A 55,383-nucleotide genomic window follows, 5' to 3' on the forward strand; every position below is an offset into this window, starting at 1 on the left:
ATGGGGCGGCGCCTCCGGCGCCGCCCCCGCCCATCGACACGAAAAGGGCCGCACCCCGAAGGGTACGGCCCAAACCATCGTGCAAGATAAACTACGAACGCGGAGGAGGCGGGTCAGTTGTTGGCAAGGCCTCGCTTCTCTCGCCGGTCGGACCGATCGACGAGGCAGCGACTTCACGCTCGCGGCCATCCTCGAAAATCACCGTGACCAAAGGCGCCAGCGGGAGCCACGCAGGGAAGCCGTCGACCAAGACCGGTAGTCTAGGAGATCGGATCGGCGCGGAGGGTTTGTCCGTGAGGCCCGATCGAACCGGATCGCGGTCGGTGGGGGCCAATGGCTGTGCCACAGGCGCCCGCGGAGGGACCGGCGCCGGGTGCGTCTGCTTGAGTTCGGCGATGAAGCGCGATCCTGCGGCGAGCGTTGCGCCGGCGTCGCCCCAGCTGGCGACATATGCCTCGACCTCGGCAGGGTAGTCCCTCGCCGTCCGGTGCAGATCATAGAGAAGGCGAATAGGCGCAAACGGCAGGGCCGCCTTGAGATAGGCCGGCATGTCGCCATAGGCGGCATAGAGCGAGACGAACTGCTTGGATCGGCCGAGTGCCGCCGCGATCTCGACCTGGTTCATCCCGCCCTTCAGCATCCGGGCGATCGCATGGGCGAGCTCGACCGACGACAGATTGGCGCGCTGGTCGTTCTCGACGATCTGGTCGGCCAGCAGTTGCACCCCCTCGCCGACCGGCACGACGATCGCGGGGATCGTGGCAAGGCCCGCCAGCTGCGATGCGCGGAAGCGGCGCTCGCCCAGACTTATCCGGTGCATGCCCTTCGCGTCGGGCGGCGTGACCGTGATCGGCTGCAGCACGCCGCGCGACGCGATCGAGGCGGCCAGCTCGGCGAGCGCGTCATCGTCGAAGCTGCGCCGGGGATTGCCGGGGTCGGGCAGGATGCGCGCAAGTTCGATATCCTCGACCCGGCGCGCCCGTTCATGGTCGCCGACAAGAAGTCCGAACTCCTCGATGCGCTCGTCGAACTTGCCCATCAGGCGGCCACGACCTCCTGGCTTGTCATGCGCCGCTCGATCTCGGCGAGCACCGCGCGGATCTCCTCGGCCGCCGCCTTGGCGCCGCTGCCGTTCTCCTGCCATACCGGACGATGATTTTCCGCGGCATGCTTGTAGGTCGGCCGCGCCTTGATGAAGGCCGGGAACATGAGCTTCTCGCCGACCGCATGCGCGAGCTTCACCGCATTCTCCATCTCGCGCCGGTCGAACGGATTGACCATCGAGGGGAGGAGCCCGAGGAAAGCGATCTTGCGGCCGGCGCGCGCGGCCTCGGCCTTGCGCAACGCGGTCAGCAGCATCTTGGCGCATTCGACCGAATCCTCGGCAACCTGCACCGGGGCGATCACGGCATCGGCGACCGCCATCGCGCTCAACGTGAGCTCGTCCCACTTGGGACCGGTGTCGATGACGCAATAGTCGAAATGCGGGCGGAGCGCCGGGAAGCGCCCGATGAAGTCGCGCACATCCTGCGCCGCCTTGACCATCTGCAGGCGGGGATCGGCGCCGAGCACGGTCAGCCCGGCCTGCCCGTCGGCGCTGAGCGCAGCGGCAGGATCGAACAGGTCGGCGGAAAACCCGCCCTGCCGCTCGCCGCCCAGGCGCCGCGTCGAGCTGCCCTGGGGATCGAGATCGACGAAGGCGACGCGGCGCTCAGGCGGTTCGGCGAGATACCAGGCGAGATGGGTGGCGAGGAAGGTCTTGCCGACCCCGCCCTTGAGCAGGCTGACCACGATCGTCTTCATGACCGCGGCACCTCAGCAATAGTCGTCCGGACCATCGCGCAGGTTGCGCTCATAATGATCGCGCGAGGACCAGTCGCCGCCACCGCCAATGCCGGGACCGACATAGCGGAACAGATAGACGGTGAGGGCGAAGCAGCCGAACGCGAAGAGAAACGCGTGATCGGGATGCGCGGCGAAATATGCGGCCATGATAGGTCTCCTTGGAGCCGGTGAAGGGCAAAGCGAACGGCGCCACTGGCGCCGGCCACGCGCAATCGCGCGGCATCTCGGACCCGCGCCCTCCCCTCCCACATTTGCGGACGCGGCGTCCGTTGCCCGCATAGTCTGCTCAAGCAGACTTGGGCGGGCCATCCCCCCGGTCGGGGGGATGGCTGCGCCGGATCAATATTCGTCGGCCAGCAGGATGGTGAGCACGCGCGTCGTGACCTCGGGGTTCGCGGCATCCGCCGAGCCATAGGCGAGCTCGAGGTCATAATAGTCGATCTTCCAGTAGAGGATCGCATCCTCGAACTCGAAGCGGCCGAAATCATGCTCGCCGATCGGATCGTTGTCGGGCGTGAAGCTGTCATAGTCGCGCACGATCCGGATGATCTCCGCGCGTCGGCGAAAGCCGCGGAACAGGGCGACCTCGCCGATCAGCGCCGCAACGCCGGCGGTCATCACGATCTGGTTGCGGCCCGGGCTATGGATGGACCGGCGAAGCGCGTCATTGAGTTCGGCGACGCGGGCGATCCGCTCGGCCTGGCTCATCGCATTCGGGGAGGATTGGGACATGAGAACGCTCCTGATCTGTCCAGCCCCGCCCGCCGGGGCCTTCCGACAGGCGTGCCAAGGGCCGGCGGCAGAGCGCGGCCGAGCACCCGCAGGGTCGCAACGGCAGTGGAGAAGCGCGCGGAGCGGGCTTGCACGGGCGCGCGCGCCGGCCAGGCGAGCCGACAGGAGGAAGGTCTTGGCGGGCGGGATCGCGAAGAGATGATCGCGGTGTCCCGATCCTCTGGCTCCGCGGAGAGCCCGGCGCTATCCTCCGCTCATTATGACGAGCAGCGCCACTCTCTTCCGCCTTGCCCCGGCCTGGACCGCGTCACTCCAGGCGATGCGGCTGCGCCAGATCCTCGTCCGATCGCAATGCCGCCGCTGCGGCGGGTTGATGCGCGAGGATGTCGATGCCCTGATCGGGCTCCATGGAGCAGGCGCCAGCCTCATCGACCGGCAGGCCCGATGCCGCATGGTCGGCTGCGACGGCGCGGCCTATTATCTCGCGGCGCGCGGCCATGACCGTCCCTGGCACATATTGCTGCACGATGAGCACCTGCGCGCAGGCCTGGCCAACTGCCCTCCAGCGCGCGGCGCGACCGGCCGGGCCATCGTTTGCGCGCAGGGTTGAAGAGTGCGAGCAGCCACGGCAGGGATCGTTACCCGAATGGGCTGAGACTTGGCACAAGGCTCAGGGCGAAGCCTAGAGCCCGGTCCGGCCGCGCCGGAGCCGCCATTCTCAGGGCATAGATGCAGAGAAATCCGACTTTCAGACGGCAACCGCCCGTCGCAGATTGCCAAGTGCAGAACACAATTTCTGCGATACCTTACGGAGCTGCTGAAGCCTCTCCGCCGCCTCGTTCTCTTCGATCACGAGCGTCGAACGATCAGCCTGCCGTGCCCGGATCGCGATCACACGAAAGATGGCGGCCCATCGACTGGTCCGTTCGACTGTCAGCTTCGCCTGGCCATGGGCGAGCATCGTGCGCAGCCCTTCCTGGTGCCGAAATTCCGCCAGCAGGCTCGCGACACCCTTTCCCTCCACGGAAAAGGGGCCGCCCTCATTGACGAGTGCAGCAAGGTCATCGAGCCGTTGCCCGACCAAATGCCGCAGCTTCACCGACTGTCCTCGTCCCGGCTGAGCGCTCAGATGCAGCAAAGTCTCGGTAACGGCCACCTCCACCGAGGCGAAGCATTGCAGACAGGCACCGCGCCAGGCGTTCACCTCCTGGGTGATACGCGCCCACAGGGCATCATCGCGGGCATTCGCTATCTCAGCCTCAATCGTCATTATCACAGCATAGTCGCGGCATCTGAACAATCGGTTCTCGTCGTCGGCGCAAGCCGCGAGCGAAGCGAGGGGAATAACCGGGAGCCGAGCGGCTCCCGGACGAGCCGTCAGGCAAAGGGATCGAATTCGGTGACGATGGCGACGCTGCCGTCGGCGTCTTCGGCGGTGATGACACCATAATGCTGCCCGATCGCGATGACGAAGGTGACCACCATGAGGCTGCGCGAGAGGCTGAAGGCATGGCGGCGTGCGATTGCGATGTCGGTGAACATGTCGAGGCTCCTTTGCGCGCCGGCGGGTTCGTCCCGCTCGACAGGCGCCCGATGTGTCCGGCCGGTGGCCGCGATCACTTTTTCGGCTGTAGGCCCAAAAAGCCGTAGCGAAGCGACCGGACCCCTTGCGGGTTGATCGCAAAAGGTCACCGGGTGGACCAAGGATCGCGCCGATTGAGAGCGGGCGAACCCGCCGGCCAGGAGGCCAGGTCCCCGCCGATGTCGCGCCCCACCCCTTGCCCTGCCTGCCGCTCCATCCAACGGGGTCCGGATGACAGGCCGCCGCTTGTCGGTTAGCCCCGCCGGATGCTGTTCCCGCTCCTGCTTGCCGCCGCCGTGGTCCCCAATGGTCAGACCTTCGCCTGCACACCGACGCGCGTCTGGGATGGCGATGGCCCGATCTGGTGCCGCGAGGGCGCCCATGTGCGGCTCGCCGGCATTGCCGCGCGCGAGATCGACAACAGCTGCCGCCCCGGCCAGCCCTGTCCGAGAGCAAGTGGCCCGGCCGCCCGCGATGCGCTGGTACGCCTGCTTGGCGGACCGCGCGGCCGAACATCCACCGGGCATATTCGCGTGGCTAGCTCCACCATGCGCTGCGTCTCGATCGGCGAAGCCAAGGGCAACCGGACCGGCGCCTGGTGCAACGCGCCCGGCATCGGCGATCTCAGCTGCGCGATGATCGCTACCGGCACCGTGCTGCGCTGGGAACGCTATGCCAAGGGGCGATGCCGATCTCGCTGATCCGCTTGGGACCATGCCGCGCCTGAACAGGATAAGAGGCCCGGCGGCGATGCCGCCGGGCCGCCCTGTCCGACCTCAGAACGGGATTTCATCGTCCTCGGGCTCGTTGCCGCCGCCGCTATTCTCGTTCGACTTGGCGCGGGTGAGGAAGGTCACCTCGTCGGCGATGATCTCGACGCCGTAGCGTTCGATATTCTCGCTGTCGGTCCAGCGGGTGTAGTGGATACGGCCCCGGACCATGACCTTCATGCCCTTGTCGACATATTGCTCGACCGTCTTGCCGACGCCGTTGAAGCAGGTGATCCGGTGCCATTCAGTGTCCTCGAGGCGGCGATTGTTGTCGTCGCGCAGGATCTTGCCGTTGCTGTCGCGCTTCGGGCGCGAGGTGGCGAGGCTGAAATGGGTGATGCGGGTGCCGCCCTGGGTGGTGCGGGTTTCCGGCGTGCCACCGACATTGCCGGCGAGGATGACGAGGTTCTGCATGGCTTGGGTTCCTTCGATGTGGGTCCAAGGGACCGTCCCTTCGACTGATCCCCGGCCAAGGCGGACAGGACGGCCCATCCACCGGCCGCGCAGCGCCGGGGAACCCCGGGACAAGGGGTGGTGCGGGCAGCCGTGGCACACGGCAACTCGGCCCGATGGCTCGCGGGTTGGATGGGTCGGACGGCCGGCTTAGGGGTCAGATGAGGAGAAGGACGGTGCGTCGCTTGGGCCATGACCGGAGCCCACCCATCGAAGCCGCCGATATTGCCGGCCTTGCCGAGCTCGCCGGTCCGGCATCTCGCGGACCTTACGCGCGTGCCTTATCTGCCCGTCCCTTGAGCCGCAGGACGGGATTGTAGATCCTTCGCATGGCCACTCGCGGGCTCGACACGACGTCCGTTGCACGATCACGCGGAGGGGGAAGAGGAGGTGGGCAAGGTGGCGGCGCCTGGCATGGCTGGGCTCAGGCAGGCCGCCACGGCATCGAGGAGCTGCGTGGTCTCGCAAAGCACGGCACCGATGTCGCAGGCATAGCCACCTGCCACCAGCGCGTCGATCCGATGCACGGCATAGGCCGGGCCGAGGTTCTTGATGAAATCGGCCAGGGGACGACCGGGCGCCGGCAGGCCTAGCTGCCGCGCCTCGTCGAGGGCGCGGACAAGGTCATGACGGAGATCGCGGGCCAGCGCATCGTCCGTCCAGCCATGACCCAAAAGATGCGCCTTCAAACCCAGTTCGCAGGAGATCGCGAGCAAGTGCAGTGCCGGCGCGGGCGCAATAGGCGCGCCAATCTGCGCGCCGCGATGAAATTCGCGCGCACGATCGAGAAACACCGCTGCAAGCACCGGGTCGCCGGGCGCCGCCAATCTTTCGATCGCGCGCCAGCGGCGCGGCGTCAGCTGGCCGAGCCAGGAAGGACCGGCCTGGTTGCGCAGATGTCGTAAGTGAGCGCCATCGGCTTCGTCCACATCGCGGCCCGTCGACCATAACGACAGCAGCTTCGCCTTCCAGTGGCGGCCATGCACAGCGCGGAATGCAAGGAGCACGCGCGCACTGGCGCGATCGGGCATGAACATGATGCGGAACCTCCGAAGGGAACAAGGGACGCATCCGCCCCGCCCCCTCCCCTCCGGCACCGGAATCCGCGAGATTGAGAAAAGCCGGCCGCCGAAGCGGCCGGCACGGCGGTCAGCCGCGAGATAAAGCCGCCGGCGGCGTTCCGAGCGGTCCGCGGCGATCGACGACATGGATGCCGCGCGCCTTGGCCTCGACCACCAGCCTTTCGGTGACGCCGTTGCCCTGGAAGGCAATGACGTAGCGCGGCTTGACCGAGAGCATCTGCTCGTTGCGCCGGAAGCCGGCACGATCGCCAAGCTTGCGATCAAGGCCGAACCGCAGCTGCTGGATGCCGTTCTGCTCGGCCCAGGATGCTGCAAGACGCTCGATGCCCTTCATGTCGCCGCCATGGACGAGATACATGTCGCCCACACGTTCGCGCACGGCCTTGAGGGTCCGCAGCAGATTGTCGGCAAACTGCTTGGCCTCGTCGTCGCTGGCGAAGCGAAGGCGCCCGCCGGCGAAGACCACGGGCGTGCCATGGACCATATTGGCATCGCGCACCCGCTCGCGCCGCGCCTGCAAATAGGCCCGGCCATCGACGATCGCAGCGGTCGTGCCGAGCGAGATGCGGTTGCCGGTCGCGGGCACCCAGGAGCGGCCGGTCTCATGCAGATAGTGGCGCGCCGCGGTGTCGCGCATCCCCTCATAGGCCTGGGCGGACTGCTCGACCTTGCGGGCGAGATCGATCTTGTCCTCGAGATCAGCGGTCGCGATCTCCGATCCGTCCTGCTCGGCGAGCAGGAGCCGGATCTCGTCGGTCAGGCGGTCGATCAGCTGATGCTTCTTGGCGGCCGCGCGGTGGAAGAGATTGACGAAGCCCCAGCCCAGATCCTCGATGTCGCGTTCGAGCGCGGTGAAGGGGAAGAGCGCGAAGAGATCGCTCCAGATGGCGCTGACGGTCTGTTCGAGCGCTTCGGCCGGCGGCGGCGCTTCCATCGAGCGTTGGTCGCCCATCAGGTCGAGATGGCCGAGTTCGAGTGCTTGGAGCACTGCTGAAAGGGAGCTGGTCATGAGGGATTGCCTTTCCGTGTCGCAGGGCCGGCGGCCTTCCCGCCGGATGCGCACCCTCCGGGCCATCGAAAAAGCGGCGGCGGCACCGCCGGGCAACGCCCAAGGGGAACCCGATAAGGTCCGGGTGGTGCGGGCAGGCGCGCCTCGGCGCGCCAACACGGCCGGAGCGTTCGGGTTGCCGCCGCCAGCGCGATGGCCCATGTGCCGCATCCTCTGGCGAAAGGCGCGAAGGCCCTGTCGCGTCAGGCATTCATGACGCAGAGGACCTTAAGAAGGGCACCCGCAACCCGATCTCCCGATACGCACAGGACGGCATGAAAGCGCGTCGCATCGGAAGAGCCCGGCCGTCAGGCCTTCGACCGTGAGGCCAGATCTTGGGCCGCGTCGCGCTTGGCGGCTGCCGCCTTGCGTTCCGAATAGCGGTCCACGAGTTGATCGGCATGGCGACGTGTCAGCACCGTGAAGCGCACCAGCTCCTCCATGACGTCGACGATCCGGTCATAATAGCTTGAGGCACTGAGACGGCCGTCCTCGTCGAACTCCTTGAACGCCATAGCAATGCTCGACTGGTTGGGGATGGTGAACATGCGCATCCACCGCCCGAGCAGCCGCAACGTGTTGACCGCGTTGAACGACTGCGATCCGCCCGAAACCTGCATGACGGCCAGGGTCCGGCCCTGGGTCGGACGCATGCCGCCGAATTCGAGCGGCAAATGGTCGATCTGCGCTTTCATGATGCCGGTGATCTGGCCGTGCCGTTCGGGACTGCACCAGACCATGCCCTCGGACCAAAGCGCATGCTCGCGAAGCTCATGCACCGCCGGGTGATCATCGTCCTTGATCTGGTCGGGGAGCGGGAGATCGGCCGGATCGAAGATCCGCACTTCGGCGCCGAAGAGGATGAGCAGCCGGGCCGCTTCCTCGACCGCGAAGCGACTGAACGACCGCTCGCGTAGCGAGCCGTAGAGGAGGAGGATGCGAGGTTTCGGCTCAAGCGCGCCGAGCCCGGCGGCGAGATCGGGCCGGATCATTGCGCGGTCCAGCGCGGGCATGTGATCGGGTTCGGGAAGGATACGAAGACGCGACATCAGGCAATCCATTTGTACAAAAGGGCGGCGCTCGCCGGGCATAGCGATCGGAACTCGGCCGATTGCGCGATGACGGCAGGAACGTCGGTCCGTTCGGCTGTTTCATAGCCGTGACGGCGAAAGAAAGGCTCGGCGGTCGTGGTGAGCAGGTACAGGCTAGTCGCGCCCTCATCAGCTGCAGCGCGTTCGACTGCCGTGAGAATGGCACCGCCCAATCCGCATCCGCGCCGATCGGCCTTCACGACCAGCGAGCGCAGCAGGCGGTCGGAGCCGTCGCCTTCGATCCCGCCATAGCCGACAAGGCCAACATCATCCTCGAACCGAAAGAAGCGGCGTCCCGCCTCGGCGAGATCACTGGCAGGCAGACCCGCCGCGCTCAGCTCCGCCATCAGGTCGGAAAGCGACCTGGAATCCAGCAGTGTAGCGATCATGCAGGAACGCGTTGCTCGTACCAGGGCCGCGTCTTCTTGACGATGCTGACGACAGACAGCATTACCGGCACCTCGACCAGCACGCCCACCACGGTCGCGAGCGCGGCCCCGGAATTGAGGCCGAACAGGCTGATCGCGGCTGCAACCGCGAGCTCGAAGAAATTGGACGCGCCGATCAGCGCGGCCGGAGCGGCGACGCACCAGGCCACGCCGAAGCGCCGGCTGAGCCAATAGGCCAGGCCCGCATTGAAGTAGACCTGGATGAGGATGGGAATGGCAATCAGTGCGATGACCAGCGGATGAGCCAGGATCGCCGGGCCCTGGAAGCCGAACAGGAGGACGAGCGTCGTCAGCAGCGCAACCAGCGACACCGGCCCAAGCGTTGCCAGCAGCCGATCGAGCGCCGGCTGCCCGCCTGACGATAGCAACGCCCGACGAATGATCTGCGCGACGATGACGGGCACGACGATATAGAGCAGGACCGAGATGAGCAGCGTGTCCCAGGGCACTGTGATCGAGGCGACCCCGAGCAGCAGTCCGACCAGCGGTGCGAAGGCGAAGACCATGATCACGTCGTTGAGCGCCACCTGGCTCAGCGTATAGGTCGGCTCGCCGTCGCACAGGTTCGACCAGACGAACACCATCGCCGTGCAGGGGGCGGCGGCGAGCAGGATGAGCCCGGCGATATAGGCGTTGATCTCGCCCTGCGGCAGCAGCGGCCGGAAGAGCCATCCCAGGAACAGCGTGCCGAGCAGCGCCATTGAAAAGGGCTTCACCGCCCAGTTGATGAAGAGGGTGACGCCGACGCCCTTCCAGTGTTGGCGAACCGACCCCAACGCGCCGAGGTCGATCTTGAGCAGCATGGGGACGATCATCAGCCAGATCAGCACAGCCACGACCAGGTTCACGCGCGCGATCTCAGCCGATGCGATGGCTGCGAACAGATTCGGCAGCGAATAGCCGAGCGCGATGCCGACAGCGATGCAGAGCGCCACCCAGACGCTCAAATAGCGTTCGAAGCTGTTGATCGCCGGCTTGGGTCGTGCCGCAACGGTCGCGTTCACGCCCCGATCCTCTTGCCGGCGGCGTCGATGACCTGCTCGCCATCTTCCTTGGTGAAAGCCCCGCGCTGGGCGGACGGGAGAAGATCGAGCACCTCTTCCGATGGACGGCAGAGTTTCACGCCGAGCGGCGACACAACGATTGGCCGGTTGATGAGGATCGGATGTTCGATCATCGCATCAATGAGCTGGTCATCGCTGAGCGTCGGATCGGCAAGACCCAGCTCGGCGAAGGGCGTGCCCTTCTCGCGGAGCAACTGGCGTGCGCTGATGCCCATGCGGGCGATGAGCGAAACCAGGCGCGGGCGGTTGGGCGGCGTCTTGAGATATTCGATCACATGCGGCTCGATCCCGGCGTTGCGGATCATCGCCAGCGTGTTGCGCGACGTCCCACACTCGGGATTGTGATAGATGACGATATCGATTGCGGCATTGCTCATGCGCTGGGTGCCTTTTCGCTTGGGAGGTCGGCGCGGCCCTGTTCCTTGCCGATCCGGTTCAGCCGGTTCTGTAGACTCATCTTGTCGAGGCCTTCGAACGGCAGGTTGGTGAACAGCGAGATGCGATTGAACAGCATCCTGTAAGTATCGAAGAAGGCCGCGTGCTGCACCGTTTCGCTGTCCTCGATAGCGGCCGGATCGGGCACCCCCCAATTGGCGGTCAGCGGCTGCCCCGGCCAAACCGGGCAAAGCTCATTGGCGGCATTGTCGCAAACGGTGAACACGAAATCCAAGGACGGCGCATCGGGGCCGGAAAACTCTTCCCAGCTCTTCGAGCGGAACCGGCTTGCGTCGTAGTTCAGCTTCTCCAAGAGATGAATGGTGAACGGATGGACCTCGCCCTTGGGCTGGCTGCCGGCGCTGAACGATTTGAAACGGCCTAGCCCTTCACGGCTGAGGATCGCCTCGGCCATGATGGAACGGGCGGAATTGCCCGTGCAAAGAAACAGTACGTTCAACAGGCGATCCGTCATGTTGATGTCCTTTCAGGCAGCACGACAGGCAAGCAGTTCATCCGCAAGTGGATGGCAGAGCTCGGCCCGGCCACCACAGCAGTCCTTGACGAGGAACAGCATCACGGAGCGTAGCGCATCGAGATCGGCGCGGTAGTTGATGATCCGGCTGCGCCGCTCGGATGTGACCAGGCCGGCACGCGCCAGGGTCGCCAAATGCACCGACATCGTGTTCTGCGGGACATCCAGCGCCTTGGCGACCTCGCCGGCGGGAAGGCCTTCGGGTTCGTGACGCACCAGAAGGCGGAAGGCGTCGAGGCGCGTGGCTTGGGCAAGCGCGCCCAACGCGACGATGACAGATTCGTTATCCATATATCCACGATAGCGGATATATGGATATAGTGCAATCGGCGACATGGCGAGATCAAGCAGCCGCCTGCTCGTCCAGATCATCCTCGCAAGCGAGATCGGTTGCCCGCAGCAGAAACCCGGCGGCTTCCTCGGCTCGCGCAGCCGCCGTCAGCAATGCGCGATTATCCTTGCGCAAAATGGCGAGCCAGGATCCGATATAAGCCGCGTGGTCGTCGAGATGGGTGGTTGGGAGACCCACATCGGCGCCAACCAGCGCTGCTGTCAGTTCGGCGACCAACTCCTCGAACGCATATGCCTGATCGCCGAAGCGCTTCCCGAACGATCGGGCAAGCCGGGCTGGATGGCCTGTCCAGTGGCCGGCCTCATGCGCAATGGTGGCTGCCCAGGCGGCGCGCGTGTCGAATTGCTCGACCGGCGGCATGGTGATGACGTCCGCGCGCAGATCATAATAAGCACGATCGCCGCCGCATCGCAGCCGCGCGGGCAGCCGATCGACGAAGCGCTCCGCCCGCGGACCGAGCCGGTCGCCCGGCGGGACGAGGGAGAGGGCTTCGGGATAGAAATCGCCCGGCAGTGTATCGATCTGATCGGCATTGAAGACCGCATAGGACCGCATGACCCGGCGCTGCTCATCGACGAGCTCACCCGGACGTTCGTAGGAATCGACCTTCTTCGAATAGGCTTTGTAGAAGATCGCAAATTGCGACTGCTCACCGGCACGGACCTGCCCGCCGAGGCTTTGTGCTTGCCGATAGGTCATCCAGTAGCGGGACCGATAGCCGCACTGCTCGGCGGCCAGCCATAGCCAAAAGGTGTTCATGCCGCGATAGGGCTCGCCATTGGCGCGCAGCGGGCGCCCTTGCGCGGCGCATGATCGCCAGGGCCGTACCCAGGGACGCACACCGGCCTCGAGCCGGTCGATGATGGCGCGCGTGATGGTCTCGGCCGGCGAGGGCCGGCCCGATGATTGGGTCATGGTGGATACTCCGCGAAAGAGCGGCTGTCTCAGCGCCGCCGATGAAGGGCGGCGGGCGACACGAAAGCGCCGCCCGCCGTTAGGCGTTCGCCTCAGGCGGCCTGTTCGAAGTCGCCAGCATCGCCATCGGGGGCGATCTCCCCTGCCCCGCCGTCGCTGTCGTCTTCATCGCTGAGGAAAGCGGAATAGCTCCGGAAGCTTTCGGGCTTTTCGATCGCGCCGAACCGCATCTCGTCGGGCAGCCAGGAGAGCGCCTTTTCCCGGACTTCGGCCTCGACGATGCCCTGCCCCGAACAGAGCGCAGCGCAGGCATTGGCAAGGTCACCCTTCTTGGCGTCCTTGTATCGGCCGCGCAGCACCGGCCCGCCGATCTCGTCGAGCGCTTCGAGCATGACGTCCTTCTTCACCCGCCCGAAAAAGTTCTGGGCATCGGGCCGCCACCATTGCGCGACATCAATGTCGAGCAGCCGTCCGAGATGATCGTGGAAGCCGTTGCGGCGCCCGCCATCGTCGACGTTGAGTGTCGGCTCCAGCGTCTGCGCCATGACATGGGCGAGCCAATCGGCGCGCGCCTGTTCATCCAGTTGCCGGAAGGCATCGAAGCGGGACGACAGCGTGTTCCCGCCTGCCCAGCTCACATCGAGCGCCTGGCGCTGTTCGGTCAGGACATTGCTCGCCGCGCTACCTTCATCGCGGAAGCTGACGATCGGGAAGCTCGCGGCGGCGGCCTGCAACGTCGCGTGGTCCCGGACATAGCTGCTGGCGAACACCGTCCGGTGCGCCATCAGGAATATCGTGAGATCGAGCGCGAACCCGGCATCCGAGGCGACATGGGCTGCCAGGATCTGCCGGCGCTGGGTCGCGAGTTCGTCAACCAGCGTCGCGCTGAGCCGGGAGGCCGCGACCTTGCCGGACGGTGCTTCGGGTTCTGCATCCTCGCCCGCCTGCCGGATGGCGCGCTCGCTGAACATGCGGCTGTGCACCCGCGGACTGCCATCGGGCGCCAGATAGATGAAGGTGCCCAGCTGGTCCTTGATCGCATCATCGACCATCGTGCGCGACGCCTCGATCGTATCGAGTTCCCGCTCGATGTCGGCGAGACGCGCCGAAGCCGCCTCGGCCTCGGGCGTGCCGTCCTCGAGTTCGGTCTCAAGTTCGCGGATGAGCGCGTCGCCCTCATCCGAGAGACTATCGACGCGCTCCTGCTCGTCCCCGCTCAATTCGCGCAGCGGCGGATGATATTCGTGGAGCTGGCACTCCGTATCATAGGGCACATGCGTCGCGAGAACCGGCGTCACGAACGCCAGCTTCTGTTCGGCAGCGAGCGCTTCCGCGGCCGCTTCAAGCTTCTGGGCGGCCAGCTGCTCGATGAGCTCCACGTCGATCCAGCTCTCGTCCACATCTTCACCGAACAGGTCGCGCTCGATCCGGCCGCCCGCGCCGACATAGGCCTCGCGGCCGACGAACCGTGCCTTGGCGTCGGTCGCCTTGACCGTTCCGTTGAGGAGCGCACGGCGGATATTGTCGGGATTGTCGCCATAATAGGACCGGCTCATGCTCTCGAACACGCGCGCCTGGCGATCGACGTCGGGCGTGACGGCATAAGCCTGGGCGACCCCCAGCGTGATCTCGCCCGCCGCCAGCGCCGCGAAGACGAGAGGAGCCAGTTCGGCAAGCCGTACCCGCTGCTCAACGAAGCGGGTCGTGACGCCGAAACGTTTCGCCACATCCTCGGCGCTCGCGCCCTTGTCGAGGAAGTGCTTGAAGGCCGAGCACTCATCCGCCGGGTTCATCGCGACGCGGTGGAAATTCTCGGCAAGGCTCGCTTCGGCCGATCCGGCATCATCCTCGAGCACCAGCACCTGAACCTCATGGTCCCCGGCAAGCCGGCCTGAATCGATCAGGCGCTGGAGCGCCCGCAAGCGGCGGCCACCCGCCTTGACGGTGAAATGTCCTGCCTTTTTGAGCGGCGTGACCACGAGATTCTGCAACAGGCCATGCGCGGCGATATTATCGGCGAGGCTGTCGAGGTCGGCATCGCGATTGGATTTGCGGACATTGTCCTTCGAGAGCGAGAGGTTCTTGACCTTCACGGACTGGATCATCGGTTGTCTCCTTCGAGGGTTGCGCCGACCTCGTCGGCCGGCTTGAGCCACTCAGGCCCACCCGGCCGAAGGCCCCCTCCCCTCTCTTCGGTCGCTTGGCGCGGTCGCGGGTCAGTCCGTGATCCTGGCGAGGATCTCGAGGGCGCGGCTCGGGGGAACGAACAGCCGAGTGCGGTGCTGGATGATCTCGGTGAAGCAGCCCGCCGCCTTGAGATGCGGCAGCGCCTCGGGCTTCCAGTCCAGCAATTCGAGGCGTTGATCGCCGGCAACCAAGGCGCGCTTCAGTCGCAGCGCTCCGATTGGCATGATCTCGCCCGAGGTGCGGACGTGCTGGACCCGCGCGCCGAGGTCGATCTCGACATGGGCCGCGATGCCGAACGCGCTGGCAATCCGCTCCACCAGCGGCGCCGGAATAAGACGCCCGAGAAGCGACTGGCCGTCATCGCTCATCAGCCGCCAGACCTGGACATGATCGTCGGGCAGCTTGCCCCACACCGGAAGCAGCAGGCCGGTGACCAGATAGATGATCTGCGTGCGCGTCTGCGCCGCCATTGCGTCGCATTCGGCCTGCCAGGCTTCGTCGAAGCTCGCGCGGTCCACGTCGGTCCAATGGGTTTCGGCGAAGAGGTCCTGCCGGTGCCGTTCGGTGCGCGTTGGACGCACCAGCTCATAGCGGCGCACGGTCCGTCCCTCTTCGTCCGTTAGCGAGAAGGTCGGCCGGCAAATGGCGGCCTTGCCGGAACGCGGGTTGAACAACCGGCGCGCTTCCGGGTCGGCCAGAAGCCAATGCGCTCGCTCCAGGGTCAGCGGCCGATATCGCTCCTCGGTTTCTATACGCAGAATTTCGGTTTCGGCGCCGCTTACGGGATCGCGCCGGATCACCGTCCGGTCGAGGATCGAAATACGGTCGGCCGCGATCGTTTCGACACCAAGATCGAGGGTGCCGGCCTCGCGTGCCTTTTCCACCCGTGCTTCGATCAAGCCGAGATATTCGTCGAAGATCGCGTTCTGCAGGTCGATGCGCAGCGCCAGGATGCGGTTCAACCACCGCTGGATCGTGGGCAAGGTCTCGGTGAGCCCCCCGCCCTCCCCGGCCAGGTTCAAACCGGTGAGCGCCTGGAACTGATCGAAGTGGACCGATTGGAGTTTTGCCTGGAACAGCAGGCGAAACCACTGGTCGAGCGATTCCCGCGCGAAGTCGGACTCCAGATTGTCGCGGGGGTCGAAAAGTCCCTGCCCGCCGGTCTGGCGTTGGCCGCGGGTCAGCGCGCCCAGGCTGTCGAGGCGCCGGGCGATGGTCGAGATGAACCGCCGTTCGCCGCGGCAATCGGTGGAAACGGGCCGAAACAAGGGCGGGCAGGCTTGGTGGGTGCGGTGCGTGCGGCCCAGCCCCTGGATCGCCGCGTCCGCGCGCCAACCGGGCTCGAGCAGATAGTGGATGCGGCGGCTCTGATTGGGCGCGTCGAGGCTGGCGTGGTAGCTCCGCCCCGTGCCGCCGGCGTCGGAGAAGATCAGGATGCGCTTTTCGCCGCGCATGAAGATGTCGGTCTCCGCGAGGTTCGTGCGCGCGCTGCGCCGTTCGATCCGCTGACGGCCGTCGGCATCGACGATGATCCGCCGGCTGCGACCCGTCACCTCGGCCACGGCCTCCGTCCCGAAATGCCCTATGATGTGATCGAGCGCCGAGCCGACGACCGGCAGCGCACAGAGTTGCTCGAGGAGCTGATCGCGCATGGCGATCGCTTCCCGGCACAGCACCGGCTGCCCAGCTTCGTCGATCATCGGTTCCGAGCGCACCGTGCCGCTATCGTCGGTATAGGTGCGCATCTGGCGCACCGGAAAGGCTGCCGTCAGATAGTCGACCAGGAATTCGCGCGGGGACAGCTCGATGTCGAGCCAGGCGCGCTCCTCGGGGGACAGGTCGGCAAGGGCACGGTCGAGCATGGCTTCCGACGTCGACACGAGCTGGACGACGGCGCAGTCGCCGCGCGCGAGATCGGCGGCGATCGCCGGGATCAGCGACGGCAGCTTCATCGACAGCAGGATCTGGCCGAAGAAGCGTTGCTTGGTCGATTCGAAGATCGACAATGCCGCGGCCTTCGCGCCGCTATTATAGGTGGCACCGCTGAAGCCGTCGGTGACGCGCGTGGCGGCGAGCGCGGCCTGCAGATTGTTGTGAATGATCGCCCAGGCATCGGCATAGGCATTGTAGACGGCGATCTGTTCTTCGCTGAGCCGATGCTCGAGGATGTCATATTCGACGCCGGCGAAGCTGAGCGCCCGCGCGGCATAGAGGCCCTGCGCCTTGAGGTCGCGGGCGATCAACTCCATCGCTGCGATGCCGCCGCGGCGTAGGGATTCCACGAAGGCCCGCCGGTCGGCGAAGGCCGTCTGCGGTCCCCACAATCCGAGGCGTGTCGCATAAGCGAGGTTGTTGACGTCCGAGGCGCCCGTCGCCGAGGCGTAGAGAATCCGGGCGCGCGGAGCGAGATTTTGCAGGCGGACGCCGGCGATGCCCTGCTCGGACCCTTTCGTGGCGCCGAACCGGCCCTCGCCGCCGGCCACCCCGGCCATTTCATGCGCCTCGTCGAAAACGATGACGCCGCTGAAATCCTCACCCATCCATTCGATCAGCTGGCGCAGCCGCGTGCCCCTGTCGCCGCGGTTGGAGCGCAGGGTGGCATAGGTCAGGAAGAGGATCCCATCGCCCAGCGCGATCGGGGTGCCGAGCTTCCACTGGTTGAGATGCTGGATGTCGAGCGGCAAGCCGCCAAGCGCCGACCAGTCGCGGCGAGCGTCTTCGATCAGCGTCTCGCTCTTGGATATCCAGAGGTGGCGGCGGTTGCCGCGCAACCACTGGTCGAGGAGGACGCCCGCCACCTGCCGCCCCTTGCCGGCGCCCGTGCCATCGCCAAGGAAAAAGCCGGTCCGATAGGCGTTACCGGCCTCTGCCGGCGACAGCGAAAGACCCTCCTCGCTGGATATGAACCGGCCGGGAAGATCGCGCTCGAACGCCGCGCCAGCGTAGATCAGCGTTTCGAGCTGTGCGTCCGAGAGCAGGCCGTCGTCCAGGATCCTGGCCGGCAGCACGGGTTCATAAGCGACCGGAGGTGCGGCAATCGAACCCATTGCCTGCGATTCGACCAGCGCGCTTGGGTGCTCACGGGCATCGGCAATCAGCAGACGGCTTGGCCGATAGGGCAGGTAAATCCCTTGCGGTTCGCCCGCGGGCGCCGGCGCGTCGAGACGGTGATAAGCGACCGCGCGGGTCGTGGGCAGGGTCACAGCCGCACGCGAGCAGACGGGGCGGGTCGGCCGCGTGAGGCCCCGGAACAATCCGCTGGCGCGGGAGATCGACTGCGGCTGCGGCGCGCATGGGGTCGCCATCGCATCGATGGCCGCAAGCGCAGCGCCGAGCGTCGTGCAGGTCTGGCGCGGGACCGAGCCCCCTGCCCCGCCCTTTTCGAGGAGTATGAGCTGGACTGCCTGGCCGGTGCCGTGCTTGGCGTAGGCATTGGGCGGCAGGTCGAGATGCAGACGGGTATGCGCGCCCGCGGTGGCGTGCAACCAATCCGCGTCCCCAGTCTCGATGCGGTCGGGTAGAATAACGGCGCAGCGCCCGCCTGGAGCAAGCCGCAACAGCGCGGAGCGCAAATGGCGAAGCGCGGCATGGCGATCGCGCCCTCGCCCCTGGCTTCGCGAGAAGGGCGGATTGATAAGCACGACGCTCGGCACCAGTTGCGGATCGAGCATATCGTCGATCAGTTCGCCATCATGCGTGCTCAGCCTACCTTCGGGAAAGGCGTGACGCAGCAAACGAGCGCGCCAGGCATCGATCTCATTGAGAAGGAGGCGCGCGCCGGCGAGATGGGCGTCTACGGCCAGGAGGCCGGTCCCGGCCGAGGGCTCGAGCACGATATCGCACGCCGTGATCGCGGCGGCCTTGGCGGCAAGGAAGCCGATCGGCGCCGGGGTCGAGAATTGCTGGAACGCGATCTGCGTTTCGCTACGCACGCTTTGCGTGGGAAGCGCCGCCGTCATAGCGATCAGCTGGGCGAGCCGCGCATTCGCATCTGCCGGGAGCGTCGCGTTCTTCAGATGGAGGACCTGCGCGAGTTCGAGCACATCGTAGGCGTCGCGCAATGACCACAGGCCATCGGCGCTCGAGCCACCGAAGGCGGAGGCCATTTCGGCAAGGAGGTCGTTACGTGCAACCGGACGTCCTTCGGACAGCCGGTCGGCTATGCCTTGAGCAGCGATACGGGCGGGATCATCGAGCGGCAGCGTGAGCGCTAGGGGTTGTGTGGCCATGGGGCATCTCCAGGTCTGACACCTGGCATCAGCGCCAGGTCATCAGTCTAAAGGCCCCCTCCCCTCTCAGGCCGCCTCGGCGGCCTGGCGGACACGCCAAGCATCATTCCAGTCCGCGTGCCGTTCCGGCAGCCGAAGCACCAGCTCGCGTCCATTGGCGGTGAGATGCGGGCGGGCTTTTTTGAGCATGGCCGCAGCGGCGGCACCGCGATCGCCATATACGATGATACGCTTGACCCGTTCGGGGATGGCGACAAGCCCAAGGCGTTCGACCCCGCCCAGCGCCCAGGTCGGCGTTCCGAACCAGGCCATTGCTGAAAGGGCGTCCTCGATGCCTTCGGCAAGGCCAAGCTCCTCGCCGGCCGGCGCCAGACGAATGGCCGCGTCGCCGAGAAGGCCAAGTGCAATCTTCGGTTTTGGCAAGGGTTTGCGCAGGATGTCGGCAAGATCGAGGCAGGTCCGCTGGACGGCGACAACCCCCAGATCATTCTCGACCGCGGCGATCATCGCCGGAAAGAACCGGCGGCGCTCACCGGCCCCGACGATGGTGCGCGGATTGTAGCGCAGGCAACGCGGATAGGGAGGCGGCAGACCGCGCGCCGCCAGATAGTCGGCCGCTGGCGAGCCAGCGATGGGCTGGCTCGCCTTCCATAGGCGAAGTGCAAGAGGGCGATGGTCCGCGGCCGCCTTCTGGCGCGGCATGCTGAGCGGCTCCGCATCGTGAAGTTTGCGCCGGCGCAAAGCAGCCAGAACATCGCGAGTGTCGCAGCCGGCAAAGCAGTGGAACAGGATCGCCCGCTCGCCCAGGCGTACCGACAGGCTGGGACCATGATCGTCATGTGCCGGGCACCGGCATTCGCCGCGCGTACCGCGCCAGATCCCACCCAGGGCTTCGACAATGGCTTTGGCGCGATGGGGAGCAGCTATGGGCATCGACTAATCCTTGGAAGTGGTGGAGCGCCGCTGCTGATTGCGCCCTCCCCTCCCCGGTATTTCACCCCGGCATGCCTTTGGGTGCCAGGATCCCGAATTCCTCGACGATGCGATCGGTTGTGTAGTGCGTCGCGCCGTCGCGTTCATAGGAGCTGTCCTTGAGCCGCCCGGCTATGCGCACGAGATCCCCGACTTGAGCCCGGTCGGCGATATGTTTTCGCTGGCCTTCGCTGAAGACGCTCACGCGGTTCCAGTGGCTGTCTTCCTGCCATTCGTTATCGTCACCCTTGCGGCGATAATTCGCGCAGACCGACAGCAGGGTGACTTTCGGCCGCGCGTCGATTTCCCCGATCCGGCCGATGATCTCGAACTTGGCGAAGTTGATCATGCACCCTCCATGCGCAAGGTCATTTGGCCGGCAGCCTATCGTAGGCGGCTAACTTCGCGTATCCCTCCAGGCGGGGGGATTGAACGATTGCATCAGGCGCGACGCCGATCTCTTTCTCAAAATAAAAAGAATCAAAACGCCGCTGCTCGCAGCGGAAGCTTTTCCGATTCAAAAGGATTCAGATTCAGGAGGCCGAAAGCACAGCATTTCTGCGGGTTTGAGCAAGCTTATCCTGACCGGACGGGGGATTTTGCCTGCCCTTCCGGGGGCGCTTCCCTGACCGATCGGGGGATGCAACCTGACCTGCTGGGGCCTTCCTGACCGTATGGGGGACAGCTTCCTGCTGGAGTGATTCGCTCGCCATAGCGTTCGTCAGGGACTTTCTTCGGCGTCCGCGCTGCCGTTTGCGCGGGTCCGGGCGCTTGGAAACGCGACTCGCCGCACTTCCTCATGGTTTGCTGCTTCGGAGCGAAGTTCCATCCTGACCTCTTGGGGGCCGAATCCGGTGTCTATCCTGCCCTGACTTGACGCGTAAGGACAGGTCAGGCAGATTTTCTCCCACGCTGGACGAATCGGCGCAGACTTCATGGCATGGATGACGAGCAAGCCCTAGATCACGCTGTAACGCCCTCCCCCACCGGCGATGACGCTTCTCCGGGACGGGCGATGCGGGTGGCTGCCGCCCTGCAGGCAAAGGGCGGTGACGAGTTCGCCAAGCCCGGCAGCATCGTCGAGGTCAAGTTCGTCAAAGGCCAGTCGCTTAGCCTGACTGCTTCGCGTTTGCTTGCGCTGATGATTTTGACCGCGGGCGGTGATGCCTGGGAGGACCGCCCGCACAAGATGCGAAAGGCGGACATTCGCCGCGGCCACAAGGGCAATGAGCGCATCTCGGATATGCTTGAGGAATTGCACCGCACGCTTTTCGCGGTCGACGACAAGTCCTGGCGCGGCAAGAAGGCGACGCTGCGCTTTTCGCTTATCTCGTCGTCGCGCGAAGAAGCGGAAGACGAAGAGGGCGCGGACGCTGGGTGGATCGAGTGGGAGTTCACGCCCGAAGCCCGAAAGCTGATCCAGGAATCGGAGACCTATGCGGTCCTGAACCGCCAGGCGGTGCTCGGCTTCCGATCAACCTATGCGCTCAAGCTGTACGAGATCGGGGCGCTGAGGCTGCATAGGCGCCAGTCGCTCTGGAAGGGCGACATGACGGCGCTGCGTGCGCTGCTCGGCATCGCGCCGGACGTCTACAAGGATTTCGCGCAGCTGCGCCGCAAAGTTCTCGAAAAGGCGAAGGCCGAAATCGACCAGCTCGCCCATTTTCGCGTGGAGTGGCGGGAGATCCGCCAGGGCAGAACTGTCACCGAAATCGAATTCCGCTTTGAGCCCAAGGATGCTCCGGCCCAAATCGCGACCGTGGATGAGATCGGTCGGCACTCTGCGGGCAGAAAGGCGCGGCGCGAGGACGAGGTGGAGACCGTTGCCGTCGAGGCTGTCACACAGGCGGCGGTGGCGGCCTTGGTGTCAAAGGATAAGGCTGGGGCAGGGGAGGTCACCTTCCCGAACGGCACGATCCGCTTTGGCTCGGACACGCTCGCGGCCATCGGCCGTTCGGCTGGCGGCGGTTGGGACATCGATCTCATTGCCGATGCCTATCGCGCGCAGATGGGCGAAAGGCTGGCGAAGCTCAAGGGCGCCAAGCTGATCGCATCCTGGACCGGCTTCTGCGAGAGTTTCCTGGCACGACGCGGGCGCCCCTGAGCCGAAATTGCACCGGTGCAATTTCGGGATGAACTGCCCCCAAGGGGTCAGGTTGCGAGGGGGCGCAAAAGGTCTGCGGCGCAGATTGGGCAAGTTTCGCCCTTCGGGCTGGGCCGACTTGCGAAAATCAGCCTTCGATTGACCTAAAAGTGCAAATTGAGCTATGCCCCCTCTAGTTTCGCAAGGGGGCCTCTCTTGGCTGCATCACTCGACATTGAGGGCACGCAGGACCTGCTGTCCGTCTCGACGCTCGCACAACGGACCAGCTCTGTCCTCGAGCGGCTCCGCGACTCCGCGCGGAGTGCCCGGGCGGACGAGCGGCGCGAGCCGACGTTCCCGATTGGCAAGGCCGCGGAACTGGTCGGCCGAACCGCGGCGGCCATTCGCGAGGCCGAGAAGGACGGCCGCTTGCCGCCGCCTCCGCGAACCGAGAATAATCGGCGTGTCGGCTATACCCTGGCGCAGCTCAACGACATGCGCGGACTGTTCGGCACCCGGCCCTGGCGGGCCGCAACCGATCCCTGCTGCGTTATCGCGGTGCAGAACTTCAAGGGCGGGGTGGGGAAATCGACTCTGTCGGTGCACCTGGCCCAATATCTCGCGATCAAGGGCTACCGGGTGGCTCTCATCGATTGCGACAGCCAAGCGTCGGCAACCACGCTATTCGGCTATGTGCCCGACCTCGACCTGACCGAGGAGGACACGCTCTATCCATTCCTGCGGCACGACGACATGGAGTCGCTCGACTATGCCCTGCGCAAGACCCACTTCGACGGCCTCGAGCTTGTTCCGGCCAATCTGCGGCTGTTCCAGTCGGAATATGAAATCGCAGCGCGCATGGCGCGGGGGCAGGGGAACCTGATCGACCGCATGGCGCAAGGCATCGCGAGCATTGCCGATCGGTTCGATGTGGTAGTTCTCGATCCGCCTCCGGCGCTTGGCGCGATCTCGCTTTCGGTGCTGCGCGCAGCCAATGCGCTTGTGGTGCCGGTTCCGCCGACGGTGATGGACTTCTCGTCGACTGCGGCCTTCCTCGCCATGCTCGATGAGACCATAGAGACGCTGGCCGATCGCGGCTTGGCGCCGTCGCTGCAGTTCCTGCGCTTTGTGGCGTCCAAGGTCGATGAGAATAAGTCGATGCAGAAGGAACTGCTGAACCTGATGCGGACCCTTTTCGGTCACGCGATCGTCCGTACGCCGCTCAAGGATTCGGCCGAAATCGACAATGCAACGGCGCGGCTGATGACCGTCTACGAGCTGGACGGCCCGGTCACCAGTTCGGCGGTGCGCAACCGCTGCCTTGCCTATCTTGATGGCGTGAACAGTGAAATTGAGGTCGACATTCGGTCGATGTGGCCGAGCCATTTGACGCGGCTTCGCAAGGAAGGACTCGCCTGATGCGAGCAAAATTGCACCGGTGCAATTCCGGGTAGAAGGGGTGGATGATGAGCAAGAAGAACGCCAACTTCGCGGCTGATCTGGTCGCCGGAATCGACCCGGGGGCGCAAGCCCCAGCGGCGCGGCGCCCTGGCATCGGTGCGAGCGTGCTGGCGGGCCGGGAAAGCCGGCTTGCCGAATTGGCGACGGGCAGCGTCGTCTCGCGCACCCATGAGCTTGTCGATCCCGCGCGCTGCCGAATGTGGGCGGGGCATAACCGCGAATATGCGCTCCTCAATGAGGAGCGGTGCGCCGACCTCATCGAGAGCATCAAGGCGCAGGGCAAGCAAGAAATGCCCGCCATCGTTCGCCGCGTGAAGGACGATCCTGCCTTCGATTTCGAGGTGATTTGCGGCGCGCGCCGGCATTGGACGATCAGTTGGCTGCGCGCCCACAACTATCCGGATTTCCGCTTTCTCGTCGATATCCGTAGCCTTACCGACGAGGAGGCCTTCCGTCTCGCTGACCTCGAGAATCGGGCGCGCGACGATCTCACCGATCTGGAGCGCGCGCGCGACTATCTGCGCGCGCTCGACGCCTATTATGAGGGGCGCCAGAAGGTGATGGCCGAGCGGATCAATGTCACGGAAAGCTGGCTCAGCCGCTATCTCGACCTTGCCCGGCTGCCGGCGGAACTGATGGCGGCCTTCGCCCTTCCGCAGGATCTCAGGATCAAGCATGTCACCGCGATCAAGCCTCTCTTGAAACCGGAGGATCGGCGGCAGCGTGTGTTCGCCGAGGCGGGACGTCTCGCTCAGGTGCAGTCCGATCGCGCAGCACCGATGCCGGTCCCCGATATCATACGCGCGCTCGCTCTGGCCGCCGATCCCCCCAAGAGGTCAGGATCCCCCAAGAAGTCAGGAAAGCCGGAAACGATCGTGTCCGAAGGGGGGAAACCATTGCTGAAAGTGGAGGCGGTGGATCGTAAGGGTCTCAAACTTACCTTGCTCCCGCATGCCGGTGGTACGCGGGCTGAAGCGGAGGCCGCGTTGAAAGCGCTGCTCGATCAGCATTGGAGCTAGGACAATCTTCAGCGGTTCTGAGACGTGAGAGTTTTGTCTTCACATGTTGAATATGGACTGCCCTATGACTGCAGCCTTCCAGGATGACATTCGCGAGAATGAGATCATCTCGCCCCGTCGTCTGGCGGAGCGCCTGCGCTTCTCCATGGCGCATTTGGCTCGCGTTGCTCGCCTGGATCCTAAGGCCATGACTCTGTATCCCTCCGCCCCGACCGTGCAGATTAAACTGGAGGAAATAGCCCGAGTTATAACGCGAGCGGCAGAACTTGCAGGCGAAGAAGGCAAGGCGGTTATCTGGTTCAAGCATCAACCCATTTCTGGAGTTGGGAAAACGGCCGCGGAATTGGTTGCGAATGGCGATATCGATATCGTCATGGAAGATCTCGATCGTATGGCTGCCGGGGTCTATTCCTGACAGGCGTCACTCAAGGCCGAAAGGTTAGCTTGTCCGCAGGACCTTTAGGCGAATGTCTTCTTCTCGTAGACGGTGACAATCGCCCGGCCATCCCAAACGTAGCACAGGTGCCGCTCCTGTCGGCTGTTGGCGAGTAGGCGAGGGCGGAACACCGCGGCGCACTCGCCGTCGGCGTCGCGCACGCTTTGGTACACGATGCCATCCGAACCTTGCTCACGCAGGTGCCGGCCAAGCGCCTGGCCGGCGGCATAGCTGTCCGGGGCGTAGAGGGCAGGGCGTTCATCGCGCAGGCCGCGAATATCGTGGAGCATGGCGTCCAGGTCGACCGCGTAGACGCGCATGTCGAGTTCCTGCGCCGGTTCGTGGGTGTACGCCATGAAGCGGGTTCGGTGATGGCGCGTCTCGGCAACCGCAGTCTCGATGGTGCTGGCAGCGTAGAACAGCCCGAAACTGCCGTCACAGAACCGGCTGCCATCGGGATTTAGGTGGGTGAACGCTGCCATGATCGCCGATGTTCCGGGTCCCGATACGCGGTCCTCCGGTGGGACGAGGGCGAGGTCCCCGACCTCGTCGCGAAGCCGGTCGTTGGTCATCGCCTCGATCGCATAGACCGCTTCCAGGTCGGCCGGATCCGCGACATCCTCAAACAGCGATATGGGCGGGAACCGGCTTGCGACGATCCGGTAGCACGGTTGCCACCGCACTTGCGTCGTCGCAATGGCATCCATCAGCCGCGCTGCGCGTCGATATATTGACGCACCACGTAGAGATCGGCGACATTGCCCGAGGCCATCCGCTCGATCGCCGGGCGTCCGGCGAACAGCGGCGCCTCATTGGGTTTGCGTACCCATTCGTTGGCGGTACGGGGCAGGAGCATCTTCAGCCCCTTGTAGATCCCCATGACATAGGAGATGCGCTCCAGCGCATCCTTGGGAATCGCCGCGACCGCGCCGCGCTTCCAGGTCTGGAAGGTCGAGCGGCTGTCGAGCCCGAGAAGCTTCATCTGCTCGGCTTCCTTGAGGTCCCAGGCGTCGGCAATGCGGAAAAAGGTGCGCAGCGCCGGACCGCTCAGATCCTTGCGGCTGGGCGCTTTGGCGGGGACGCCGGAATGGGCAGTTGTGGCCATTGGCCATCTCCTTCTTTCTCTGTCTATGTATGATATCTGTACATAACGTCAAGAAGAGATCAGTTTTCATACACGCCTAACGCGCGCGAGGCCGCGTCAGGGATGGCCAGAACTGCCGGCGAGCAGCCGGTCGATCTCGCCCATCGCCGCGTCGAACTCGGCAAGAGCCGCATGGGGGAGGGCGGTAGCCTGGTCCAAAGACGCCGGCTGCCAATCCCTTCCCGGTTCTTCGGCGACCAGCAGGACCTTCCCCTTGACCGTCTCCCGCCGTGCCATGCGCGCCGCCACAAGGGCGTCGCCGATCGCATAGGTGCCGCGCCGACTGATCCCGAACGCCCAGGTGATCTGATCGAGCCCGAGTGGCGCAAAACCAGCGAGCAGGATCCACACCTGCGGTGCCCGCGCGCTCGAGCGCAGGTGCCCCAACTGCTCGCGCATCAGCGCTGCGCGCCGCGGCGCTTGCGCGACCAGCTCGGCAAGCCGGGTCACGCTGCGCTGGAGGCTGCGGGCCGCCAGCATGGCGCGTTCGCCCGGCCAGAGCTGCGGCTGCAGCGTTTGCGCCGTCACCGCGCCGGGGCAGGGGAGGGCGCGGGCCCACGCGCCGGACGCGGTCAGCAGCCGCCCCAGCGCGGCATCGACCGCCCAGAGCGGGGTGCGCGGGGCGGCCTGCTCGATCGCCACCGCGCGGTTCCCAAACGAACGGATTTGCACCGCGCGCTCCAGCGGCGCGAACCGCGGATCGGCGCGCAGCAGCGCGTGCAGGCGGGCCAGACCCGCGAAGGGCAGGGGGGTCTCGTCATCCGCGCCGGCCTGTTTCATTAGCGTGATCGCCCTGCCGATCGCTTCCTCCGCCAGCGCGTCTTCGGCTTGCATCGGGCGGTCGGCCCCGAAGCGAGCGGCCAGAGCGATGGTCTGCGCGGCATCGGCGAGCGGTTCCCACGGATGACGGCTGAGTTCGCCGAGCAGGGCGCGGACCACGGCATAGGCGGAGCAGCCGGTGAGGGGTGTCTCTTGGGGGCCGCGGTCGAGCCCGGCGAACCAGGCGTTGAACCGGTGTTCGGCGTCCGCAAATCCCGCTTGCGCCAGGGATGAAAGCAACACCTCCCGCAGCAGCCCTACGCAGAACAGCCGTTTTTCGATATCCGTGAGGCTGGCGAGGAGCCCGTCGAGCCGGCCGAGCGCCAGCGCGCATTCGCCTTGCGCGAGGGCGAGCTCCTCGGGTGGGACGTCGGTGTCGGCGGCGAGGGGATGGAAGCGCTCCATGCCGGATGTGTAGTGAATGCCAAAACACTGCACAACTACTCAGGTGGTTGGTGAACGAACATGTGATAATTGCAGTTATCACATAAGCAGATTTGACCGTTCTTTATAAGGTGGGCTACAAGCGCGGCTGAGGAGCGAGGCGCGTCGTGAGCACCGAAACCGCCCGGGAAGGGCCAGAAATCCCCGTAGCGCCGCCTGAGGCTGTCCTGCCGGCCGTCAGGGCGCCGGCCGACCTTGCGTGGACGATCGTGCAGATGCGCGCCGGCGAGCGCATCACCGTCAACGAGGGCCTGATCGCCGCCTATCAGGCCGCTTCATCGCCCCATAGCATCCGTGCGCTCAAGTCCGACGTCGAGGCGTTCGATGCGTGGTGTAGGCGCAACAACCGGATCGCGCTGCCGGCCACGCCCGAGACCGTGGCCGATTATCTCGACGCGCGGGCCGGGAAGGGGAGCCGGCCGGCCTCGCTATCCCGCTACAAGGCGTCGATCGCCAAGATCCACCAGCTGCTCGAGCTCAAGGATCCGACGCCGGCGCCGCTGGTGAAGCTGCGGCTCCAGACGGTGCGCCGCGAGAAGGGGGCTGCGCAGAAGCAGGCGCGGCCGCTGCGGTTCAAGGGCCCGGTGCGCGACGTCGAGCGCGACAAGGCGCGGGGGCTCAACATCCGCGCGCTGCTCGAGAGTTGTGGCGAGGATCTGCCGGGGCTGCGTGATCGGGCGCTGCTATCGGCCGCTTATGACACCGGGCTGCGCGCCTCCGAACTGGTGGCGGTCGCCATTGAGCATATTGAGGAGGCGATCGATCCCGAAGCGCGGCTGCTGCAGATTCTGCGTCATAAGGGCGATCAAGACGGGGAGGGGGCGACCGCCTACCTCAGCCCGCGCACCGTCGCGGCGATCGCGGCGTGGACCGAAGCGGCGGGGATCACGACAGGGCCGCTGTTCCGGCGGGTGCAGGTGCGGCGCTACAAGGCGCGGGCAGCCGTGCGCGGTCGGCCGATCGACAGCATCTCGGGCCGGGAGACGTGGGATCTGCGCAAGACGCTGTCCAAGCCGGCGGTGAAGGCGCGCGTCGAATATGACATCGGCACCGTGGCGCTGCACCCGGGCTCGATCGGACCAATCTTTCGGTCGATCATCGGCCGCGCGTTCGACCGTGGCGCGCTGCCCGATTTGACGGCGGACGATCTGGCGCGGTTGCTGAAGGGGATCAGTGCGCACTCGACGCGGATCGGGCTCAATCAGGACCTGTTCGCCAGCGGGGAGGATTTGGCCGGCATCATGGACGCGCTGCGGTGGAAGTCGCCGCGGATGCCGCTCGCTTATAATCGCAATCTCGCGGCAGAGCAGGGGGCGGCGGGGCGCCTTATGGCGAAGATTGGCTAGTCATGACGGCCTAAATAGGTCTTTGGATGATGCCGTGCGACCACACGACGGCGGCAGGTAGATCGAGGGATTTGCGCAGCGGCAAGAACCGGAGAAGGGAGGCTGAGCCCCCGGGGTCTTGAGCTACAACGTTAAGCCTAAGAAACGGGCAGGGGCCTGGTAGCGCGTAGTGTATGAGCGAAGCCACCATCGCTCAAACTCATCAGCACAGTCCAATTTCGAAGAGGAAACAAGAAAGTGGTTCCGGAAACGGTATGGATCTTATCCTGTGTAAACGCTCGCGCTAAATGGCGGCGTTCTGATCGCGCTATTTGTCAGTTGCCGGGTCCGATGACGAGGCAATCGCGCGCGGCCTGAACGATGTCAGCGGTGACCTCCTCGACGCGGTTGAGGGTCATGATCCGCCGCATCTGCGCGAACAGGCGCTCCATGAGCCGGAAGTTGCCGCGCGTGATGCGGATCACGGCTGCCTGCGCTTCGATCGCGTCGAGTTGGGCCGGGTCGAAGCTGATCCCGAAATCGCCGGCGTGGGTCGCGAGCAGCAGCCGCATTTCGGTCTCGGTAAGCGGTTTGAACTCGTGGACGAAGCCGATCCGCGAGTAGAGCTGGGCATAGCGGGCGAGGCGCTTCTCCAAGCCCGGCATACCCATCAGGATCAGCCCGAAGCCGTGGCGATCGGCCATGTCGCGGAGATGTTCGAGCGACTTTATGGTCAGGCGGTCGGCCTCGTCGACGATGACGAGGGGGCAGGCGATGCGGGCGGCGTCATGGGTGATTTCGTCCTGCGAGCCGCCCGCGACCGTCAGCCGGGCATAGCCCAGCTTAATGAGGTTGAGGCCCAACACCGCGTCGATCGTCTTGGGCGTGTTGCTGACCGACACGGTGTAGAAGACGGCGCGGCAGCGAGCGACCTTTTCGCCAAGGAGCGCGGCAATGGGACGGAGCGCGGCATATTCCCCCAGGTCGGGGAAGCTGGAAAACTCGCGCGCCGATCGCGTCTTTCCGACGCCCGGCCGGCCATGACACACGCCGATATAGCGGTAGTGCGCGCAGGCTTCGGCAAACTCGACGAACCGGGCATGGTCGCGGGTCGCCAGGAACGGCTGCTCGACCAGGAACTCAATCGTCAGCGGCGTAGAGCCGGAGCCCTCGGTAGGTGGTGGGCCGGGAAGCCGTATCCTCTTGGTCGCCATCGAAGGTCTCCGTGGGGGCAGGCACCTGCTTGTCGCGCTCCTTCGCGCCGCGCCGGGCGCGCTGGATCGCGCGCAACGACGGGTGCCCAGCGTGCTCGGAGCTGAGCGCACGGCAGACGAACCGGCCCTGGTGGTAGACGTGGATCTCGGTCAGGTCGCGGGGGTCATAGACCGCCTCGACCTGCTCGCCGACGAAGGCCGCGAGCGTGGGTTCGACATAGCGCCTGCCCATCAGACGGATGCCGTCGCGCAGCACTTTACGGGGCTTGGGCACGTGCACGAGCAGCATGTCGAGCTGTTCAAGGCTGTCGGGCATTGCGGGCAGGAACCCGCCCTTCTGCCAGCGCGTGATCGGCGGTTCGCCGGTGCTGCCATGCGGGCGACGATGATAGACGCCGCACACGAACGCCTCGAAGCGGGCGCGCAGCTCGTCGAGCGTGAGCACTGGCGCCGACAGCGGCTTGCCCGCGATCAGGTGGCCGGGCAGGTCGGGCAGGAACATGTCGTTGATGGTGCGGAACAGCCGCTCGATCTTGCCGCGCCCGCGAGGACGCCCCGGCAGCGAATGGATGAGGCGGATTTTGAGGGCGATGCACGCCTGCTCGATATGCTCGGAGATGAAATCCGAGCCGTTGTCGACGTAAAGCTGTTCGGGAATGCCGCTGACGATCCATTCGGGATTGGGCTTGCGCCAGATCGCCTGCCGCAAGGCGAGCGCCGTGTTGAGGGCACTGGGGGCATCGAGGCTGAGGAAGTAACCGGCGATGGCTCGGCTGTGATCGTCAACGATGACGGTCAGCCAAGGACGCACCGGGGTTCCGGCATCATCGAGCACGAGAATGTCGAGAACGGTATGATCGGCCTGCCACATCTCGTTCGAGGTCGCGGCTTCGCGCCGATGCACTAGCTCGTGCTGGTCGCGGTAGACGGCCGGATCGGAGGCTGCGGCGATCTGGCTTGCCGGTATCGCCCTGACGACACGCGCGACGGCCGCATAGCTGGGGGTTCGGTGTCCATGCGCGATGGCGAGTTCCTGCACCTTTCGGTGAATGGCGGCGACCGGGGGTCGCGGGCGCTTGGTGGCGAGAGTGCGGGTCAGTTCGACCAGATGTTCCGGCAGGTGCAGCCTGCCCCGATCGTTGCGCGGCAGACGCGCGAGACCGGCAAGTCCTTCGGCACGGTAGCGCCCGAGCCAGCGCTGCAACGTCCGCTCGCTCAGCGTGCCGGTGCGGGCGAGGTCCGCGAGCGGGATGCCATCGGCGAGGTGCGGTTCAAGGACGCGGTAGCGCTCGATCGCCAGCGGCGGGACAAGCGCCGGATGCGTCACCGCCGACGGTCCGTGTCGCAGGTAAGGAAAACGGAGATTTGCCTGCCCATCGCCATGCGAGTCCGCTCGCGTTGCCAAACCGGCCTGTTCGACGTAAATCTACCCGGTAAAGAAAACTAGGGCAACATAGACCTGCCGATGACGACTTTCTTCCCAAACCGCGCCCGATCGGGGCGCCACCGGCCCTACGCATGAAAATCGGTTACGCCCGCGTATCGACCGCCGAGCAGAACCTGGACCTCCAGCGTGATGCGCTGAAGGCTGCCGGCTGCGAGAAGGTCATCACCGACAAGGCCTCCGGGGCGACTGCCGCTCGCCCTGGATTGGAAAAGGTGAAGGAGCTGCTTCGCGCCGGCGACACACTGGTGGTCTGGCGCCTCGACAGGCTCGGCCGCTCGCTCCGTGATCTGATCGGATGGATGACCTACCTCGACGAGGAAAAGGTCGGGCTGCTGAGCCTGCACGAGGCGATCGACACGACCACCACGTCGGGCAAGCTTACCTTCCACCTGTTCGGGGCATTGGCGGAGTTCGAGCGCAACCTGATCCGCGAGCGGACCCAGGCCGGTCTCACCGCAGCCCGCGCTCGCGGCAAGAAGGGTGGCCGGCCGGCCGCACTCGGCAAGGACAAGCGCGACCTGCCCGTCAGGCTCTACCACGAGAACACGATGCCGATCGCCAAGATTTGCTCGATGCTCGGCATCTCCAAGCCAAAACTCTACGCCTATGTGCGATCGGCCGAGACCAAGCCGGTAGCCGCGTAGCGACGCTCGCCGACAAATAGCGCGATCAGAATGCCGCCACTTAGCGCGAGCGTTTACACCGTTCGCGGTCCCGATCGGCCCAGCGTCCCCCGGAACCGTTCGTTATCGGGAAGGCATCTAAGCGGTCTGCACCATCCTTCATCTAAAGTTCTCCAAGCGCTTCTGAGGATTTTCGGGCGCACCAAAAGCACTTGCTCCTCCAGTGGCTGGAGCATGTAACCGCAATTTGCTCTCCTGCGGACGGGGGGCTGGAGGTGGCTTTTTGACGGCCCGTGTTGAAGCAATCGGTATGTCTCGACGCTCATTAGTGGCGCGGCTGGTGGCCTGTGGAACCGGCTTGGTGCTCGGTTCTCCAACGCTCGCGCGACAGACTTCCCGGTCTGCGGGCTCGTGGAACTTCGGTGCGGCTCACCTCGAATGGGAGCCGCTGGAAGTCGGCACGGGTGATACCCTCCTTGTTTCGGCACAAGTGCGCGGAGTGCCGGTGCGGGCGGTGCTCGACAGTGGCAGCGGCGCGTCGATCATGAGCACGGCGCTCGCGGCGAAGCTCGGCTTGAACGATGGTGAGCGGCGCATGATTAGCGGGCTGAGCGCCAAGGCCCCGGTGCTGCTGGTCCGCGACATCGACGTACAGCTCGCCCGCGAAACCCGTCGCTTACCCTTTGCCGTCGTTGGTGATCTGAGTTCAGTGTCGGCGGCCTTCGGACGACCGATCGATATCCTCCTCGGTGCCGATATGTTCACGGGTAGCTGCATCGCGCTCGATTTCGCGAAAAGGCGTATGGCGGTCGTCAAGTCAGGCACGTTTCTCGCCGGTCCCGACTGGCGCGCTGTCGCGCTCGGGCGCGGTGCCAAGCAGGAGCTGTTCATTCGAGCTTCCGTCTCGGGTTTGCCTCCCGTGCCCTTGATGATCGATCTTGGCAGCTCGGCCGCGCTGATGCTCTCGTCGGCCTATGCCCGCGATCAAGGGCTGTTGAACGGGAAGCTCGTCTCGACCGCGGCGATCGGCGGCGTCGATGGTGTGCGTATCAACGATGCTTTCACGATCCAGAACATCAACATCGAAGGGCTTGGCGTCTCGAACGTCCCCACACTCGGGATGAGAGCTTGGCTCTCCACCAGCACGGTTGGCAATGTCGGCCTACCGCTGATCGCTCAATTCGACGTGGTGTTCGACGTGACCGCCGGATTCGTGTGGCTCCGGCCACTCGGTCCTCGTCGTCGCCTGCCGATGCTGAAGGACCGTAGCGGCCTTGGCCTCGCAGCCTCACCAACGGCGCTCACCGTTGTTCATGTGGCGGCGAACAGTCCCGCGGAAAAGGCTGGCTGGGCGGTCGGCGACCGGATCGTGGCGGTGAACGGCCATTCGATCGATGCGAACTATACGCGTGGGGAGCTCTGGCAAGTGCGCTCCCGGCCTGCTGGCACCCTCGTAAAGCTGACGATGGCCTCGGGTGATGTGCGCGAGCTCAGGCTGGCCGATTATTATTGATCGGCTTGAGGGTGGCCTTTGCCGATCGCCTTCATGATCCGACAATCGGCCATGCGCGCCTTGGTGCAGCTCTGGCTGAGCATTGCCAACTCATCCCGCAACACCGCGAGTTGCGCCAGTCTCTCCTCCACATCCTTGAGGTGCTGAGCAGCGATAGCTGAGGCGGCACCACAATCCTGGTCCGGGTTCTGCGCCAGCCCCATCAACGAACGGATCTCGTCGACGGAGAAGCCAAGCCGGCGACCGTTGCGGATGAAGTGCAAACGCTCAATGTCACTGGCATCGTAGGTTCTGCGACCCGACGCCGTGCGAGGGGCGGATCGGAGCAACCCGATCGACTCATAAAAGCGGATCGTCGTCACCTTCGTCGAGGTCTCGCTGGCGAGCTGCCCAATCATCACCGGCTTCATCATGCCATCCTTGCTTATGCGAACGTGTCGCACATTTCGCTTGCTTCTACAGCGACTGGAGGTGGTAAGGAAGGCCGCATGAATGCTTCTACCGAAAGCTGCGGGTGCCACGGGGAGCCCGCGCGCGCGCAAACCGATCCGGCCTATCGCCGTGCGCTGCTGACCGTCGTGGTGCTCAACCTCGGCTTCGGAGTCGCCGAGCTGTTCGGCGGGTTCATCGCCGATAGCCAAGCGCTGAAAGCGGATTCCCTCGATTTTCTCGGGGACGGGTCGATCAGCCTTATCGGTCTTCTCGCGCTTGCCTGGTCCGCACGGGCGAGGGCAAAGGTCGCGCTGACGCAGGGGTTGTTTCTCGGTGCGCTTGGCGTGGGCGTAATCGGTTTCGCGATTTGGCGCGCCCTGAACGCAACCGCGCCCGATGCCGAACTGATGGGCACAATCGGCGTTGTCGCGCTCGCGATCAATGTCGTGTCCGCCTTGGTGCTTGCGCGTTTCCGGGAAGGGGACGCCAATGTTCGCGCGATCTGGCTGTTCAGCCGCAACGACGCGCTCGCCAACGTGGCGGTGATCGCCGCGGCCGGTCTGGTGGCGTGGACAGGAAGCGCCTGGCCGGACCTCGCCGTCGCCGGCCTCATCGCCCTCCTGTTCCTCCACTCCGCTTATGAAATCGTCACTGGCGCTCGGCGCGAATTGGGAGAGCGGTAGTGCGTCTGCTCGCGTTGATCCGGGCAATGCTCTCGTTGCGGCTGCTCTCCGCGCTCGCGGCGCTGCTGATCCCTGCTGCGGCAATCGCCGAACCCGGCGACGTGCAAACCGCATGGCGGCTGCTCGACTATATGGCCGTCGATTATGGCGGCGCGGTCGCCAACGGTCGGATCAAGAGCACGTCGGAATATGCCGAGATGACGGAGTTCGCCGCGTCGGTCTCGACACGGCTTCAGGGCCTGCGGGCGAAGCCGGAGCGTCAAGCCCTCATCCAGCGGGCTGCCAACCTCCAGGCGGTGATCGCGGAAAAGGGACCGACTGAACAGGTGGCAACATTGGCGCACGGGCTCGCGGCCGATCTGTTGCGCGCCTACCCGGTGCCGCTCGCGCCCGATAAGGCTCCGAACCTCGTCTCCAGCGATGCACTGTTCCGACAATCCTGCGCGTCCTGCCACGGGATGACGGGCAACGGCCGTGGCCCTGACGCCGCCAAGCTCGCTACGCCCCCGATTGCTTTCACCGATGCCGAGCGCGCGCGCCAGCGCAGCGTGTTCGCGCTCTATCAGGTGGTGACGCAAGGCATCGACGGGACCGCGATGCAGAGCTTCGCCGATCTGCCCAACGATCAGCGCTGGGCGTTAGCATTCCGAGCCGGGAGCTTCGCCTTCACGGATGCGCAGGCGCGCGAAGGCGAGCGGCTTTGGAAATCCGACCCGACCCTTCGCCGGCGCATTCCGGACCTGAAAACCCTGGTCGCGCTCACCCCGGCCGCGCTCGGCGCGGCGATCGGCGACGCCAAGGCTGACCCAGTGCTCGCGTTCCTGCGTCGTCATCCCGAACAGGTGATACAACAGGCTCCCGGCTCGCTCGCGGTCGCCCGCGCCAAACTCGCCGAAAGCGTGGCGGCTGCGCGGCGCGGCGATGCGCGCATGGCGAAAGAGCTGGCGCTGTCGGCCTATCTCGATGGGTTCGAGCCGATCGAGCCAACACTCACCGCGCGCGACGCGACGCTGATGGGTCGAATCGAGGGCGCGATGGGGGAGTTCCGCGCCTCGATCGACCGGGGCGCGTCGCCCGATGATCTCGCGGAGAAGGTCGCAGTACTGGGCGGCCTTTTCGACGATGCGGAAGCGGCGCTCGCGCCTGATGCCGCCACCGAAGCGTCCACGTTCCTGGGCGCGTTCACGATCCTGCTGCGTGAAGGGCTCGAAGCCCTGCTCATCGTTGTCGCCATGATCGCGTTCCTGCGTAAAGCCGAGCGCGGCGAGGCGCTGCGGTACGTGCATGGCGGCTGGGTCAGCGCGATCATCGCGGGCGGGATCACCTGGGCGGTCGCCACCTATGCGATCGGGATCAGCGGTGCGAGCCGGGAGCTGACGGAAGGGTTTGGCTCGCTGTTCGCCGCGGTCGTGCTGCTCTCGGTCGGGATTTGGATGCACGGCAAGGCGCAGGCCGATCAGTGGCAGCGCTATATTCGCGAGAAGATGTCGCGGGCGCTCTCGGGCGGGTCGGGCTGGTTCCTGTTCGGGCTGGCGTTCGTCGTAGTTTATCGCGAGGTCTTCGAGACGATCCTGTTCTATGCCGCGCTTTCGGCGCAAGGTGACAACGGGATGCTTCTCGCGGGGGCCGGGTCGGCGATTGGACTGCTCAGCCTGATCGCTTGGGCCATGCTTCGCTACAGTCGCAAGCTGCCGATCGCGCAGTTCTTCCGCTATAGCTCCTGGCTCATGGCGGTCCTGACCGTCGTGCTGGCGGGTAAAGGCGTCGCCGCGCTCCAGGAAGCCGGCCTTATCAACATCGCACCGCTCGCGGACGTGCCACGGCTGTCGATGCTCGGCGTGTTTCCCACTTGGCAATCGGTGCTGGCGCAACTCCTGATGGCGGTCGCCATTGCGGTCGGGTTCGCCTGGAACGGGCGCGACCGATCCCGCTCGGGTTCCGGCTCAGTGACCCTTGGTTCGAATTAGTGCAATGACATGAAAACCCTTCCGTGATAGAGGCAAGCTAGTGCGAGCCTTTTTGCCTTTCCTGACATGCCTGATGCTGGTCCTGACCAGCTTCTCCGGCATGGCCCATGCCGCCGATCTGGCGGGGGGAAGCATCGCGGGCGTTGAGTTCACGGTCCATACCGCCGGTGACATCGATCAGGTGCCATCGGACTCGGACAAGAATGTCCCGCATCATCACAATTATTGTCACGGACACGACGTCGGCGCGCCTGCGCGCACGACGATGGAATATACCCCCGTCCTCACAGTGCCCAAGCCGACAATCTCCGCCTCTGCGTCGCTCGACGGCCGCACCGGCATGGTCCATTTGAGGCCCCCCCAAGCCTGACGTCCGATTTGGGCGTGCGTTGGCGCGCCCCTGTCGATCATCGTCAGGAGTCCTATTTTCATGAATCGTATCCTCGCGGCCATGCTGGCCGCAGCGTCTTGCGCCACGATGGCGCAGGCGCAGGTCGGACCGTCCGCGCCTGTTGCGCAGGATGCGCCGGTCTACACGCTTGACCAAGCGGTCAGTGCAGCGGGCGGTTCGGCCCCTGCTGCGGAAGCGGCGACAGCTGGAATCGACGCGGCCCGTGCAGGTCGCACAGTCGCCGGCTTGCGGCCCAATCCGGTGGTTCAAGGCCAAGTCGAGAATGTCATCGGCTCCGGGCCGTATCGGGGGGTCCGCAGCGCGGAAACCACGGTCGGCTTTGCGATCCCGATCGAGCTAGGCGGCAAGCGCGGCGCCCGCGTCGCGGTCGCCAATGCGCAATTGTCCCGGGCCGAGATCCAGGCCGCGATCATCGCGGCGGATGTCCGGCTTCAGGTAACGCAGCTCTATGTCGAAGCGGTCGCGGCCGATCGCCGGGTAATGACAGCCCGCGATCAGGCCCGGATCGCCAGCGATGCGCTGCGGGCCGCGAGCGTTCGCGTGCAGGCAGGGCGGGCATCGCCACTCGAGCAACAGCGCGCGGATGTCGCGCGTATCAATGCCGACGCCAATGTGGAGCGGCAGCTTCGCTTGGCCGAGGCGGCCCGCGCCAATCTGGCGCGTCGGATCGGACGGCCGATCGACGGCCTGCTCGATGACACGCTGCTCGATCGCCTTCCCGATGTGAACGTCTATGGGCCGTTGGCACCGGTCAACACGACCGGCACACTCGCGCTGGCGGCAGCCAACGCGGATTTCTCCATTGCCGAAGCCGGCGTGCGGCTCGCGCGCGCCAATCGCGTGCCTGACCTGAACGTCGGGCCGTCGATCCGCCGCCTGGAAGCGACCAACGACATGGCGGCGGTGTTCAGCGTGTCGATCCCGATCCCGGTGTTCAACAATGGTCGCGCCGCGATTGCGCAGGCGACCGCGCAGCGGACCCAGGCGGATGCGCAGCGCCGCGTGACCGCGCTCGACATCGAACAGGCGATCACGGACGCGCAGGCGCAGGCGGCCAATGCCGCAACGACGGCTCGTGCGGCGTCGGGGCCGGCGCTGGCGGCTGCACAGGAGGCCGCCCGCATCGCGCGGATCGGCTATCGCGAGGGCAAGTTCGGCCAGCTCGAATTGCTCGATGCTGAACGCACGCTCGCCGAAACGCGGGTCGCCGCGATCGACGCGCTTGCCAATTACCAGAATGCCCGCGCGCAAGTGGAGCGACTGACCGCTCGTGCGCCCAATGGGGGGAATCAGTGATGAAGAGCTTTTATCTCGCGGGCGCGGCGTCGCTCGCCCTGCTCTTGGCTGCCTGCGGCGGCAAGGATGGCGGAAACGAGGCAACTGCCGAAGGCGCAGCTGCCAATGAGACGGCAGCGGGCACGGAAAAGGGCGGTGCTGAAGGCGGTCATGCCGGTGAAGGCGTCGTCACATTGGGTGCCGACCAGATCGCCACAGCGGGCGTCCAGGTCGGACGGCCGATCATCGGCGGGGCCGGGACGATCGAGCTGCCCGCGATCATCGAGGGCGACCCACAGGGAACGCAGGTCGTCTCGGCCGCAATTGCGGGACGCGTGGTCGCGCTCACCCGTAACCTCGGCCAATCGGTCGGACGCGGCCAGACCATTGCGGTCATCGAAAGCCGCGAGGCGGCGCAGATCAAGGGCGAGGTCGAGGCGGCGCGGGCGCGGCTTCAGCTCGCTAATTCGAACCTCGCGCGCGAACAGCGGCTGTTCGCGCAGAGAGTCTCCCCTGAACAGGATCTGATCGCCGCCCGCACAGCGGCGACGGAGGCGCGGATCGCCCTGACGCAGGCGCAGAGCATGGTTTCGGCGGCGGGTGTCGGCGGCGGCGGGCTCAACCGGCTCGGCATTGCCGCGCCGATCTCGGGCCAGATCATTGCGCGCCCCGTGACGCTGGGACAAACGGTCGCGGCGGATGCCGAACTCTATCGCATCGCCAACCTGAGCCAGGTGTCGATCGCGCTTAATCTCAAGCCCGAGGATGCGGGCCGGGTGCGTCCCGGCAATACGGTGCTGGTGAAGGCGGCAGGCCGTCAGGCGACCGCCCGCGTGACCTTCGTGTCGCCGGCGCTTGATCCGCAGACGCGGCTCGTGCCTGCGCTCGCCACCCTCGACAATCGCGGTGGCGAATGGCGGGTCGGCGAGCCTGTGACGGCAGCCGTGCAGCTCACGGGCAGCGGCGGGAGCGGGGCGGTCCGCGTGCCGACGACGGCGGTCCAGAGTTTCGAGGGCAAGTCGGTCGTGTTCGTGCGCACGCCCACCGGCTTCAAGGCGACCCCGGTCCAGCTCGGCGATGCGTCGGGCGACACGGTGATCGTCCGGTCGGGCCTGACCGGCAACGAACAGATCGCCACCACCGGAAGTTTCACGCTCAAGGCCGAGATCGGCAAGGGCGAAGCGAGCCACGAGGATTAAGCCATGATCGCCCGTATCGTAACCTGGGCGGTCGAGAAGCGCTGGCTAGTCCTGCTCCTCACCGTCATCGTCGCCGCCATCGGCGCCTTTTCCCTCTACCGGCTACCGATCGACGCGGTGCCGGACATCACCAACAATCAGGTCCAGATCAACGTCCGCGCGCCTGCCCTCTCGCCCGAGCTGGTCGAGAAGCAGGTGTCGTTTCCAATCGAAACCGCGCTCGCCGGCACCCCCGGCCTGGAATATACGCGCTCGTTGAGCCGCAACGGCTTCGCGCAGATCACGGCGGTCTTTTCGGACGCGACGGACATCTATTTCGCCCGCCAGCAGGTGGGCGAGCGTCTGCGGGGCGTGCAAGAGAATCTGCCCGACGGCGTGAACCCTGAAATGGGTCCGATCGCGACAGGCCTGGGCGAGGTGTACATGTACACCGTTCGTCTCGATCATCGCGAGGACGACAAGCACAAGCCCGGTGAACCGGGCCAACAGCCCGATGGCAGCTACATCACGCCAGAGGGCGAGCGACTGACGACCGAAGAGGACAAGGCGACCTACCTGCGCACCGCGCAGGACTGGATCGTGACGCCGCTTCTGAAGACCACACCGGGCCTCGCCGGTGTCGACTCGATTGGCGGTTACGCCAAGCAGTTCCTCGTCGTGCCCGACGTGCAGAAGCTGGCCTCGCTCGGCATCACGCTGACGGACCTGGGAAATGCGCTGGAGCGCAATAACACCAGCGTCGGCGGTGGCTTCGTCAATCGCAATGGCGAAGGTCTGGCTGTTCGCTCGGATGCGCTCGTTCGCAATGCCAGCGAGTTGGCCAGGACCGTGATCGCGACACGTAACGGCGTGCCGATCACGGTCGAACAAGTTGCGACTGTGAAGACGGGTCAGGCGATCCGCATGGGTTCGGCATCGGAGAACGGTACCGAAGTCGTCGTCGGCACGGCGATCATGCGGATCGGCGAGAACAGCCGCATCGTGTCGACCGCGGTCGCTGAGAAACTGAAGACGATCAACGCTTCGCTGCCTCCTGACGTCGTAATTCAGCCGGTGCTGAACCGCACCGAGCTGGTCAATTCGACGATCAAGACGGTCGCGAAAAACCTGTCCGAAGGCGCGGTGCTGGTCATCGTCGTGCTCTTCCTGCTGCTCGGCAACTTCCGTGCGGCCCTGATCGCGGCGTTGGTCATCCCGATCACCATGATGCTGACAGGCTTTGGTATGCTGCGCGCTGGGGTCTCGGCCAATCTGATGAGCCTTGGGGCTTTGGACTTCGGTCTGATCGTCGACGGCGCCGTCATCATTGTCGAAAACGCGCTGCGCCGGCTTGCCGAGCAACAGCATCATGAAGGCCGATTGCTCAGCGTCAAGGAACGGCTCGCGACCGTGGCAGCCGCTGCGCGTGAGATGATCCGTCCCTCTGTGTACGGGCAGGCAATCATCATCCTCGTCTACGTACCGCTGCTCACGCTGACCGGCGTGGAGGGTAAAACGTTCGGACCGATGGCGCTGACCGTCATCATCGCGCTCGCCTTCGCCTTCATCCTCTCTCTCACCTTCGTGCCGGCGATGATTGCGATCTGGCTGTCGAAGAAGGTCGAGGAGAAGGACGGCCGCATCATCACGTGGCTGAAGAAGCGCTACGAACCCGGTCTCGACCGGGCCATGAAGCGCCCGACGCTGACGATCGGTGCGGGTGTGGGAAGCCTTGTGGTGGCGGCGCTTGCTTTCACTACGCTCGGCTCGGTGTTCCTGCCGCAGCTCGACGAAGGCGATTTGCTGATCCAGTCGCTCCGCATTCCGGCAACGTCGGTCCAGCAGAGCCAGGCGATGCAGGTGCCGATCGAGCGGATGATGTCGAAGCAGCCGGAGGTGCAATTCGTCTATTCCAAGACGGGCACCGCCGAGCTGGCGGCCGACCCGATGCCGCCGAACGCGACCGACATGTTCGTCATCCTGAAGCCGCGCAAGGATTGGCCGGATCCTGAGCTTCCCAAGGAGGAGCTGGTCAGCCGGATCGAGGGTAATCTCGCGAAGATTCCGGGAAATGCCTACGAGATCACCCAGCCCATCCAGATGCGCTTCAACGAGCTGATCGCCGGCGTGCGCGGCGACATCGCGGTGAAGGTGTTCGGGGACGACTTCAACCAGATGAACCGGACGGCCGAGCAAATCGCGGCGGTGCTGCGCAGAACGCAAGGCGCAGCGGACGTGAAGGTGGAGCAGACGACCGGTCTTCCCATGCTCGACATTCGCGTCAACCGCGACGCGATGGCGCGGTTGGGCGTTACGGCTCAGGATGTGCAGGACACCGTGACTGCGACGATCGGCGGGCGAACATCGGGCCAGATCTTCGAGGGCGACCGTCGCTTCCCCGTGGTGATCCGCCTGTCGGAGGCGCAGCGTGCCGACATCGGCCTGCTCCAACAGGTGCAGGTGCCGGTGGCAGGCGGCGGCTATGTACCGCTGTCCAGCGTCGCCGAGATCAAGGTGGTCGATGGTCCGAACCAGATCAGCCGCGAGAACGGCAAGCGGCGCGTGGTGGTGCAAGCCAACGTGCGTGGCCGCGACGTCGGATCCGTCGTGGCGGATACGCAGGCGGCGATCGGCAGCCAACTCCGGCTGCCTGCCGGCACCTATCTCGAATGGGGCGGCCAGTTCGAGAACCTCCAATCGGCAAGCGAACGGCTGAAGCTGGTCATTCCGGCTTGCTTCATCTTGATCCTGCTGCTCCTCTACGGGGCGTTGGGATCGGTCCGCGACGCCGCGATCGTGTTCACCGGCGTGCCTTTCGCGCTGGTGGGCGGCGTCCTGTTGCTGTTCCTGCGGGGCATGGACTTCTCGATCTCGGCGGCAGTGGGCTTCATCGCCCTCTCGGGCATCGCGGTCCTCAACGGCCTCGTCATGGTCAGCTCGATCCAAGATCTGATCCGATCAGGGATGAGCCGCGAGGAAGCCGCGCATGTTGGCGCGATGCAGCGTCTGCGACCCGTCATCATGACCGCGCTAGTCGCCAGCCTCGGCTTCGTGCCGATGGCGCTGGGCGAAGGCGCCGGCGCAGAGGTTCAAAAGCCTTTGGCGACGGTCGTCATCGGCGGTCTGATCTCGGCGACGCTTCTTACGCTGTTCGTGCTGCCGACACTCTATGCCCGGTTCGGGCAGAAAGTGATCGAGAAACCCGAGCACTACAATGAGGAGCATGAAGGGGACGACCACGGTCAGACCTTCGTGAACAACTTGGCCTGATGGATGGGCGGGGCGATCCGCGATCGCCCCGCCCATCTCTGGGAGATGGGGATATGCCTCGCACCATAACCAGCTCGATGCTTCACGGCGGGCCACTGCGCATCTGGTCGGCACTCACCGATCCGGATCATCGCCGGGCGTGGAGTCCGCTCGTATTTCTCGATGATCCGTCCCGGCTCGGCGACACAGAATGCACCTTTGCGATCCAGGGCATCACCCGGCCAATTCGGACGCCAGCACGGATTGATCGATTCGATAAACCGCACGCCTTCGCTTGGTCCTGCGGCATCCCCTATCTGTTCACGCTCGAAGAGCGGTACGAGCTGGCGGGGGACGATGGCGGCACCAGGCTAACGCATAGCTGCACGCTGCGCGGGGCGCTCTCCCTGCCGTTCGCGGCGATGATGTTGCGCCGCCTGCGATCCCTGATGGTCGAATCTGACGATCGCCTCGCAACCTATCTCCGCTGGCGGGTAGGTCAGCCTGCCCGGGCTATCAATCGTCAGCGCGTCCCCTTCCGCTACAGGAGGAAGGCGCGATGATGATGCACTGTAAGCGGGTGCTGCCCGCCGTCATCCTCGTTGTCGGGCTCGCGGCGTGCTCGGAAAGAAAGCCGCCAGCCCCGCCAACGGAGCAGCAGATCCATTCGTCCGACAGCGCCGTGGCGACCGGGGAAATGGGGCGGCATAGATATCGCTGTTCCGACGGGGAACCGCTGTTCGTCGATTACAAGGACAACGGCCTGCAGATCGATTTGCGGCGCTCCAACGGGGGACCGCCGATGATGCTGACCGCGCCAGCGCAGGGCCTGCAATATGTCGGCGAAACAGCCACCGCGACCTTCAAGGGGTCGCAGCTCACCATCGTGGAAGGCGATGGCCGTACCCGGATCTGCGAGCAGGAAGGCACGCGATGAACTGCCCTGCCTTCGAACGCCACAGGGCGCTTCGTCGGAAGAGACCGATGTCTGACACGTCGATTTCAAATGTGACAACCTTGTGCGGCCTGAATCGGGCCGGTCTGGCGATCGCGCGCCTCGGCGTCGTTCTCGTCTCCGGGGCGGTTATAGGGGCGTGTAATCCAGCGCCGACCCAGCCTACCGAGCCGGCGCATGAAAAGCATCTGACGTCGAAACTAATCGCGCAGCGCATCATGTACTGCGACGACGGCACACGCGCCGATGTCGACTTCATCGATGAAGGCTTGAAAATGGCCGTCACCTGGCTGCCGAAGGGCAGGACCGAGATCCTGCGCGCGCAGCGAACCGGTGACGAGTTTCGCGGCGACCATTCGCGGGCTGTCGTGGCGGGCGGATCGATCGCGTTCACGCGACGCGGGAAGATCCGCGTCTGCCACCGAACCCCGGAGGAGTCCTAGGAAATGCAGGCACTGCTCTATACGCTTGCGCCTGTGCTGGCGGTCGTGCTCGGCGCGATTGTCGCGAGCCGCACCAAGTTGAAACCTGGCCTCGTGGCGGGCCTACAGCATCTCGCTGCCGGCGTCGTGTTCGCGGCGGCAGCGACCGAAATCCTGCCGCAGGTCAAGCATGAGGCATCGCCCAGCGCGACGTTGATCGGCGGGGCGGCGGGCGTCGCGACCATGCTGGGGCTCAAGGCTCTTGAGGCCCGCTTCAAGGGGCCGATGGCGCTACTCGCCGCGATCGGCATCGACATTCTGGTCGACGGCCTGGTGCTCGGCCTCGCTTTCGTGGCGGGCGAGAAGGCAGGTCTCCTGCTGACGATCGCGCTCACTCTGGAAGTGTTATTTCTGGGACTGACGCTGACCGACGAGCTGGCGGAAACCTATCGCTCGCGCTTGCGCATCATCGTGATCGTCTCGGCATTGGCCCTGCTGCTGCCGATCGGCGCGCTCGCTGCCGTGCCGGTCGCCGCGCTGTCGCCGGTGATGATCGCCGGCTTCCTCAGCTTCGGGCTGATGGCGCTGCTCTACCTCGTCACGGAGGAGTTGCTGGTCGAGGCGCACGAGAAACCCGACACCCCGCTCATCAGCTCGATGTTTTTCGTCGGCTTCCTGGCCCTGCTGACACTTGAGGAGATGATGGGATGATCCCGGGCAACGACAACAATGGCGGGCAGGAGCGCCGCACACTGTGGATCGTCCTGCTGCTGAACGCGGCGATCGCTGCGGGCTTCTTCGTTTCCGGCTTCTTCGCGGACTCGAGCGCGCTGATCGCCAACGGCGTCGACAACCTGTCCGATACGGCTGTGTATGCGCTGAGCCTTGTGGCGCTCACCCGGGGCCAGACATGGAAGACACGCGCCGCGGTCGCTTCGGGCGTCATGCTGCTGATCTTCGCGGGCGGCATCTTGATCGATGTCGGACGGCGCTACGTGCAGGGCAGCGAGCCCATCGGACCTACCATGATGGTCATGTCCGCGATCGCCGGCGTCGTGAATTACCTCTGCCTGCTGCTGCTCCAGCGCCTCAAGGATCCGGACGTCAATCTCCGGGCCGCAACCACCTTCAGCTTCAACGACTTCATTTCCAACGGCGGCATCCTGATCGCCGGCGTGCTGGTGCTGTGGTTGGGTACCAATTGGCCGGACCTGCTGGTCGGCTTCGCCACCGCCATCATCGCCATCAAGGGCGGTGTCGAAATCCTGCGCGACGCGCGCGCCGAAACCAAGAAAAGCGAAAGGAGGTCGTCATGAACGACAAGCTCGAACTCGACATTCCAGTGTTGTTGCCGGACCTTCCTGACGCGGCCGATGCCTGCCTGGACCGTCTCGTATCAACCCTGTCAAAGCGCGAAGGTGTCGAGCGGGCGCATGTGATCTGTCTCGACGGCAACACGCCAGCGGCGCTGTGCATCCATTTCGATGCCGCCAAGCTGCCGCTGCCACGGTTGCGCGAAATGGTGCGCGCCGCAGGTGCCGAAATCACCGAGCGCTACGGCCATGCGATCTGGCAGGTGACGGGGATCAACCACGAACGTCGGGCGCGCACGGTCAGCGATGCGCTGTGCGCCTTGCCCGGCGTGGTCCAGGCAAGCGCCAGCACCAGCGGGTCTGTCCGGGTCGAATATGATCGCCGCGAAACCACCGAAGAGGAGGTGCGCGCTGCGCTTCGCAAGCTGAAGGTGAGGGTGGGCAAGCGGGTCGCTGCCGATGAACATGCCGGCCACGACCACGGCCCCGGGGGCCACGGCGCGGGCGAAGAGAAGCACGGCCCCGGCGATGGCCACGACCATAGCCACGCCGAATTTCTCGGCCCCAATACCGAGCTGATCTTCGCGCTCGCCTGTGGCGCGCTGCTGGGGATCGGCTACGCGATCGAGAGGCTGGTCGCTGGCGCGCCCGAATGGCTGCCGACCGCCTGCTATATCGCAGCCTATTTCTTCGGCGGATTCTTCACGCTGCGCGAGGCGATCGACAACCTCCGGATGAAGAAGTTCGAGATCGACACGCTGATGTTGGTCGCTGCGGCCGGCGCCGCTGCGCTGGGCGCATGGGCCGAAGGTGCGCTGCTGCTGTTCCTGTTCAGCCTCGGCCATGCGCTTGAGCATTATGCAATGGGCCGCGCCAAGAAGGCGATCGAGGCGCTGGCGAAGCTCGCGCCCGAAACCGCGACCGTGCGACGCGGCGGGCAGACCAGCGAAATCCCGGTCGAGCAGATGGTCGTCGGGGACATTGCCATCGTCCGCCCGAACGAGCGCCTGCCTGCCGACGGCTTCGTCATCAAGGGCACCAGCGCGATCAACCAGGCCCCGGTCACGGGTGAAAGCATCCCGGTCGACAAGGTGCCGGTCGCAGATGCCGCAGCGGCACGCGCCAAGCCCGATGCAGTCGACGCGGAAAGCCGGGTTTTTGCTGGTACGATCAACGGCGGCGGCGCGATCGAGATCGAGGTGACACGCCGTTCCAATGAAAGCGCGCTTGCCAAGGTCGTGAAGATGGTGAGCGAAGCGGAGACGCAGAAGTCGCCGACGCAGCGCTTCACCGACCGGTTCGAACGGATCTTCGTGCCCGCCGTCCTGGTCCTGTCAGTGCTCCTGCTGTTCGCATGGGTGGTCGTCGACGAGCCGTTCCGCGACAGCTTCTATCGCGCGATGGCGGTGCTGGTGGCGGCAAGCCCGTGCGCGCTCGCGATCGCAACGCCGAGCGCGGTCCTGTCGGGCGTTGCCCGTGCAGCGCGGGGCGGCGTGCTCGTGAAGGGCGGTGCACCGCTCGAAAACCTCGGGTCGCTCAAAGCGATCGCTTTCGACAAGACGGGCACGCTGACCGAAGGTCGTCCGCGCATCACTGATGTCGTGCCCGTCGATGGCGCCGATGAAGGCGAGTTGCTGGCGCTGGCTGTCGCCGTCGAAGCGTTGAGCGACCATCCCCTGGCCCAAGCGATCGTCAAGGACGGCCGCGAACGTCTGAACGATCGTGCCGTGCCGACTGCCGGCGACCTCAAGAGCCTGACCGGTCGGGGCGTCACCGCGAGCGTGGATGGCGAGACGGTGTGGATCGGCAAGGCCGAGATGTTCGGAAGTGAGGGCATTCCGGCGCTGGGGCAGGGCGCGCAGGACGCAATCGCGAAGCTGCGCGAGAACGGCCGCACGACAATGGTGGTCCGCAAGGGGGACCGCGACCTGGGCGCGATCGGCCTGATGGACACGCCTCGCGAAGCTGCCAAGACCGCGTTGCGTCGGCTGCACGAGATGGGCGTGTCGCGGATGATAATGATCTCCGGCGATCACCAGAAAGTCGCCGAAGCGATCGCCGACGAAGTCGGGATCGACGAAGCGTGGGGCGACCTCATGCCCGAAGACAAGGTTGCCGCGATCAAGAAGCTCGCCGGCGAAGACAAGGTCGCGATGGTGGGCGACGGCGTGAACGATGCGCCGGCGATGGCAAGCGCCACGGTCGGCATCGCGATGGGCGCGGCGGGGTCGGACGTTGCGCTGGAGACAGCCGACGTGGCGCTGATGGCCGACGATCTGGCGCACCTGCCATTCGCAGTCGGTCTTAGCCGCCATACCCGTGGAATCATCCGGCAGAACGTCTTCGTCAGCCTGGGTGTCGTCGCCTTCCTGGTGCCTGCTACCATCCTCGGCCTCGGCATTGGGCCAGCGGTGGCGGTTCATGAGGGATCGACGCTGCTCGTCGTCATCAATGCGCTCAGGCTGCTCGCCTACCGCGATCCGGCAGGGAAGGCGGCATGAAGTGGCTGATCGCCTTCGACCTCGACGGCACGCTTGCCGAGAGCAAGCGGCCGTTATCGGAGGATATGGCCGCAATCCTCGCCCGATTGCTCGCCATCACGGATGTGGCGGTGATCTCGGGCGGGGACTGGCCGCAGTTCGAAAAGCAGATCGCCTCGCGCCTTCCTGCCGGCGTCGCGCTCGACCGTCTCTGGTTGATGCCGACCACAGGCACGAAACTCTATCGGTTCATCAATGGCGCTTGGCGCGCGGTCTATGCCGAACTGTTCGACGACGCGGAGAAGGCGAAGATCCGCACGGCCTTCGATCAGGCGCTGACCGATGCCGGTCTCGCCGACGAACGTATCTGGGGCGAACGGATCGAGGACCGGGGCAGCCAGATCACCTTTTCGGGCCTGGGGCAGGCAGCGCCGCTGAAGGAAAAGGAAGCGTGGGATCCTGACCGAAAGAAGAGGACCGCGTTGCAGGCCACGTTGCGCGCGAAGCTGCCGGAGCTCTCGATCAATCTCGGTGGCACGACATCGATCGACGTGACCAGAGCAGGGATCGACAAGGGCTATGGCCTGAAGCGCCTGAGTGCCGAGAGCGGTGTCCCGCTCGACGGGATGCTGTTCATTGGGGATGCGATATTCCCCGGTGGGAATGACTATCCCGCTGCTGAAATCGGCCTCGACACAGTGAGGGTGCGCGACGTCGCGGAAACCACCGCCGTCGTGACCGCCATCATCGCGTGTCTGCACCGATAGGATCAAGATACATGGTCGGCTCCATCGCGGAATGCCGCATTGTCAAAGCTCTGGCTTCTGTCGCTTAGGGCAGCGCTTCCTAAAACGAAAAGAAGGCAATGTGCGCGTCTCCGCGAACAAAGCCTCCAGCGATCAATCTAAGAGATTCCGCCGCGCTTCTCAATCGTAGGGGGCGTTTGCGGGAGGGGGGGCGTTTGCGGGAGGGGGCGGAATCCTACGCTAAGGATTTGGGCCAGCGATATTCCCCGGTTAGATTGATGTGTTCCCATCCCAACGGCGAGACGTGGGCGAGTAGATCAGGCGCGATATGGGTACCGCTGGCGGCCCGGGTATTGACGACCTCGCCGAGCTTCATGGTGTTCCAGAATATGATGATGGCGGCGAGCAGGTTCATTCCGGCGATGCGATAGTGCTGGCCTTCGCCGGATCGATCCCGGATTTCACCTCGGCGGTGGAAGCTGATGGCGCGCTTTAGGGCGTGGTGGGCCTCACCCTTGTTGAGGCCGATCTGAGCCTGGCGCTGGAGGCCGGCATCAAGAATCCAGTCGATCATGAACAGGGTTCGCTCGATGCGGCCCACCTCTCGCAATGCGAGGGCCAGCTCATTCTGGCGCGGGTAAGAGGCGAGCTTGCGAAGAATCTGGCTGGGGGCGACGATCCCCGCTGCGATCGTCGCCATGATGCGCAGGATGTCGGGCCAGTTGCGCTCGATGAGCGGTTCATTGATCTTACCTCCGACCAGCGCTCGCACATTGGCCGGCGTCGCGTTGGGCGTGAAGGCATAGAGTCTTTTCTGAGGGAGATCGCGGATACGGGGGGCGAACCTGTAGCCGAGCAAGGCGCAGGCGGCGAACACATGATCGGTGAAGCCGCCCGTGTCGGCAAAATGCTGGCGAACGCGGCGGCCCGCGTCATTCATGAGCAGCCCGTCCAGGATATAGGGAGCCTCGCTGACCGTTGCCGGGATCACCTGGGTTGCGAACGGCGCATATTGATCGGACACATGGCTGTATCCCTTGAGGCCCGGGACGTTGCCATATTTCGCGTTGATCAGATTCATCGCCTCGCCCTGCTCGGTAGCAAGGAAGAACTGCCCGTCGCTGGATGCCGATTGCCCTTGTCCCCAGAAGGCGGCCATGGGCAGGGCGGCGTGGGCCTCCACGATCATGGCGAGCGCCCGATCATAGGCGCTGCCTTCGACATGCCAGCGCGCGATCCGCAGCAATTCCCAGAAGCTGTGCGTGTTGGTCGCCGCCGCCATCTTGCGCAAACCGAGATTGACGCCTTCCGCCAGCAACACGTTCATCAGGCCGATCCGGTCGCTGCAGGGCGCGCCGGTGCGCAGATGCGTGAACGCCTCGGAAAATCCGGTTCGCTCATCGACTTCCAGCAACAGATCGGTGATCCTCGCGGGCGGGAGCTGTTGATAGAGATCGAGCACGAGATCCTCGGCCCCTTCGGGCGTGTCGGCCCTCAGCTTGTCGATGTGCAGCTTGCCGTTCTCGATGATGCCGCCTGGGATCGTGCCGGTTCGCGCCGCGCGGCCAAACTCCTTCAGCCGTGTATCCAGTCGAGCCCTGCGCTCGGCCAGCCATTCGCCGGGTCGCAGCGGCACGGCGAGCCGCGCGGTCTGCTCTATCGCCTGTGGCGGGACCAGAAGCTGCTTGAGGTCGCCATAGCGGCGCGATCCCGCCAACCATATGTCACCGGACCGGAAGGCGTCGCGGATGTGGAACAGCACCGCGATTTCCCAAAGCCGGTGGTCGCCGCTGGGCTCAGCGCGAAGATGACGATGCCATTTCGAGTTGGGACGTAGAAAATCCACCGGCGGATCGACCTTGATCCCGTTACGCAGCATCGCAACGGCCGCCAGAAGAGGCGTGGCGATCGGCGCCGCCTGCATGTCGAGCAGGCGCAGCATCCTGGGCGCGTAGAGGCGGAAACGGTGATAGCCGTCCAGCACACGGCTGAGCGGGTCGGCCGCGAGCACGTTGGTCAGCGCGGAGGCCGTGGCGACAAGGGTTCTGAACCGTTCCCAGCCAGGCCCGGTGGCGATTATCCCGTCCAGGGCCGTGCCATCGTCCTGCGCTCCAAGCAAAGCACCACCGATTTCGGCAAAGGACTTCAGCGTGTCCCGAACGGCCGCCTTTTCGTCGGCGATCCTGGTGTTGCAAAGGCGTTCGGAGGCCCGATAGAGACGGCCTACGATGCGATCGTGGGTCTCCACGATGACATCGGCCAGCGATGACCGCCATTCCAGGGTGCAGACAGCGAGGATCGCAAGCCGCCTGTCTTCGGGCAGATCACGCATGCCGTCGGCGTAATAGCGCTCGCCCTGCCGGCGAAGCCGGGTCACACGATGCGCCGGCACGCCGTCCAGCAAATCCGCCGGAAGATCGAACCTTTGAAGATATTCCAGTCGATCCATCAGCCGGTTAGCGGCTGCTGAATTTGCGCCAACCTCGAACTGTCGCAGCCATACGAAGCGCGTGACGCGACCATCCACCGTATCCTCCAACAGGTGAGCCAAATTCTCGCTCAGGGTTGGCGTGATGCGATGGGCGATAAGATCCTCGATCCGGCGCTCGGCCTCAACCAGCGCATCGGCGCAAAGGCGCTCGATCGTCGAGGAGCCGGGAAGGATCGTGCGGGTGCGGCGACACTCCGCAACGAAGCGACGGGCAAGATCCTCATTCGATGTCGCCGCCTCGGCTTCCCGAGCGATCCATTCGCGCAAATCCCGTGCGCCCCGCCCCGAAAAGGAGCGATAGCCGTAGATTCGGCGAAGGTCCGCCAGATGCTCGTGCCGGGTCTCCTCGCGCGCGGCATAGAGGAGTAGATCGTCGCTGGTCAGGCCGAGCTGGGCCGCGATGAAATCCGATACCTGCGCCGGGATCAACTCGCCAGGAGCGAGCACCCGGCCCGGGTAGCGCAGGACGCACAGTTGCAGCGCGAAGCCAAAACGATTGTGGGCGCGCCGGCGCTGGCGGATATGCCCGAGATCCTCATCGCTGAGGGTATAGTGCCGCAGCAGCTCACCTTGATCGACCGGCAAGTGAAGCAGCGCCTCGCGCTGTCGATCGGTCAGGGTCACGCGACGCGGCATACATGCTCCTTATTCTTTCCGAGCTACGGTTTGAGATAGCTTGATTGAGATGCTGGTTAAGATACACAATAGCCCAATCTTATGTGCTCATGTTCGTCACCGCCTCAAACCTTCGTTTGTGATCCATGCTGATCGGCTACGCCCGCGTGTCCAAAGCCGACGGCTCGCAGTCGCTCGACCTGCAGCACGATGCCCTTCGCGCTGCCGGTGTCGAGCCAGGCAATATCTATGATGATCGTGCATCCGGTAGCCGTGATGATCGCCCCGGTCTTGCCGCCTGCCTGAAATCGTTGCGCGACGGCGATGTCCTCATCGTTTGGAAGCTCGACCGGCTCGGCCGAACGCTCACCCACCTGGTCAGCACGGTGCAGAATCTGTCGGATCGCGGTATCGGTCTGCGGGTGCTCACCGGCAAGGGCGCGCAGATCGACACCACGACGCCATCGGGCCGGATGGTGTTCGGCATTTTTGCCACACTGGCGGAGTTTGAGCGGGATATGATCCGCGAGCGCACCATGGCTGGCCTGGCCGCTGCCCGCGCGCGGGGACGCAAGGGTGGCCGCAAGTTCGCCCTCTCCAAGGCCCAGGTGCGGCTCGCTCAGGCTGCTATGGCCCAACGCGACACGTCCGTTTCCGACCTCTGCAAGGAACTCGGGATCGAGCGCGTCACTCTCTACCGCTATGTCGGTCCCAACGGGGAACTCCGGGATTACGGTCAGCGCGTGCTTGCTGCCAAAACGCGATGATGATGACGGGAGCCCCGATCAAACTTACCCAAGCGGACGCCGCAGACGTTGCAGACCTGTACAACCGTTGCAGCGACTATTTCCTGTTGCAGGACGGGGCCGCGCCCACGCTGGACGATGCTCGCGAGCTTTTCTCCGATGTGCCGCCCGAAAAGAGCGCCCACAATCAAGCTGTCCTGGGATGGAAGGGGCCTGGCGGCCTATATGCAATCGCGGCCATCCTCCGCGATTATCCGCGTGATGGCACATGGTATCTCGGCTTCATGATCGTAGATGCCGCACAGCGTGGTCGTGACGTCGGACGCTCAATTTACTCGACGGTCGAAAGCTGGGCCGCTGCGAGAGGTGCCACAGAGATTCGGTTGGCCGTGCTGGAAGCGAATGAAGCGGCAGAGCGATTTTGGCGTTCTCTCGGCTTCATTGAGTATCGGCGCGTTGGGCCAGACACCTTCAAAATGCGTAGCCATCGCCGGATAGAACTGAGCCGTCGCCTTTCTGGCGCGACCGTAGAAGGCAGCAACAAGTAAGATCTCGCGCCGGCTATCTGGGCGAGCTTGGCGTAGGATTCCGCCCCCTCCCGCAAACGCCCCCATTGCCGTCGAGCTTCAGCTCGAAATTCACCTGATCGCCGACTTTCAGGATGTCGACCATGGTCGCAGCGATGCCGCTCATGACCTCCAAGCGGAGGCCGGACCCGAAGAGTATGGGCAGGAGTTCGGCGTACAGAAGGCGTCGCCCAGGCGGAGTTTAGCGAGCCGCAGATAATGTAGTGATCAGCGGGCACCCGACATGATCGCCGGAATTGCAGGCCCGCACGGTGTCGGCAAGGACCTGCTCCATGCGCTTCAAATCCGCGATCCGCGCGCGAACCTGCGTCAGATGCAAGGTCGCGATTTCGCGGGCATCGTCACATGAGACATCATCGGCGGTGGCAATGCCGAGCAGCGCGCGAATCTCGTCGAGCGTGAAGCCCAGTTCCCGTGCGCGCCGAACGAAATGCAGCCGCGCCACGTCCGCGGGGCCGAAGCTCCGATACCGGCCCCGCCGCGCCGCCTCGGGCAGGAGCCCGATCCGCTCATAATAGCGGATCGTCTCAATGTTGCAGCGTGTGCGCCGCGACAGTTCCCCGATTGCGATAATCTCCGATGTCGTCATCTTCTGCTCAAAATTGGGGGTTGAGTCTGTAGCGGCTACAGACGGTAGGATGCGATTCCGTTGATCACAAGGAGTCGCCCATCATGTCCGAACCGCCTGAACTGCGCCGTTCTTTGGGAGCGGAGGGCGCTGCTGTTCTCACGGTCGGCGGAATCGCGGCCGCCTTCGCCGTGGCATCCTGCTGCGCGCTGCCCATATTGCTCACCACCGCCGGCTTGGGTGCCGGATGGCTCGGCGGCATTGCCTTGGCGGCCAGCCCGTATCGGATGCTCCTGCTGTGCTTGAGCGCGCTCTTCCTGATCGGCGGCGCGATCATGCTCTGGCGGCAGCAGCGCGTGGCGATGACCTGCGCATCCGAGGGCGTCTGCACACCGCCTGCTGTGCGCGCGGTCCTTTTCATTGGCTTGCTGCTGGGAGTGACGTTGTTCTGGCTTGGCTATTCCTATGTCTGAGCGCGTTTTCGTTCCTCAATCGGTCCTCACCTGTCCGCTGTGCGGCACGACGAAGACGGAGACGATGCCGACGAACGCCTGCCAGTTTTTCTATGATTGCACCGGTTGCGGAGCGGTCTTGCGGCCGAAGACCGGCGATTGCTGCGTATTCTGCTCCTACGGGACCGTGCCGTGCCCGCCGATCCAACTCGCCGGGCCGGACGCCTCCTGCTGCACCTGACGATCGTTGGCCATGGCGGGCCGCCGGCATTCCGGCGACCCGCCCGGAGCAGGTCTGGAATCGACTACTGCTTTGTGATCGCGGTCACCTCGCCGGCATTGCCGTCGAGCTTCAGCTCGAAATTCACCTCATCGCCCACTTTCACGCTGTCGATGAGCGCCGGCGCGGCCTTGAATGCCATCGTCATAGCCGGCCAGTTGGCCTCGGCGATCGGGCCATGGTCGAGCGTGATCGTTCCGGCGGCCTTGTCGACGGCCGTCACTTTGCCGGTGCCCTTGGCCATCTTTGCTGTAGGGGACATCGCCATATTGCCCATGTCGCCCGCCATCGCGTTGGTTTCGGTAGCCGCCGGTGCCGCCGTATTCGTCGCTGCCGCCTCATTGGTCTCGGTCTTCGAGCCACATGCAGCAAGGGCAGCGGTCAGGGCCAGGACGGACAGAGCGTGAACTTTCATTGCAGGTTCCTTTCGTGGTGCTTCATTGGGATCGAGGGTTGAGAAGACCGCTGCCTCAGAAGCAGATAGGCGGCGGGGATGACGAACATCGAGAGAAGCGGCGCGGTCAGCATGCCGCCGACCATGGGTGCGGCAATCCGGCTCATGACTTCCGAGCCGGCGCCGGAGCCGACGAGGATCGGCAAAAGCCCCGCGATAATGACGGCGACGGTCATCGCCTTGGGCCGGACCCTGAGCAGCGCGCCTTCGCGCACCGCTTCTGCAATATCTTCGTGCGACGGCCTCTCGCCCCGCGCCTCGAGGGCATCCCTGAGATAGATCAGCATCACGACGCCGAACTCGGCGGCGACGCCGGCAAGCGCAATGAACCCGACGCCGGTCGCGACCGACTGGTGATAGCCGAGCAGGTAGAGGATCCAGAAACCGCCGGTGAGCGCGAAGGGGAGTGTGCCCATGATGAGCACTGCCTCGTCGAGCCGCCGGAAGATGAGGTACAGCAGCAGGAAGATGATCGCGAGCGTCGCCGGCACGACGATCTTCAGCCGGTCGATCGCGCGCGCGAGATATTCGAACTGGCCCGAATAGGCGAGGCTGACACCCGACGAGAGCTTGACCTCGCGGGCCACCGCAGTCTGCAGATCATCGACCACCGAGGCGAGATCGCGTCCCCGGACGTCGACATAGACCCAGGTCGATGGCCGTCCGTTCTCGGTCTTCAGCATCGGCGGTCCGTCGCTGATCGCGATCTGCGCGACGCTGCCCAGCGTGATCTGCTGGCCCGATGGCGTGAGCACCGGAAGAGCGCGCAGTGCGTCCGGACTGTCGCGCAACTCGCGCGGGTAGCGGAC

At 65.1% G+C, this 55,383-nt stretch carries 57 protein-coding genes (1 of these 57 only partly in view); 27 read left to right on the forward strand and 30 right to left on the reverse strand.

Translation table 11 applies throughout. The features are described 5' to 3' along the window. Positions 1–91: 91 nt before the first annotated feature. The 4 genes from RQH62_RS18645 to RQH62_RS18660 all read right to left on the reverse strand — a co-directional run bounded on the left by RQH62_RS18645 (position 92) and on the right by RQH62_RS18660 (position 2,577). The gene (locus tag RQH62_RS18645) at positions 92–1,039 is read right to left on the reverse strand and encodes a ParB/RepB/Spo0J family partition protein (protein ID WP_013849901.1); all 948 of its coding nucleotides are present in this window, start codon (positions 1,037–1,039) and stop codon (positions 92–94) included. Continuing rightward, positions 1,039–1,803 carry a ParA family protein gene (locus RQH62_RS18650; RefSeq protein ID WP_013849900.1) on the reverse strand — a complete coding sequence of 255 codons (765 nt, stop codon included), beginning with the start codon at positions 1,801–1,803 and terminating at the stop codon, positions 1,039–1,041. Before RQH62_RS18650 ends, RQH62_RS18645 begins: the two co-directional genes overlap by 1 nt. Positions 1,804–1,815: 12 nt before the next feature. Next, positions 1,816–1,992 carry a hypothetical protein gene (locus RQH62_RS18655; protein WP_013039042.1) on the reverse strand — a complete coding sequence of 59 codons (177 nt, stop codon included), beginning with the start codon at positions 1,990–1,992 and terminating at the stop codon, positions 1,816–1,818. A 192-nt stretch (positions 1,993–2,184) separates the two neighbouring features. Then, positions 2,185–2,577, reverse strand: coding sequence for a DUF3768 domain-containing protein (locus RQH62_RS18660; RefSeq protein ID WP_013849899.1), 393 nt, complete (start codon positions 2,575–2,577; stop codon positions 2,185–2,187). A gap of 259 nt (positions 2,578–2,836) precedes the next feature. Here RQH62_RS18660 and RQH62_RS18665 point away from each other — a divergent pair, with 259 nt between their 5' ends. Next, positions 2,837–3,187 (forward strand): hypothetical protein, encoded by a 351-nt coding sequence (locus RQH62_RS18665; RefSeq protein WP_030091328.1) that lies wholly within the window; start codon positions 2,837–2,839, stop codon positions 3,185–3,187. Between the two features lie 138 nt (positions 3,188–3,325). On the opposite strand, the gene RQH62_RS18670 is transcribed toward RQH62_RS18665, so the two are convergent. Next, positions 3,326–3,847, reverse strand: a complete 522-nt coding sequence (locus RQH62_RS18670) for a hypothetical protein (protein WP_013849897.1) — start codon at positions 3,845–3,847, stop codon at positions 3,326–3,328. A 107-nt stretch (positions 3,848–3,954) separates the two neighbouring features. Beyond that, entirely contained in the window at positions 3,955–4,119 is a 165-nt protein-coding gene (locus RQH62_RS18675) for a hypothetical protein (RefSeq protein WP_013849896.1), read from the reverse strand. Positions 4,120–4,425: 306 nt separating this feature from the next. Between RQH62_RS18675 and RQH62_RS18680 the strand changes: the two genes are divergently transcribed. Further along, complete coding sequence (locus RQH62_RS18680; protein ID WP_311270226.1) at positions 4,426–4,860, forward strand: hypothetical protein; 435 nt, start codon at positions 4,426–4,428, stop codon at positions 4,858–4,860. 75 nt (positions 4,861–4,935) lie between these two features. Here the strand turns inward: RQH62_RS18680 and RQH62_RS18685 are convergent, their stop codons facing one another. From RQH62_RS18685 to RQH62_RS18750, 14 genes are all read right to left on the reverse strand, one after another. After that, positions 4,936–5,343, reverse strand: a complete 408-nt coding sequence (locus tag RQH62_RS18685; RefSeq protein WP_007688067.1) for a single-stranded DNA-binding protein — start codon at positions 5,341–5,343, stop codon at positions 4,936–4,938. A 407-nt stretch (positions 5,344–5,750) separates the two neighbouring features. Continuing rightward, a complete protein-coding gene (locus tag RQH62_RS18690) occupies positions 5,751–6,419 on the reverse strand; it encodes a hypothetical protein (RefSeq protein ID WP_311270227.1) in 669 nt (222 codons plus the stop codon). 112 nt (positions 6,420–6,531) lie between these two features. Continuing rightward, a complete protein-coding gene (locus tag RQH62_RS18695) occupies positions 6,532–7,473 on the reverse strand; it encodes a DUF2493 domain-containing protein (RefSeq protein ID WP_007688069.1) in 942 nt (313 codons plus the stop codon). 347 nt (positions 7,474–7,820) lie between these two features. Further along, entirely contained in the window at positions 7,821–8,561 is a 741-nt protein-coding gene (gene arsH, locus RQH62_RS18700) for an arsenical resistance protein ArsH (protein WP_007688070.1), read from the reverse strand. Beyond that, positions 8,561–8,992, reverse strand: coding sequence for an arsenic resistance N-acetyltransferase ArsN2 (gene arsN2, locus RQH62_RS18705; protein WP_007688071.1), 432 nt, complete (start codon positions 8,990–8,992; stop codon positions 8,561–8,563). The genes arsH and arsN2 overlap by 1 nt, the downstream gene beginning before the upstream one ends. Further along, positions 8,989–10,056 (reverse strand): ACR3 family arsenite efflux transporter, encoded by a 1,068-nt coding sequence (gene arsB / locus RQH62_RS18710; protein WP_007688072.1) that lies wholly within the window; start codon positions 10,054–10,056, stop codon positions 8,989–8,991. Before arsB ends, arsN2 begins: the two co-directional genes overlap by 4 nt. Next, on the reverse strand, positions 10,053–10,493 hold the full coding sequence (arsC, locus tag RQH62_RS18715) for an arsenate reductase (glutaredoxin) (RefSeq protein WP_007688073.1): 441 nt from the start codon (positions 10,491–10,493) through the stop codon (positions 10,053–10,055). Before arsC ends, arsB begins: the two co-directional genes overlap by 4 nt. Continuing rightward, positions 10,490–11,026: an arsenate reductase ArsC gene (locus RQH62_RS18720; RefSeq protein ID WP_007688074.1), complete on the reverse strand. Its 537-nt coding sequence runs from the start codon at positions 11,024–11,026 to the stop codon at positions 10,490–10,492. Before RQH62_RS18720 ends, arsC begins: the two co-directional genes overlap by 4 nt. A 12-nt stretch (positions 11,027–11,038) precedes the next feature. Continuing rightward, positions 11,039–11,377 carry a helix-turn-helix transcriptional regulator gene (locus RQH62_RS18725; RefSeq protein WP_013849891.1) on the reverse strand — a complete coding sequence of 113 codons (339 nt, stop codon included), beginning with the start codon at positions 11,375–11,377 and terminating at the stop codon, positions 11,039–11,041. 52 nt (positions 11,378–11,429) lie between these two features. After that, a complete protein-coding gene (locus tag RQH62_RS18730; protein ID WP_007688077.1) occupies positions 11,430–12,353 on the reverse strand; it encodes an ArdC family protein in 924 nt (307 codons plus the stop codon). Positions 12,354–12,445: 92 nt separating this feature from the next. Further along, complete coding sequence (locus tag RQH62_RS18735) at positions 12,446–14,458, reverse strand: ParB/RepB/Spo0J family partition protein (RefSeq protein ID WP_007688079.1); 2,013 nt, start codon at positions 14,456–14,458, stop codon at positions 12,446–12,448. Between the two features lie 111 nt (positions 14,459–14,569). Then, positions 14,570–18,769 (reverse strand): strawberry notch-like NTP hydrolase domain-containing protein, encoded by a 4,200-nt coding sequence (locus RQH62_RS18740; RefSeq protein WP_311270228.1) that lies wholly within the window; start codon positions 18,767–18,769, stop codon positions 14,570–14,572. 66 nt (positions 18,770–18,835) lie between these two features. Then, complete coding sequence (locus tag RQH62_RS18745; RefSeq protein WP_030092609.1) at positions 18,836–19,702, reverse strand: toprim domain-containing protein; 867 nt, start codon at positions 19,700–19,702, stop codon at positions 18,836–18,838. A 61-nt stretch (positions 19,703–19,763) separates the two neighbouring features. Then, on the reverse strand, positions 19,764–20,090 hold the full coding sequence (locus RQH62_RS18750; protein WP_030092610.1) for a single-stranded DNA-binding protein: 327 nt from the start codon (positions 20,088–20,090) through the stop codon (positions 19,764–19,766). Positions 20,091–20,169: 79 nt separating this feature from the next. Between RQH62_RS18750 and RQH62_RS18755 the strand changes: the two genes are divergently transcribed. The 5 genes from RQH62_RS18755 (at position 20,170) to RQH62_RS18775 (ending at position 24,719) form a co-directional block, all read left to right on the forward strand. Beyond that, positions 20,170–20,370: a hypothetical protein gene (locus tag RQH62_RS18755; RefSeq protein WP_013041755.1), complete on the forward strand. Its 201-nt coding sequence runs from the start codon at positions 20,170–20,172 to the stop codon at positions 20,368–20,370. Between the two features lie 386 nt (positions 20,371–20,756). Next, a complete protein-coding gene (locus RQH62_RS18760; RefSeq protein ID WP_007688083.1) occupies positions 20,757–21,845 on the forward strand; it encodes a replication initiation protein in 1,089 nt (362 codons plus the stop codon). 195 nt (positions 21,846–22,040) lie between these two features. After that, on the forward strand, positions 22,041–23,243 hold the full coding sequence (locus RQH62_RS18765; protein ID WP_066970044.1) for an AAA family ATPase: 1,203 nt from the start codon (positions 22,041–22,043) through the stop codon (positions 23,241–23,243). A 47-nt stretch (positions 23,244–23,290) separates the two neighbouring features. Beyond that, positions 23,291–24,304, forward strand: coding sequence for a ParB/RepB/Spo0J family partition protein (locus tag RQH62_RS18770; protein ID WP_013849890.1), 1,014 nt, complete (start codon positions 23,291–23,293; stop codon positions 24,302–24,304). Positions 24,305–24,368: 64 nt separating this feature from the next. After that, entirely contained in the window at positions 24,369–24,719 is a 351-nt protein-coding gene (locus tag RQH62_RS18775; protein WP_007688086.1) for a hypothetical protein, read from the forward strand. A gap of 44 nt (positions 24,720–24,763) precedes the next feature. On the opposite strand, the gene RQH62_RS18780 is transcribed toward RQH62_RS18775, so the two are convergent. From RQH62_RS18780 to RQH62_RS18790, 3 genes are all read right to left on the reverse strand, one after another. Then, entirely contained in the window at positions 24,764–25,447 is a 684-nt protein-coding gene (locus tag RQH62_RS18780) for an RES family NAD+ phosphorylase (RefSeq protein ID WP_013041559.1), read from the reverse strand. Further along, on the reverse strand, positions 25,447–25,845 hold the full coding sequence (locus RQH62_RS18785) for an antitoxin Xre-like helix-turn-helix domain-containing protein (protein ID WP_007686501.1): 399 nt from the start codon (positions 25,843–25,845) through the stop codon (positions 25,447–25,449). Before RQH62_RS18785 ends, RQH62_RS18780 begins: the two co-directional genes overlap by 1 nt. Positions 25,846–25,941: 96 nt before the next feature. Then, entirely contained in the window at positions 25,942–27,108 is a 1,167-nt protein-coding gene (locus RQH62_RS18790; RefSeq protein WP_066970043.1) for a hypothetical protein, read from the reverse strand. A 146-nt stretch (positions 27,109–27,254) separates the two neighbouring features. On the opposite strand from RQH62_RS18790, the gene RQH62_RS18795 reads away from it, so the two are divergent. Next, complete coding sequence (locus RQH62_RS18795) at positions 27,255–28,493, forward strand: site-specific integrase (protein ID WP_013039113.1); 1,239 nt, start codon at positions 27,255–27,257, stop codon at positions 28,491–28,493. Between the two features lie 314 nt (positions 28,494–28,807). Here the strand turns inward: RQH62_RS18795 and RQH62_RS18800 are convergent, their stop codons facing one another. Then, entirely contained in the window at positions 28,808–29,686 is an 879-nt protein-coding gene (locus RQH62_RS18800) for an AAA family ATPase (protein ID WP_086491602.1), read from the reverse strand. After that, the gene (locus RQH62_RS18805; RefSeq protein ID WP_004212864.1) at positions 29,613–31,013 is read right to left on the reverse strand and encodes a Mu transposase C-terminal domain-containing protein; all 1,401 of its coding nucleotides are present in this window, start codon (positions 31,011–31,013) and stop codon (positions 29,613–29,615) included. Before RQH62_RS18805 ends, RQH62_RS18800 begins: the two co-directional genes overlap by 74 nt. Before the next feature lie 191 nt (positions 31,014–31,204). Between RQH62_RS18805 and RQH62_RS18810 the strand changes: the two genes are divergently transcribed. Together RQH62_RS18810 and RQH62_RS18815 are read left to right on the forward strand one after the other, a co-directional pair. After that, positions 31,205–31,777: a recombinase family protein gene (locus RQH62_RS18810; RefSeq protein ID WP_009824027.1), complete on the forward strand. Its 573-nt coding sequence runs from the start codon at positions 31,205–31,207 to the stop codon at positions 31,775–31,777. A gap of 289 nt (positions 31,778–32,066) precedes the next feature. Continuing rightward, positions 32,067–33,269 carry an aspartyl protease family protein gene (locus RQH62_RS18815; protein ID WP_013039112.1) on the forward strand — a complete coding sequence of 401 codons (1,203 nt, stop codon included), beginning with the start codon at positions 32,067–32,069 and terminating at the stop codon, positions 33,267–33,269. Here the strand turns inward: RQH62_RS18815 and RQH62_RS18820 are convergent. Beyond that, positions 33,263–33,682 carry a helix-turn-helix domain-containing protein gene (locus RQH62_RS18820; protein WP_007406847.1) on the reverse strand — a complete coding sequence of 140 codons (420 nt, stop codon included), beginning with the start codon at positions 33,680–33,682 and terminating at the stop codon, positions 33,263–33,265. The two genes, RQH62_RS18815 and RQH62_RS18820, sit on opposite strands and share 7 nt — an antisense overlap. Before the next feature lie 75 nt (positions 33,683–33,757). On the opposite strand from RQH62_RS18820, the gene RQH62_RS18825 reads away from it, so the two are divergent. From RQH62_RS18825 to RQH62_RS18885, 13 genes are all read left to right on the forward strand, one after another. Further along, entirely contained in the window at positions 33,758–34,384 is a 627-nt protein-coding gene (locus RQH62_RS18825; RefSeq protein WP_004212870.1) for a cation transporter, read from the forward strand. Further along, on the forward strand, positions 34,384–36,351 hold the full coding sequence (locus RQH62_RS18830; RefSeq protein ID WP_311270230.1) for a cytochrome c/FTR1 family iron permease: 1,968 nt from the start codon (positions 34,384–34,386) through the stop codon (positions 36,349–36,351). The genes RQH62_RS18825 and RQH62_RS18830 overlap by 1 nt, the downstream gene beginning before the upstream one ends. Before the next feature lie 73 nt (positions 36,352–36,424). Beyond that, positions 36,425–36,721 carry a hypothetical protein gene (locus tag RQH62_RS18835; RefSeq protein WP_007406840.1) on the forward strand — a complete coding sequence of 99 codons (297 nt, stop codon included), beginning with the start codon at positions 36,425–36,427 and terminating at the stop codon, positions 36,719–36,721. A 60-nt stretch (positions 36,722–36,781) separates the two neighbouring features. Next, positions 36,782–38,059: a TolC family protein gene (locus RQH62_RS18840; RefSeq protein ID WP_013039111.1), complete on the forward strand. Its 1,278-nt coding sequence runs from the start codon at positions 36,782–36,784 to the stop codon at positions 38,057–38,059. Further along, positions 38,059–39,237, forward strand: a complete 1,179-nt coding sequence (locus RQH62_RS18845) for an efflux RND transporter periplasmic adaptor subunit (protein WP_004212877.1) — start codon at positions 38,059–38,061, stop codon at positions 39,235–39,237. The genes RQH62_RS18840 and RQH62_RS18845 overlap by 1 nt, the downstream gene beginning before the upstream one ends. A gap of 3 nt (positions 39,238–39,240) precedes the next feature. Then, the gene (locus tag RQH62_RS18850; protein ID WP_311270231.1) at positions 39,241–42,486 is read left to right on the forward strand and encodes a CusA/CzcA family heavy metal efflux RND transporter; all 3,246 of its coding nucleotides are present in this window, start codon (positions 39,241–39,243) and stop codon (positions 42,484–42,486) included. A gap of 53 nt (positions 42,487–42,539) precedes the next feature. Beyond that, a complete protein-coding gene (locus tag RQH62_RS18855) occupies positions 42,540–43,028 on the forward strand; it encodes an SRPBCC domain-containing protein (protein ID WP_004212879.1) in 489 nt (162 codons plus the stop codon). Beyond that, positions 43,025–43,402 (forward strand): hypothetical protein, encoded by a 378-nt coding sequence (locus RQH62_RS18860; RefSeq protein ID WP_009824022.1) that lies wholly within the window; start codon positions 43,025–43,027, stop codon positions 43,400–43,402. The genes RQH62_RS18855 and RQH62_RS18860 overlap by 4 nt, the downstream gene beginning before the upstream one ends. Positions 43,403–43,449: 47 nt before the next feature. Beyond that, entirely contained in the window at positions 43,450–43,863 is a 414-nt protein-coding gene (locus RQH62_RS18865) for a hypothetical protein (RefSeq protein ID WP_017183574.1), read from the forward strand. 3 nt (positions 43,864–43,866) lie between these two features. Continuing rightward, a complete protein-coding gene (locus RQH62_RS18870; protein ID WP_004212882.1) occupies positions 43,867–44,553 on the forward strand; it encodes a ZIP family metal transporter in 687 nt (228 codons plus the stop codon). Continuing rightward, positions 44,550–45,158: a cation transporter gene (locus tag RQH62_RS18875; RefSeq protein ID WP_311270232.1), complete on the forward strand. Its 609-nt coding sequence runs from the start codon at positions 44,550–44,552 to the stop codon at positions 45,156–45,158. Before RQH62_RS18870 ends, RQH62_RS18875 begins: the two co-directional genes overlap by 4 nt. Then, a complete protein-coding gene (locus RQH62_RS18880; protein ID WP_004212886.1) occupies positions 45,155–47,656 on the forward strand; it encodes a heavy metal translocating P-type ATPase in 2,502 nt (833 codons plus the stop codon). The genes RQH62_RS18875 and RQH62_RS18880 overlap by 4 nt, the downstream gene beginning before the upstream one ends. Further along, positions 47,653–48,402 (forward strand): HAD-IIB family hydrolase, encoded by a 750-nt coding sequence (locus RQH62_RS18885; RefSeq protein WP_004212890.1) that lies wholly within the window; start codon positions 47,653–47,655, stop codon positions 48,400–48,402. The genes RQH62_RS18880 and RQH62_RS18885 overlap by 4 nt, the downstream gene beginning before the upstream one ends. Positions 48,403–48,616: 214 nt before the next feature. On the opposite strand, the gene RQH62_RS18890 is transcribed toward RQH62_RS18885, so the two are convergent. Next, positions 48,617–51,508, reverse strand: coding sequence for a Tn3 family transposase (locus RQH62_RS18890; RefSeq protein WP_016746447.1), 2,892 nt, complete (start codon positions 51,506–51,508; stop codon positions 48,617–48,619). A gap of 125 nt (positions 51,509–51,633) precedes the next feature. Here RQH62_RS18890 and RQH62_RS18895 point away from each other — a divergent pair, with 125 nt between their 5' ends. Continuing rightward, positions 51,634–52,254 (forward strand): recombinase family protein, encoded by a 621-nt coding sequence (locus tag RQH62_RS18895; protein ID WP_008832583.1) that lies wholly within the window; start codon positions 51,634–51,636, stop codon positions 52,252–52,254. Next, the gene (locus tag RQH62_RS18900; protein WP_311270233.1) at positions 52,251–52,781 is read left to right on the forward strand and encodes a GNAT family N-acetyltransferase; all 531 of its coding nucleotides are present in this window, start codon (positions 52,251–52,253) and stop codon (positions 52,779–52,781) included. The genes RQH62_RS18895 and RQH62_RS18900 overlap by 4 nt, the downstream gene beginning before the upstream one ends. 220 nt (positions 52,782–53,001) lie before the next feature. Here the strand turns inward: RQH62_RS18900 and RQH62_RS18905 are convergent, their stop codons facing one another. Further along, positions 53,002–53,409 carry a helix-turn-helix domain-containing protein gene (locus RQH62_RS18905; RefSeq protein ID WP_066283071.1) on the reverse strand — a complete coding sequence of 136 codons (408 nt, stop codon included), beginning with the start codon at positions 53,407–53,409 and terminating at the stop codon, positions 53,002–53,004. An 83-nt stretch (positions 53,410–53,492) separates the two neighbouring features. Here RQH62_RS18905 and RQH62_RS18910 point away from each other — a divergent pair, with 83 nt between their 5' ends. Beyond that, positions 53,493–53,861, forward strand: a complete 369-nt coding sequence (locus RQH62_RS18910) for a mercuric reductase (RefSeq protein ID WP_056383935.1) — start codon at positions 53,493–53,495, stop codon at positions 53,859–53,861. Further along, entirely contained in the window at positions 53,854–54,081 is a 228-nt protein-coding gene (locus RQH62_RS18915) for a GDCCVxC domain-containing (seleno)protein (protein WP_082594896.1), read from the forward strand. The genes RQH62_RS18910 and RQH62_RS18915 overlap by 8 nt, the downstream gene beginning before the upstream one ends. Positions 54,082–54,145: 64 nt before the next feature. On the opposite strand, the gene RQH62_RS18920 is transcribed toward RQH62_RS18915, so the two are convergent. Both RQH62_RS18920 and RQH62_RS18925 read right to left on the reverse strand, forming a co-directional pair. Continuing rightward, on the reverse strand, positions 54,146–54,535 hold the full coding sequence (locus RQH62_RS18920; protein ID WP_065847539.1) for a copper-binding protein: 390 nt from the start codon (positions 54,533–54,535) through the stop codon (positions 54,146–54,148). Continuing rightward, on the reverse strand, positions 54,532–55,383 hold the 3' end of the coding sequence (locus tag RQH62_RS18925) for an efflux RND transporter permease subunit (RefSeq protein WP_084281424.1). 2,307 nt of this gene lie beyond the right edge of the window; 852 of the gene's 3,159 nt are visible here — the last part of the coding sequence; the start codon falls outside the window, past its right edge — the gene reads right to left on this strand; it ends in the stop codon at positions 54,532–54,534. The genes RQH62_RS18920 and RQH62_RS18925 overlap by 4 nt, the downstream gene beginning before the upstream one ends.

This window comes from Sphingobium sp. WCS2017Hpa-17 (genome assembly GCF_031843765.1).
Lineage (GTDB): Bacteria > Pseudomonadota > Alphaproteobacteria > Sphingomonadales > Sphingomonadaceae > Sphingobium.

Coding starts and splice junctions, on each gene's coding strand:
- RQH62_RS18785 (WP_007686501.1), bottom strand. CDS start 25,845: ATGGCCACAACTGCCCATTCCGGCGTCCCCGCCAAAGCGCCCAGCCGC.
- arsC (WP_007688073.1), bottom strand. CDS start 10,493: ATGAGCAATGCCGCAATCGATATCGTCATCTATCACAATCCCGAGTGT.
- RQH62_RS18840 (WP_013039111.1), top strand. CDS start 36,782: ATGAATCGTATCCTCGCGGCCATGCTGGCCGCAGCGTCTTGCGCCACG.
- RQH62_RS18675 (WP_013849896.1), bottom strand. CDS start 4,119: ATGTTCACCGACATCGCAATCGCACGCCGCCATGCCTTCAGCCTCTCG.
- RQH62_RS18685 (WP_007688067.1), bottom strand. CDS start 5,343: ATGCAGAACCTCGTCATCCTCGCCGGCAATGTCGGTGGCACGCCGGAA.
- RQH62_RS18855 (WP_004212879.1), top strand. CDS start 42,540: ATGCCTCGCACCATAACCAGCTCGATGCTTCACGGCGGGCCACTGCGC.
- RQH62_RS18665 (WP_030091328.1), top strand. CDS start 2,837: ATGACGAGCAGCGCCACTCTCTTCCGCCTTGCCCCGGCCTGGACCGCG.
- RQH62_RS18825 (WP_004212870.1), top strand. CDS start 33,758: ATGAATGCTTCTACCGAAAGCTGCGGGTGCCACGGGGAGCCCGCGCGC.
- arsN2 (WP_007688071.1), bottom strand. CDS start 8,992: ATGATCGCTACACTGCTGGATTCCAGGTCGCTTTCCGACCTGATGGCG.
- RQH62_RS18870 (WP_004212882.1), top strand. CDS start 43,867: ATGCAGGCACTGCTCTATACGCTTGCGCCTGTGCTGGCGGTCGTGCTC.
- RQH62_RS18760 (WP_007688083.1), top strand. CDS start 20,757: ATGCGGGTGGCTGCCGCCCTGCAGGCAAAGGGCGGTGACGAGTTCGCC.
- RQH62_RS18820 (WP_007406847.1), bottom strand. CDS start 33,682: ATGATGAAGCCGGTGATGATTGGGCAGCTCGCCAGCGAGACCTCGACG.
- RQH62_RS18690 (WP_311270227.1), bottom strand. CDS start 6,419: ATGTTCATGCCCGATCGCGCCAGTGCGCGCGTGCTCCTTGCATTCCGC.
- RQH62_RS18890 (WP_016746447.1), bottom strand. CDS start 51,508: ATGCCGCGTCGCGTGACCCTGACCGATCGACAGCGCGAGGCGCTGCTT.
- RQH62_RS18885 (WP_004212890.1), top strand. CDS start 47,653: ATGAAGTGGCTGATCGCCTTCGACCTCGACGGCACGCTTGCCGAGAGC.
- RQH62_RS18695 (WP_007688069.1), bottom strand. CDS start 7,473: ATGACCAGCTCCCTTTCAGCAGTGCTCCAAGCACTCGAACTCGGCCAT.
- RQH62_RS18775 (WP_007688086.1), top strand. CDS start 24,369: ATGACTGCAGCCTTCCAGGATGACATTCGCGAGAATGAGATCATCTCG.
- RQH62_RS18915 (WP_082594896.1), top strand. CDS start 53,854: ATGTCTGAGCGCGTTTTCGTTCCTCAATCGGTCCTCACCTGTCCGCTG.
- RQH62_RS18910 (WP_056383935.1), top strand. CDS start 53,493: ATGTCCGAACCGCCTGAACTGCGCCGTTCTTTGGGAGCGGAGGGCGCT.
- RQH62_RS18670 (WP_013849897.1), bottom strand. CDS start 3,847: ATGACGATTGAGGCTGAGATAGCGAATGCCCGCGATGATGCCCTGTGG.
- RQH62_RS18650 (WP_013849900.1), bottom strand. CDS start 1,803: ATGAAGACGATCGTGGTCAGCCTGCTCAAGGGCGGGGTCGGCAAGACC.
- RQH62_RS18725 (WP_013849891.1), bottom strand. CDS start 11,377: ATGGATAACGAATCTGTCATCGTCGCGTTGGGCGCGCTTGCCCAAGCC.
- RQH62_RS18780 (WP_013041559.1), bottom strand. CDS start 25,447: ATGGATGCCATTGCGACGACGCAAGTGCGGTGGCAACCGTGCTACCGG.
- RQH62_RS18800 (WP_086491602.1), bottom strand. CDS start 29,686: ATGGCGACCAAGAGGATACGGCTTCCCGGCCCACCACCTACCGAGGGC.
- RQH62_RS18880 (WP_004212886.1), top strand. CDS start 45,155: ATGAACGACAAGCTCGAACTCGACATTCCAGTGTTGTTGCCGGACCTT.
- RQH62_RS18845 (WP_004212877.1), top strand. CDS start 38,059: ATGAAGAGCTTTTATCTCGCGGGCGCGGCGTCGCTCGCCCTGCTCTTG.
- RQH62_RS18735 (WP_007688079.1), bottom strand. CDS start 14,458: ATGATCCAGTCCGTGAAGGTCAAGAACCTCTCGCTCTCGAAGGACAAT.
- RQH62_RS18790 (WP_066970043.1), bottom strand. CDS start 27,108: ATGGAGCGCTTCCATCCCCTCGCCGCCGACACCGACGTCCCACCCGAG.
- RQH62_RS18680 (WP_311270226.1), top strand. CDS start 4,426: ATGCTGTTCCCGCTCCTGCTTGCCGCCGCCGTGGTCCCCAATGGTCAG.
- RQH62_RS18655 (WP_013039042.1), bottom strand. CDS start 1,992: ATGGCCGCATATTTCGCCGCGCATCCCGATCACGCGTTTCTCTTCGCG.
- arsH (WP_007688070.1), bottom strand. CDS start 8,561: ATGTCGCGTCTTCGTATCCTTCCCGAACCCGATCACATGCCCGCGCTG.
- RQH62_RS18660 (WP_013849899.1), bottom strand. CDS start 2,577: ATGTCCCAATCCTCCCCGAATGCGATGAGCCAGGCCGAGCGGATCGCC.
- RQH62_RS18900 (WP_311270233.1), top strand. CDS start 52,251: ATGATGATGACGGGAGCCCCGATCAAACTTACCCAAGCGGACGCCGCA.
- RQH62_RS18770 (WP_013849890.1), top strand. CDS start 23,291: ATGAGCAAGAAGAACGCCAACTTCGCGGCTGATCTGGTCGCCGGAATC.
- RQH62_RS18750 (WP_030092610.1), bottom strand. CDS start 20,090: ATGATCAACTTCGCCAAGTTCGAGATCATCGGCCGGATCGGGGAAATC.
- RQH62_RS18720 (WP_007688074.1), bottom strand. CDS start 11,026: ATGACGGATCGCCTGTTGAACGTACTGTTTCTTTGCACGGGCAATTCC.
- RQH62_RS18645 (WP_013849901.1), bottom strand. CDS start 1,039: ATGGGCAAGTTCGACGAGCGCATCGAGGAGTTCGGACTTCTTGTCGGC.
- RQH62_RS18835 (WP_007406840.1), top strand. CDS start 36,425: ATGCTGGTCCTGACCAGCTTCTCCGGCATGGCCCATGCCGCCGATCTG.
- RQH62_RS18740 (WP_311270228.1), bottom strand. CDS start 18,769: ATGGCCACACAACCCCTAGCGCTCACGCTGCCGCTCGATGATCCCGCC.
- RQH62_RS18865 (WP_017183574.1), top strand. CDS start 43,450: ATGTCTGACACGTCGATTTCAAATGTGACAACCTTGTGCGGCCTGAAT.
- RQH62_RS18875 (WP_311270232.1), top strand. CDS start 44,550: ATGATCCCGGGCAACGACAACAATGGCGGGCAGGAGCGCCGCACACTG.
- RQH62_RS18730 (WP_007688077.1), bottom strand. CDS start 12,353: ATGACCCAATCATCGGGCCGGCCCTCGCCGGCCGAGACCATCACGCGC.
- RQH62_RS18850 (WP_311270231.1), top strand. CDS start 39,241: ATGATCGCCCGTATCGTAACCTGGGCGGTCGAGAAGCGCTGGCTAGTC.
- RQH62_RS18745 (WP_030092609.1), bottom strand. CDS start 19,702: ATGCCCATAGCTGCTCCCCATCGCGCCAAAGCCATTGTCGAAGCCCTG.
- RQH62_RS18815 (WP_013039112.1), top strand. CDS start 32,067: ATGTCTCGACGCTCATTAGTGGCGCGGCTGGTGGCCTGTGGAACCGGC.
- RQH62_RS18905 (WP_066283071.1), bottom strand. CDS start 53,409: ATGACGACATCGGAGATTATCGCAATCGGGGAACTGTCGCGGCGCACA.
- RQH62_RS18860 (WP_009824022.1), top strand. CDS start 43,025: ATGATGATGCACTGTAAGCGGGTGCTGCCCGCCGTCATCCTCGTTGTC.
- RQH62_RS18895 (WP_008832583.1), top strand. CDS start 51,634: ATGCTGATCGGCTACGCCCGCGTGTCCAAAGCCGACGGCTCGCAGTCG.
- RQH62_RS18810 (WP_009824027.1), top strand. CDS start 31,205: ATGAAAATCGGTTACGCCCGCGTATCGACCGCCGAGCAGAACCTGGAC.
- RQH62_RS18920 (WP_065847539.1), bottom strand. CDS start 54,535: ATGAAAGTTCACGCTCTGTCCGTCCTGGCCCTGACCGCTGCCCTTGCT.